51 protein-coding genes, 2 pseudogenes and 1 riboswitch (2 of these 54 cut by a window edge) are annotated in these 57,671 nt (G+C 41.6%); of the genes and pseudogenes, 33 read left to right on the top strand and 20 right to left on the bottom strand.

Annotated elements, in window-relative coordinates:
- A protein-coding gene (locus O0550_RS17345) for a DoxX family membrane protein (RefSeq protein WP_068793500.1) crosses the window boundary here: on the top strand, positions 1-445 show its 3' portion. 89 nt of this gene lie to the left of the window's left edge; 445 of the gene's 534 nt are visible here — the last part of the coding sequence; the start codon falls outside the window, past its left edge; it ends in the stop codon at positions 443-445.
- 152 nt (positions 446-597) lie between these two features.
- A complete protein-coding gene (locus O0550_RS17340; protein ID WP_258426927.1) occupies positions 598-4,521 on the top strand; it encodes an Ig-like domain-containing protein in 3,924 nt (1,307 codons plus the stop codon).
- A gap of 94 nt (positions 4,522-4,615) precedes the next feature.
- Here the strand turns inward: O0550_RS17340 and O0550_RS17335 are convergent, their stop codons facing one another.
- Both O0550_RS17335 and O0550_RS17330 read right to left on the bottom strand, forming a co-directional pair.
- Entirely contained in the window at positions 4,616-4,813 is a 198-nt protein-coding gene (locus O0550_RS17335) for a hypothetical protein (RefSeq protein WP_258426926.1), read from the bottom strand.
- A 114-nt stretch (positions 4,814-4,927) separates the two neighbouring features.
- Entirely contained in the window at positions 4,928-5,788 is an 861-nt protein-coding gene (locus tag O0550_RS17330; RefSeq protein ID WP_258426925.1) for a LysR family transcriptional regulator, read from the bottom strand.
- 99 nt (positions 5,789-5,887) lie between these two features.
- Here O0550_RS17330 and O0550_RS17325 point away from each other — a divergent pair, with 99 nt between their 5' ends.
- From O0550_RS17325 to rpmG, 4 genes are all read left to right on the top strand, one after another.
- A complete protein-coding gene (locus O0550_RS17325; RefSeq protein ID WP_258426924.1) occupies positions 5,888-7,018 on the top strand; it encodes an MFS transporter in 1,131 nt (376 codons plus the stop codon).
- A gap of 144 nt (positions 7,019-7,162) precedes the next feature.
- Positions 7,163-7,636, top strand: a complete 474-nt coding sequence (gene ybaK / locus O0550_RS17320) for a Cys-tRNA(Pro) deacylase (RefSeq protein WP_258426923.1) — start codon at positions 7,163-7,165, stop codon at positions 7,634-7,636.
- Between the two features lie 300 nt (positions 7,637-7,936).
- The gene (locus O0550_RS17315) at positions 7,937-9,157 is read left to right on the top strand and encodes a GTP-binding protein (protein ID WP_258426922.1); all 1,221 of its coding nucleotides are present in this window, start codon (positions 7,937-7,939) and stop codon (positions 9,155-9,157) included.
- A 27-nt stretch (positions 9,158-9,184) separates the two neighbouring features.
- The gene (rpmG, locus tag O0550_RS17310; RefSeq protein ID WP_258426921.1) at positions 9,185-9,334 is read left to right on the top strand and encodes a 50S ribosomal protein L33; all 150 of its coding nucleotides are present in this window, start codon (positions 9,185-9,187) and stop codon (positions 9,332-9,334) included.
- A 164-nt stretch (positions 9,335-9,498) separates the two neighbouring features.
- On the opposite strand, the gene O0550_RS17305 is transcribed toward rpmG, so the two are convergent.
- Positions 9,499-10,701, bottom strand: coding sequence for a serine hydrolase domain-containing protein (locus O0550_RS17305; protein WP_258426920.1), 1,203 nt, complete (start codon positions 10,699-10,701; stop codon positions 9,499-9,501).
- 299 nt (positions 10,702-11,000) lie between these two features.
- A riboswitch (cobalamin riboswitch) is annotated at positions 11,001-11,197 on the top strand.
- Positions 11,198-11,365: 168 nt separating this feature from the next.
- On the opposite strand from O0550_RS17305, the gene O0550_RS17300 reads away from it, so the two are divergent.
- The 8 genes from O0550_RS17300 (at position 11,366) to O0550_RS17265 (ending at position 20,936) form a co-directional block, all read left to right on the top strand.
- On the top strand, positions 11,366-11,590 hold the full coding sequence (locus O0550_RS17300; protein ID WP_035318787.1) for a hypothetical protein: 225 nt from the start codon (positions 11,366-11,368) through the stop codon (positions 11,588-11,590).
- A complete protein-coding gene (gene mmgD, locus O0550_RS17295; RefSeq protein WP_258426919.1) occupies positions 11,587-12,699 on the top strand; it encodes a citrate synthase in 1,113 nt (370 codons plus the stop codon). Before O0550_RS17300 ends, mmgD begins: the two co-directional genes overlap by 4 nt.
- A gap of 115 nt (positions 12,700-12,814) precedes the next feature.
- The gene (gene prpD / locus O0550_RS17290; RefSeq protein ID WP_396125771.1) at positions 12,815-14,239 is read left to right on the top strand and encodes a 2-methylcitrate dehydratase; all 1,425 of its coding nucleotides are present in this window, start codon (positions 12,815-12,817) and stop codon (positions 14,237-14,239) included.
- Positions 14,240-14,254: 15 nt separating this feature from the next.
- Positions 14,255-15,163 carry a methylisocitrate lyase gene (gene prpB, locus O0550_RS17285; protein ID WP_258426917.1) on the top strand — a complete coding sequence of 303 codons (909 nt, stop codon included), beginning with the start codon at positions 14,255-14,257 and terminating at the stop codon, positions 15,161-15,163.
- Between the two features lie 166 nt (positions 15,164-15,329).
- Positions 15,330-16,724 carry a sigma 54-interacting transcriptional regulator gene (locus O0550_RS17280; RefSeq protein WP_258426916.1) on the top strand — a complete coding sequence of 465 codons (1,395 nt, stop codon included), beginning with the start codon at positions 15,330-15,332 and terminating at the stop codon, positions 16,722-16,724.
- Positions 16,725-16,866: 142 nt separating this feature from the next.
- Positions 16,867-18,573, top strand: coding sequence for an acyl-CoA dehydrogenase family protein (locus O0550_RS17275; protein ID WP_258426915.1), 1,707 nt, complete (start codon positions 16,867-16,869; stop codon positions 18,571-18,573).
- Positions 18,574-18,578: 5 nt separating this feature from the next.
- Entirely contained in the window at positions 18,579-19,466 is an 888-nt protein-coding gene (locus O0550_RS17270; protein ID WP_003343210.1) for an NAD(P)-dependent oxidoreductase, read from the top strand.
- A 15-nt stretch (positions 19,467-19,481) separates the two neighbouring features.
- The gene (locus O0550_RS17265; RefSeq protein ID WP_258426914.1) at positions 19,482-20,936 is read left to right on the top strand and encodes a CoA-acylating methylmalonate-semialdehyde dehydrogenase; all 1,455 of its coding nucleotides are present in this window, start codon (positions 19,482-19,484) and stop codon (positions 20,934-20,936) included.
- Between the two features lie 42 nt (positions 20,937-20,978).
- Here O0550_RS17265 and O0550_RS17260 read toward each other — a convergent pair whose 3' ends face one another.
- The 3 genes and pseudogenes from O0550_RS17260 to O0550_RS17250 all read right to left on the bottom strand — a co-directional run.
- Complete coding sequence (locus tag O0550_RS17260) at positions 20,979-22,019, bottom strand: enoyl-CoA hydratase/isomerase family protein (protein WP_258426913.1); 1,041 nt, start codon at positions 22,017-22,019, stop codon at positions 20,979-20,981.
- 114 nt (positions 22,020-22,133) lie between these two features.
- A complete protein-coding gene (locus O0550_RS17255) occupies positions 22,134-22,286 on the bottom strand; it encodes a hypothetical protein (RefSeq protein ID WP_258426912.1) in 153 nt (50 codons plus the stop codon).
- Between the two features lie 198 nt (positions 22,287-22,484).
- Positions 22,485-22,721: pseudogene (locus O0550_RS17250) on the bottom strand (helix-turn-helix transcriptional regulator); the annotation flags it as partial.
- Here O0550_RS17250 and O0550_RS17245 point away from each other — a divergent pair.
- Positions 22,705-22,854 (top strand): hypothetical protein, encoded by a 150-nt coding sequence (locus O0550_RS17245; RefSeq protein ID WP_162988307.1) that lies wholly within the window; start codon positions 22,705-22,707, stop codon positions 22,852-22,854. The pseudogene O0550_RS17250 and the gene O0550_RS17245 sit on opposite strands and share 17 nt — an antisense overlap.
- A 6-nt stretch (positions 22,855-22,860) precedes the next feature.
- Here the strand turns inward: O0550_RS17245 and O0550_RS17240 are convergent, their stop codons facing one another.
- Both O0550_RS17240 and O0550_RS17235 read right to left on the bottom strand, forming a co-directional pair.
- A complete protein-coding gene (locus tag O0550_RS17240; RefSeq protein ID WP_258426911.1) occupies positions 22,861-23,949 on the bottom strand; it encodes a DUF418 domain-containing protein in 1,089 nt (362 codons plus the stop codon).
- A 370-nt stretch (positions 23,950-24,319) separates the two neighbouring features.
- A complete protein-coding gene (locus O0550_RS17235; RefSeq protein ID WP_258426910.1) occupies positions 24,320-24,901 on the bottom strand; it encodes a TetR/AcrR family transcriptional regulator in 582 nt (193 codons plus the stop codon).
- 191 nt (positions 24,902-25,092) lie between these two features.
- Between O0550_RS17235 and O0550_RS17230 the strand changes: the two genes are divergently transcribed.
- The 6 genes and pseudogenes from O0550_RS17230 (at position 25,093) to O0550_RS17205 (ending at position 30,535) form a co-directional block, all read left to right on the top strand.
- Entirely contained in the window at positions 25,093-25,236 is a 144-nt protein-coding gene (locus tag O0550_RS17230) for a hypothetical protein (protein WP_022585363.1), read from the top strand.
- A 58-nt stretch (positions 25,237-25,294) separates the two neighbouring features.
- A pseudogene (locus tag O0550_RS17225) lies at positions 25,295-25,399 on the top strand (DNA-binding response regulator); the annotation flags it as partial.
- A gap of 305 nt (positions 25,400-25,704) precedes the next feature.
- Positions 25,705-26,682, top strand: coding sequence for a hypothetical protein (locus tag O0550_RS17220; RefSeq protein ID WP_258426909.1), 978 nt, complete (start codon positions 25,705-25,707; stop codon positions 26,680-26,682).
- 243 nt (positions 26,683-26,925) lie between these two features.
- Positions 26,926-27,828, top strand: coding sequence for an ArsR/SmtB family transcription factor (locus O0550_RS17215; RefSeq protein ID WP_258426908.1), 903 nt, complete (start codon positions 26,926-26,928; stop codon positions 27,826-27,828).
- On the top strand, positions 27,828-29,036 hold the full coding sequence (locus tag O0550_RS17210) for an MDR family MFS transporter (protein ID WP_258426907.1): 1,209 nt from the start codon (positions 27,828-27,830) through the stop codon (positions 29,034-29,036). Before O0550_RS17215 ends, O0550_RS17210 begins: the two co-directional genes overlap by 1 nt.
- Before the next feature lie 350 nt (positions 29,037-29,386).
- The gene (locus O0550_RS17205) at positions 29,387-30,535 is read left to right on the top strand and encodes a cation:proton antiporter (RefSeq protein WP_258426906.1); all 1,149 of its coding nucleotides are present in this window, start codon (positions 29,387-29,389) and stop codon (positions 30,533-30,535) included.
- Positions 30,536-30,741: 206 nt separating this feature from the next.
- On the opposite strand, the gene O0550_RS17200 is transcribed toward O0550_RS17205, so the two are convergent.
- The 4 genes from O0550_RS17200 to O0550_RS17185 all read right to left on the bottom strand — a co-directional run bounded on the left by O0550_RS17200 (position 30,742) and on the right by O0550_RS17185 (position 36,847).
- On the bottom strand, positions 30,742-31,674 hold the full coding sequence (locus O0550_RS17200; RefSeq protein ID WP_101667234.1) for an acetamidase/formamidase family protein: 933 nt from the start codon (positions 31,672-31,674) through the stop codon (positions 30,742-30,744).
- An 85-nt stretch (positions 31,675-31,759) separates the two neighbouring features.
- Positions 31,760-32,260: an anaerobic ribonucleoside-triphosphate reductase activating protein gene (gene nrdG, locus O0550_RS17195; RefSeq protein ID WP_258426934.1), complete on the bottom strand. Its 501-nt coding sequence runs from the start codon at positions 32,258-32,260 to the stop codon at positions 31,760-31,762.
- 8 nt (positions 32,261-32,268) lie between these two features.
- Entirely contained in the window at positions 32,269-34,527 is a 2,259-nt protein-coding gene (locus O0550_RS17190; RefSeq protein WP_258426905.1) for an anaerobic ribonucleoside triphosphate reductase, read from the bottom strand.
- 235 nt (positions 34,528-34,762) lie between these two features.
- A complete protein-coding gene (locus O0550_RS17185) occupies positions 34,763-36,847 on the bottom strand; it encodes a TerD family protein (protein ID WP_258426933.1) in 2,085 nt (694 codons plus the stop codon).
- Between the two features lie 215 nt (positions 36,848-37,062).
- On the opposite strand from O0550_RS17185, the gene O0550_RS17180 reads away from it, so the two are divergent.
- The gene (locus tag O0550_RS17180; protein WP_258426904.1) at positions 37,063-39,087 is read left to right on the top strand and encodes a molybdopterin-containing oxidoreductase family protein; all 2,025 of its coding nucleotides are present in this window, start codon (positions 37,063-37,065) and stop codon (positions 39,085-39,087) included.
- A 210-nt stretch (positions 39,088-39,297) separates the two neighbouring features.
- Here the strand turns inward: O0550_RS17180 and O0550_RS17175 are convergent, their stop codons facing one another.
- Positions 39,298-40,293 carry a hypothetical protein gene (locus O0550_RS17175; RefSeq protein WP_258426903.1) on the bottom strand — a complete coding sequence of 332 codons (996 nt, stop codon included), beginning with the start codon at positions 40,291-40,293 and terminating at the stop codon, positions 39,298-39,300.
- A gap of 199 nt (positions 40,294-40,492) precedes the next feature.
- Here O0550_RS17175 and O0550_RS17170 point away from each other — a divergent pair, with 199 nt between their 5' ends.
- The 4 genes from O0550_RS17170 (at position 40,493) to O0550_RS17155 (ending at position 45,325) form a co-directional block, all read left to right on the top strand.
- Entirely contained in the window at positions 40,493-42,151 is a 1,659-nt protein-coding gene (locus O0550_RS17170) for an AraC family transcriptional regulator (RefSeq protein WP_258426902.1), read from the top strand.
- Between the two features lie 106 nt (positions 42,152-42,257).
- A complete protein-coding gene (locus O0550_RS17165; RefSeq protein ID WP_096887808.1) occupies positions 42,258-43,250 on the top strand; it encodes an iron-hydroxamate ABC transporter substrate-binding protein in 993 nt (330 codons plus the stop codon).
- A 22-nt stretch (positions 43,251-43,272) separates the two neighbouring features.
- On the top strand, positions 43,273-44,283 hold the full coding sequence (locus O0550_RS17160) for a FecCD family ABC transporter permease (RefSeq protein ID WP_258426901.1): 1,011 nt from the start codon (positions 43,273-43,275) through the stop codon (positions 44,281-44,283).
- Entirely contained in the window at positions 44,273-45,325 is a 1,053-nt protein-coding gene (locus O0550_RS17155; RefSeq protein WP_003343250.1) for a FecCD family ABC transporter permease, read from the top strand. The genes O0550_RS17160 and O0550_RS17155 overlap by 11 nt, the downstream gene beginning before the upstream one ends.
- A gap of 116 nt (positions 45,326-45,441) precedes the next feature.
- Here O0550_RS17155 and O0550_RS17150 read toward each other — a convergent pair whose 3' ends face one another.
- Positions 45,442-45,840: a DoxX family protein gene (locus tag O0550_RS17150; RefSeq protein WP_003333673.1), complete on the bottom strand. Its 399-nt coding sequence runs from the start codon at positions 45,838-45,840 to the stop codon at positions 45,442-45,444.
- Positions 45,841-46,060: 220 nt separating this feature from the next.
- On the opposite strand from O0550_RS17150, the gene O0550_RS17145 reads away from it, so the two are divergent.
- From O0550_RS17145 to O0550_RS17135, 3 genes are all read left to right on the top strand, one after another.
- On the top strand, positions 46,061-46,318 hold the full coding sequence (locus tag O0550_RS17145) for a hypothetical protein (RefSeq protein WP_003343252.1): 258 nt from the start codon (positions 46,061-46,063) through the stop codon (positions 46,316-46,318).
- A gap of 104 nt (positions 46,319-46,422) precedes the next feature.
- A complete protein-coding gene (locus O0550_RS17140) occupies positions 46,423-47,127 on the top strand; it encodes a response regulator transcription factor (RefSeq protein WP_003333670.1) in 705 nt (234 codons plus the stop codon).
- The gene (locus O0550_RS17135) at positions 47,117-48,487 is read left to right on the top strand and encodes a sensor histidine kinase (protein WP_258426900.1); all 1,371 of its coding nucleotides are present in this window, start codon (positions 47,117-47,119) and stop codon (positions 48,485-48,487) included. Before O0550_RS17140 ends, O0550_RS17135 begins: the two co-directional genes overlap by 11 nt.
- 155 nt (positions 48,488-48,642) lie before the next feature.
- On the opposite strand, the gene O0550_RS17130 is transcribed toward O0550_RS17135, so the two are convergent.
- The 6 genes from O0550_RS17130 to O0550_RS17105 all read right to left on the bottom strand — a co-directional run bounded on the left by O0550_RS17130 (position 48,643) and on the right by O0550_RS17105 (position 54,238).
- Entirely contained in the window at positions 48,643-49,155 is a 513-nt protein-coding gene (locus tag O0550_RS17130) for a DUF4190 domain-containing protein (protein WP_035318789.1), read from the bottom strand.
- Between the two features lie 194 nt (positions 49,156-49,349).
- A complete protein-coding gene (locus O0550_RS17125) occupies positions 49,350-50,267 on the bottom strand; it encodes an NAD-dependent epimerase/dehydratase family protein (protein WP_003343258.1) in 918 nt (305 codons plus the stop codon).
- Positions 50,268-50,270: 3 nt separating this feature from the next.
- Positions 50,271-51,500: a class I SAM-dependent methyltransferase gene (locus O0550_RS17120; RefSeq protein ID WP_258426899.1), complete on the bottom strand. Its 1,230-nt coding sequence runs from the start codon at positions 51,498-51,500 to the stop codon at positions 50,271-50,273.
- A 21-nt stretch (positions 51,501-51,521) separates the two neighbouring features.
- Positions 51,522-52,583, bottom strand: coding sequence for a CDP-glucose 4,6-dehydratase (gene rfbG, locus O0550_RS17115; RefSeq protein ID WP_258426898.1), 1,062 nt, complete (start codon positions 52,581-52,583; stop codon positions 51,522-51,524).
- Between the two features lies 1 nt (position 52,584).
- Positions 52,585-53,352, bottom strand: coding sequence for a glucose-1-phosphate cytidylyltransferase (rfbF, locus tag O0550_RS17110; protein WP_003333664.1), 768 nt, complete (start codon positions 53,350-53,352; stop codon positions 52,585-52,587).
- Positions 53,353-53,521: 169 nt separating this feature from the next.
- Positions 53,522-54,238 carry a glycosyltransferase family protein gene (locus O0550_RS17105; RefSeq protein ID WP_003343265.1) on the bottom strand — a complete coding sequence of 239 codons (717 nt, stop codon included), beginning with the start codon at positions 54,236-54,238 and terminating at the stop codon, positions 53,522-53,524.
- 360 nt (positions 54,239-54,598) lie between these two features.
- On the opposite strand from O0550_RS17105, the gene O0550_RS17100 reads away from it, so the two are divergent.
- The 4 genes from O0550_RS17100 to O0550_RS17085 all read left to right on the top strand — a co-directional run.
- The gene (locus tag O0550_RS17100) at positions 54,599-55,204 is read left to right on the top strand and encodes a DedA family protein (protein ID WP_258426897.1); all 606 of its coding nucleotides are present in this window, start codon (positions 54,599-54,601) and stop codon (positions 55,202-55,204) included.
- A gap of 199 nt (positions 55,205-55,403) precedes the next feature.
- Complete coding sequence (locus tag O0550_RS17095) at positions 55,404-55,835, top strand: MarR family winged helix-turn-helix transcriptional regulator (protein ID WP_003343269.1); 432 nt, start codon at positions 55,404-55,406, stop codon at positions 55,833-55,835.
- Between the two features lie 91 nt (positions 55,836-55,926).
- Positions 55,927-57,651 (top strand): ABC transporter ATP-binding protein, encoded by a 1,725-nt coding sequence (locus tag O0550_RS17090; protein ID WP_003333657.1) that lies wholly within the window; start codon positions 55,927-55,929, stop codon positions 57,649-57,651.
- Positions 57,652-57,671 carry the 5' portion of an ABC transporter ATP-binding protein gene (locus tag O0550_RS17085; protein ID WP_258426896.1) on the top strand. The gene runs 1,819 nt beyond the window's last position, so the window shows 20 of its 1,839 coding nt (coding positions 1-20); its start codon is at positions 57,652-57,654; its stop codon lies off the right edge, out of view. It begins immediately after the preceding gene.

The raw sequence follows: 57,671 nt of genomic DNA, 5'->3' as shown, positions 1-57,671 counted from the left end.
TGGGGTGACCAAGATTACTGATAAGGGCTGGTTTCGGGAGCCGAGTGTCTTTTTACAGGACTATTTAGAAACGGCGCTAACGAAACCGAATGTGCCCGAGTTTTACAAGGAGTTTATCAAGCACTTATGTATTCCTTATGTTGATTTTTATAATTATGTGATTCCGGTTGTTCAGATTGTCATTGGCATTCTGTTGATTGTTGGTTTGTGTACGCTGCCAAGCATTCTTATTTGTTTATTTATGCATATCAATTTCATTTTGTCAGGTAACATGAATCTACTTAGTCTCGTTCTTTATACCAGTGCTTTTGGTTTATTGCTCAGCGGTTCGTACACCTATTTGTTTAGTCTAGACCAATTGTTTCAACGCGTGCCTGCTTTTGCGCAGAAGAAGATATCAAAATCTGATCGTATGACTGTAAATAATAGATCATTGGTGAACTGATACATATTGGTAAGGTAAGTGCTATGTAAAGTTTCATTTCTAAAAAGGGATTGACAGATTTTAAAAAATATTGAATAATTTGTTTGAAATTCATTGATAATAATTATCATTATCATGGTTATTTGTTGAGATTAAACAGGGGAGTAAACAAAATGATACAGAAAAAGGCGATTTTTCATGTTCTAGTTTCTACGAGTCTTTTGACGTCTTTAGGGTTACCGTCTTATGTGTCTGCGGCAGTAGAGAAGAATCTGATACAAGACGGACAAGAAGCGAAACAAATGACCGTAGAGGATAAAAAGGATGGTTCTAAATTAGGGACAAAAAGTGAAAGTATAACAAGCGGCTCGGGTACTCAAGGTGAAGAAATTTTAGATACAGTAACCAGCCAGGTACCTAAGACTGAAAAAGAATCAGGTGTGGACAGCTCAACAGTTCAGTCTGAAGAAAGTGAAAGTCAGATCGACCTCGACGGAACTCAGAATGAAGAAGGACTAGGTCCCGTGCCCACTCCAACATCTCAACCAATTCCAGAAGAAACAGATCAAAATCCAAAGGCAACCATGATCGAGATCGAAGCGGTAGAAGACATTCCAGAATCGACTTTCCCGAATCGGACACCTGCATATCATTTTAGTTTACCAAGCAATGTCACGGTTCAATTAAGCAACGGTAAAAAAGTAGAATTATACGTTCGTTGGAATTATGACCAGTACAATCCTGACGAGGTGAATAGTCAAACATTCACGGCTGTGGGAACGTTACGTGAAACTTCTTGGAGCTCAGCACTTCCAGAAGGCATAACGAACACCAAGAATATGAAAGCGACAGCGAAAATTACAGTGTCTGCAGCAAAGCAGATCAAGAGTGTGAATCCGTTAGCTGATATTCTCGAAAAAGAAAATGGCACAAGCTTTTATCAGTTGGGTTTGCCAAATAGCGTAGATGTGGTCTTAGATGATAGCACGACCCAATCGGTTGATGTTTCTTGGGAACATGGAGATTATGACGAAAACAATCCGAGTGCCCATACGGTTCAATTCTTAGGTAATTTGGGGAGTCGATCTGGTTTGCCTGCGGGAATTGCTAATAGCAATGCTGTTAAGGCCAAAATAAATGTTACCTTCAAAGATGCACGTACAATCACTAAGCTTGAGCCTGTAGCAATCAATAATGTTTTGAATGGTACAAAAAAAACAGAAGCAGCACTAGGCTTGCCTGAACAAATAGAAGTCGAATTGAGTGACGGTAGCAAGGCTCAGGTGCCAATCGAATGGAATGTAGATGGCAGTACGTATGACCCTAGCAATACAGCGGAGCAGACTTTTACCGTGGCTGGTACAGTAAAAAATATTCCGGCTGGTTTACAAAATCCAAATGGAGTACAAGCGGAGGCGAGAGTAAAAGTTAATGCTGCCGTTCAGGTTACAAAGATTGATCCTGTACAGGTGGCACAAGTACCTAACGGCATTAGCAAAACAGCACTTGCGTTTTATCTGCCGCAGCAAGTAAATGTGACGTTAAGTAACGGGAAAAAGGAAAAAGTGGATGTCACATGGGAGCTAACGGCTTCAAATTATGACCCAGCCAATGAACAACAACAAGCAGTGGAGGTTAAGGGCACACTAGTTCACTTACCAGCCGGTGTTGCTCAACCTAGTGAAAAGGTAATTGCTAATCTCTCAGTTAACGCAATGCGTTATGTGCAGTCGTTGAATCCGATAGCAGACATTACCGGAATCGTTAGCGGTACGAATGCTTCACTAGAAGCGCTACACCTGCCAAAGCAAGTAACAGTCGTATTATCTGATGGTACTAGCATTAAGGCAGATGTGCAGTGGGATTTACATCACATTAGCTATGAAAAAGGTAATGCTAAGGAACAGGCATTTACGATAACGGGAACGTTGATCAATCTTCCTGATGGAGTAAAAGGTAACGGTGTCAAGGCACAAGTTAACGTTAAGGTTGATGCGAAGATTGAACCGACGGTAAATGTGGGAGTTACGATGAGTGATGTAGCTGTCGAGAGGCAAGGACGAGATACGACCGAGGTGCTTGGTGAATATTTCTTACCTTTGTCTGGAGATGTCACAGGCTCGAATGGACAACCCATCAATGGACCTGGAACGGCTCTTTTGGTGTTACAAATGTACATCAATAATGAGGAAGTAAATACAGTTGACTACTTAGGACGCAAATTAGCATTAAACCACAAGCTATATGTGGGCTGGAAGAATAAAGATGTGCTGGCCGAAATAGAAAATGTGCTGAAAGCAGCTCTATTCCATCATCCTGAGGGCAGAAATTATGAAGTTATCACTTCCGCGTCACCAGCGGGAATTATCATGAAGCAAAAGCCAGGAACAGGCAACAGCGCTAATGTCATTCTTAATGTGGTAGATAATGGAAATGGCTCAGCGGTTGAAGGGCTGACATGGGGCGAGCTGGAGACGAGAACGGAAGGAACCTTTGGATTTGTTGGACAAAAGGCTAAGTTAAGCACTCAAATAAATACAGGTGCAGATACAGCGGGAAATCTTGTTGTCCATATTGCTGATGGCAAAATCAATAAGCAAATTGCTTTTCCGGTAGAGGCAAATGATGATACCGCGGTTGTTGCCCAGAAGGTAGCAAATCACCTAGCAGCAGATTACGGAATAGCATATGCCTATAAGGTAAACGCTCAAGGAAGCAAGATTACATTCGATGCCCTTCAAGAAGGTGCAAAAGAATTAAAGATAGCGGTAAAAACGGTTACTGACAAAGAAAAAGAAAGCAAGCCGGATGTAGATGTAGGTACAGATGGCGAGGCGAAAGATAAAGAGCCGGAGAAAGATAAAGATAAAGAGCCGGAGAAAGATAGAGATAAAGAGCCAGAGAAAGACAGAGATAGGGAACCGGAGAAAGACAGAGATAAAGAGCCAGAGAAAGACAGAGATAGGGAACCGGAGAAAGACAGAGATAAAGAGCCAGAGAAAGACAGAGATAAAGAGCCAGAGAAAGACAGAGATAAAGAGCCAGAGAAAGACAGAGATAAAGAGCCAGAGAAAGACAGAGATAAAGAGCCAGAGAAAGACAGAGATAGGGAACCGGAGAAAGACAGAGATAAAGAGCCGGAGAAAGATAGAGATAAGGAACCGGAGAAAGACAGAGATAAAGAGCCGGAGAAAGATAGAGATAAGGAACCGGAGAAAGACAGAGATAGGGAACCGGAGAAAGATAGAGATAAAGAGCCGGAGAAAGACAGAGATAAGGAACCGGGGAAAGATAGAGATAAGGAACCGGAGAGGGATAAAGAGAAGGAACCAGAGAAAGAGACGGATAAGGTTAAAGATAGAGACAAGGACAGAGATAGAGATAGAGATAGAGACAGGGACAAAGAGAGAGACAAAGATACGGATCAAAACAAAAACACGGCAACACCAGCAACAACAACGCCAACAGCAACCTCAACAACAAACAACCAAGGAACCCAAAATCCTGCTAAAGTCGAAAAAGAAGGCAGTTCGACAACAAGAACGTTTGATGATTTAAAAAACCATAAGTGGGCGCAAAACTCAATCGAGCTGTTGAATTCTAAGGGAATCATTTTAGGAACCTCTAATCACACATTTACTCCAAAAGCGGCCATGAAGGGCGGAGATTTTGCTCTCATCGTGATGAGAATGTTTGATCTGAAGCCAGATGTGGCAGGAAATACCCCTAATGTCCCACAAAATAGCTATTATTCTGGGGCAATAACAAGCTTGAAGGATCAAGGAATCATTCAGGGCTTCGAGGGTGAACAGTTCAATCCAGACACGCCTATTACAAGACAAGATCTAATGGTTATCTTGTATCAGGCCATGATTAAGTCCGGTATGGAGCTGAAAAAGGGTGAAGCGGCTGAGCTAAATCGTTTTGCCGATTCTAATCAAGTAAAAAATAACGCGAAGGAAGCTATCAGTGCATTAGTGGCAGAAGGGATTGTAAAAGGAGACGGTAAAAACCTCAATCCAACTGCTCCTGCTTCAAGAGCGGAAATTGCAGTACTGCTTGAACAAGTAGTACATAAAATGCCTGAGAAGAAATAATCAAATGGTACAGTACTAAAAATAGGGCCACTCTAAGGACGTCCAGCGGATGCCTTACGAGTGGCATTTTTATTTAGGAAACGGCTTAGTTGATCTATGGTAAAATCCATAGGAATTCAGTACCACGTTTGTAATTCATACATGCAGCGGGTTTGAACAGTAATACCTTTCGCAGATGGTGTGGCTGTTTGTCAATCAGAATTAGGAGAAGGGTGTAAGAATTGACTTCTGCAAAGGCCTTCCGAATGGCTTTGATGTCATTAATACCAGCATAACCTTCACCAACAACCATACAAGTTACTTCCTACATGCAAATCCTCTCCACGTTTCGGTTTGCACATATAACGATCAAGCAACCAATTTTGTGACAAACGATAGGAAGAGAGGGGAAATCAGGATAGACATATTACGCATGCTGTAACTGATTACATAGACAAAAGGCATTACCAATAGGTGTTACTTCTTTAAAAGCCAAGTAGATTTGACGATATTTCTTTTGCTTTACCTTCCTTATTTCAATATTCTTATGCGATTTGAAAAATAGCTCAGGCCCCATCGTAATCCCGATACCTTGAGAGACCATGTTGACGATCGTTTCACAATGGAGAACCTCTAAAATGACATGGGGACGTACCTGATGAGCGGTTAAATTTTCTAAAACTAATGTCTGATAAGGGCCTTTTGGCATGATAAAGTCCATACCAGCTATTTCTTTAATATCGACGACTTTGTGCTGACAAAGGGTGTGGTTTTTAGGCAAACCCAAGACTAATTCATCTTTTTTTACGGGTATCACGTTCAAACGGTGATTGATAGGAGCATCAACAATAAAGCCAATATCTACGGTTCCGTTTACAATCCACTCCATGATTTCCCCATATGTGCCCTCAAATAAAATGACTTTTACACCAGGATAGGTCTTTTTTAAATTGGCCAGCATGGCGGGTAAGATCTGTGATGCCGCGCTTGTAAAGGCCCCTATTTTTAGAGTGCCTTCGAGTTGATTATTTTGAATCGATAATTTCTGCTTAATAATAGCCTCGCTCTTGAGAATCTGCTGTATATGCGGCAGGATTCGATCAGCAAATGCAGTCCGGCTAATTTCTGCTTGCTTATTTCGGTGTAGCAAAGGATAGCCAAACTCTTTTTCTAAACTCGCAATAGCATGGCTGACTGCTGATTGAGTCATGTTAAGCTGTTCAGCAGCTCGTGTAAAATTCCCTAGCTCAACAACCTTTTGTAATACCTCATATCTAGCTATCGTCATAAGTTATCCTCATACCTTCTATGCATATTATTAATTTCACTAATATGACTATACCCGATAGGATAAGAATTGGACATCAAAGAAAAAGGGTGATTACCATTGAGAAGGATATATTTATTGCTGTTGGGTATGTTCGCACTAGGTGTGGATGCTTATGTTATGGCTGGAATTTTACCTAGTATCGCTGAAGACTTTCGTGTATCTATTGGGGTCGCAGGACAAACTGTTAGCGTATTTACCTTATGCTATGCGATGGCAGCTCCTGTATTTGCAACCTTCATGAGCAAAACAAATGCGAAATATACATTAGTAACGGCTTTATCAATATTCACACTTGCTAATTTTATTACTGCGGTTACGCATCAGTTTATCCTTTTATTGATTTCAAGAGGACTAGCGGGGATAGGGGCAGGGCTATACTCGCCATTAGCCTCATCAGCATCCGTTTCCTTAGTTGAGGAAAAGCAAAGGGGGAGGGCGTTAAGTACAATCTTGCTAGGCATGAGTGCGGGAACGGTAATAGGCGTCCCTTTGGGGATTTATATTTCCGCTATCTTTGAATGGCGGATGACTATGTGGTTTATTGTATGGATTGGTGTAGTAGGAATCGTAGCTGTATGGTGGAGGTTCCCAGAGGTACAATCAAATAGTTTGCCGACACTCAGAGAACGAGTGCGTATGTTTAAAAATAAAGATATAAAGCTTGTTATGATGATAACGGTGCTCCTTAGCTTTTGCAGTTTAGGCTTATATACGTACCTAGATCTTATTATGAGGGCATATGGATTTGAGCAATCGATTGTGTTTATTTGGATGTGGGGGATCGGTGGCATTGCTGGGAGCTTTATCATTGGTTATCTTATGGATTTTTATAAGAAACCCAGAGTTATATTAATGTACTTATTAATCGTGATGCTAGTATCTTTTATCATAATGGGCAGCATTCATTCCCTGTCAGCCATACTTGCTATCGTCTTGATGCTGTGGGGGGCTAGTGGCTGGGCGGCCTTAGCAACCCAGCAAAAAACACTAGTAGAAATCAGTCCTGAGCATGCTACTATTTCCATTGCCCTGTTAAGCTCTATTAATTATCTTGCTGGTTCCATTGGGACCATGACAAATGGAATATTGCTAGAACAAGGAATGACCCCGGTGATGTTACCTTACCTTACAGGTGGTATTTTAGTGATTGCGATGGGATTACAATGGGTTTTGATAGCAAGAAAATGATAGATAGAAATCGGATAGGGGACAAACAGTAGGGCTATTGACTACTTTTTACAAAGAGACCTATTAACTAAAGAGGCAAATCGAATAAAAGAAATTCTTACATGCGTTATAATAAGGGTAACCCTTATAAGGAAGTGTAATGATATGAGCAATAAAACAAATGCTTGTCGTTTGCTAGATAAACATAAGGTTCCCTATACGGTGCATGAGTACGAATGGGATGAGGAGCATTTAAACGCGAAACACGTAGCTCAGCAGGTTGATTTACAAGTAGAGCAGGTTTTTAAAACTCTGGTACTTCGTGGTGATAAGACCGGGGTTATCATGGCTTGTATTCCTGCCCATAAGGAGCTTCACTTAAAATTACTGGCTGCCGTTAGTAAGAATAAGAAGGCAGAAATGGTGCCAATGAAAGAGATACTAGAGTTAACGGGATACATACGGGGCGGGTGTTCACCTCTAGGCACCAAAAAAAATTACCCACTATTTATTGACGAGTCAGCTCTCAGTCTCCAGCTAATTAGTATTAGTGCTGGTAAAAGGGGTTTGCAGATCTTTCTTAATCCCGTTGATTTGATTAAGGTAAGTAAAGCTACTTCTGCGAGCCTAACTATGTAGAGAGATTCTGTCTTATCTGTTGAATAACGATATCGAAATGTAGCTCTATTCTTTGGAAGCCTGTAACAGCAAAAAACTTGTTGTTACAGGCTTTTTTTCGTTAGTCTGGAAGTCTTTTGCTTTACGCGATTGGCTAGTTTTTATAACAAATCTATCATTTGTAAATCGTAATGATTATTATTTGTATTGACTTGTTGCTGTGAGTGCAGTAGTATATTGGTTAAATCGTAATCGTTACGATTTAATTCTAGCATGCTATCTATTATCTTCTATACCTGTACGAAAGAAGGGTACTTACATATGGGTGAAAAGCGAGTTCCAGTTACTGTATTAAGCGGATATCTTGGAGCGGGTAAGACTTCTATTTTGAATCATGTTTTACACAATCGAGAGGGCCTTCGTGTAGCGGTCATTGTAAACGATCTAAGCGAGGTGAATATCGATTCCAATCTGATAAGGAATGGCGGTGGGATTTCTAGAATAGACGAGAAGGTTGTGGAGCTGTCGAACGGTTGTATTTGCTGTACGCTACGTGAGGATTTATTAGTGGAAGTCGAACGGCTAGTCAATGAGGATCGCTATGATTACATCCTGATTGAATCCACCGGAATAGGAGAGCCGTTGCCAGTAGCGCAAACCTTCACGTATGTAGACGAAGAAATGGGGATAGATCTTTCGCGTATATGCAGGCTGGATACAATGGTGACGGTAGTGGACGCGAACCGTTTTTGGCATGATTTTTCCTCAGGAGAAAGCTTATTGGAGCGCGGCCATGCAGTGGATGAAACAGACACGCGTGAAATCGTCGAATTGCTAATTGACCAAATTGAGTTTTGTGATGTTTTAATCGTAAATAAATGTGACATGGTTAAAGAACAGGATGTACAGCATTTGGAGCAAATTCTTCGTAAGCTTCAGCCAACGGCAAAATTCATTCGAAGCTCCTATGGCAAGGTCGATCCTAAAGAAATTCTTCATACAGGGCTGTTCGATTTTGAAAAAGCAAGCCAATCGGCTGGATGGTTACAAGAATTACAAAAGCCAAACCATACGCCAGAGACGGAAGAATACGGAATCTCCTCTTTTGTCTATCGCCGAAGAATTCCGTTTCACCCTGAGAGATTATATAAAAGGCTTCAGGATTGGCCTGAAGATGTAGTGAGAGCAAAGGGCTTCCTATGGGTTGCTACCCGTAATGACATAGCTTTGACGATTAGTCAGGCAGGTCCATCGATTCAATTGGAGTCAGCGGGCCATTGGGTGTCGGCTTTACCCGAAGAAGAGAAGCAGCAGATACTGGCGGAAGACCCTGAATGGGCTGAAGAATGGGACCCTCAATTCGGAGATCGTATCAATGAGCTTGTATGTATTGGATTTAATCTGGATCAAGGCAATATCATCCGGTCTTTAGATGCTTGCCTTTTAACAAATGAAGAGCTGCATGCAGACTGGAATACGTTGAAAGATCCATTGCCAACAAGTGATGTTATTGTCGAGACGCTTAGTAGCCAGGATGAATAAATAGAAATGATCAGGAGGATTTAACCAATGAGAGTAACAGTTACCCTGCAATGCACAGAATCTGGAGATCGTACCTACATTACAACAAAAAATAAAAGAAATAACCCCGATCGCCTAGAGCTAAAGAAATATTCCCCTCGTCTAAAAAAATATACTCTTCATCGTGAAACGAAATAGCTGTAGATAAGACAAAGACACTCTTTTCGCATATAAGAGAAAAGAGTGTCTTACTCATAGTGGGGGATATATCTTCAACCACATTTGCTAATAACTAGAGATTGGGTAGCAAAGCAACCAGCTAGCTGAGAATCGTGCCGTCAGTATGAGGAAGCAAATGAAGTTTATTTACTAAAATGATTCGCGATCGATTGAAACACAGAAAAATTTTCATCATGATAATCAGCTCTACCGTAATCAGGGTCAGCGCTGGTTTTGACGATTACTACGTTGGCCTTTGGATTAACATAGATGAATTGTCCATAGACTCCAATAGCGCTGTAGGAACCATCTGCGGGATCAGCCTCCCACCATTGGTATTGGTAGCCTAACACTCCCTTAGGGTCGTGATTAGGCTGAGGCTTTTCTATCTGTGTGGACTCTTGCACCCACTTTTTTGAAATGATTTGTTTTCCGTTCCAAACTCCTTCATGAAGATATAAGCTTCCAAACTTAGCATAATCCCTAATGGTTGCGTTTAGACCCATAAAGGATAGCTCTGTGCCAAGGCGATCGGTACTCCAGTAAGCATTAGATTCCATTCCAAGAGGCCCCCAAATTTTCTCCTGTAAATATTGGGACGGAGGATTGCTTGTAACCTTACTGATCAGCATGCCGAGAACCTGTGTATCAATGCTGATATAATGCTGAAAGGTTCCGGATGGCCGCTGAGATTGTAGCCCCAGTGCATAATCATTAATCGATTTATCGAATAGAAATGTCTTATACATCATCATGTTTATATCTGAGAAGGTGGCGTCATAGTCTTCATCAAAGCTAACTCCAGAAGCCATTCGCAGAATATCCTTAATCGGTACACCATCGTAGCCGCTGCCCTTCAATTCTGGGACATAGTTGGTGATCGGATCATTTACATTTTTAATGAATCCTTCATCAAGAGCGATACCAACAAGTGCAGAGATAAATGACTTAGCCACTGACCAAGAAGTAAACCTTGTTTGTTCATTTATACCATTTTGATAGAATTCCTTCACGATCTTATCATCCTTGAGCACTAGTAATCCATTCGTCTTTGTTCGTTGCAAAAAGTCTTCAATAGCTAATGTTTGATCTTTGTATGTATAAGTTTGGGGCAACTCTTTTTGTAATGTATCAAAATGGAAAACAGGCTGCGATGCTTCTATAGCGCGACTTGGAAAAATATTGTCCATGCTCTGAAAATTATAGCTAAGCTTATCCTTATTCAGCACGTGAATAATGTTCCAATTCCGAATTACTGCCCATATGAGGAGAAGTAATATAGCAGCAACAACGATACTTATGCTATACCACCATATTTTCTTTTTCGATAGTTGTTTACTCTTCAAGAAATACCCTCCTTTATTTACCTAATTATGGTATTTCATTTGATTATAAGATAGCGGGATATTCTTGTTCAATATATTGGGTTTTTATCCTGTTTTTAGAATATGAGGACTTATGATTTTACATTCATTCGTTTATTGCTAAACAGAACATGAAGCGGCTATTGGTTATTTTTTGTTTAGAGAGTGTATATACATGTACAAGAAGTTCAACATGATAATATCAAAGCAATAAAGTCACTACAGATATAAAATTAATAATTGTAATTTTTTAGACTATTTGTTATGTTTAAGCTGAAAATCAAATAGGTGTAGAAACAGGTGCAGATAACCTTCGTTATTTGCTTAAAAGGGAAGTTCGGTTAGAATCCGACGCTGTCCCGCAACTGTAAATGAGAGCTATTCGAAAAAATGCCACTGTTTTCATTCAAATGAAAATGGGAAGGTTCGAATCGCGATGATCATGAGCCAGGAGACCTGCCTGTTTTAGCACACACATCAGTTCCTACGAGGATAGGAGGTGTTACGTGCGAGCGATGAAACATGTGGTATTTTAAGATTTTTACATGTTTATTTGAGTTTTTCGCTTTCGCCCATTAACAACAACTTTCTTTTAGGAAGTTGTTTTTTTGCGTGTTGCGCTGCTTTGAAGTCTAGGAGGGATTTTTTGTTTGGGACAGTAGGATATTTCAGAAATTATTTCAACACAGCAATCATGAACAATCTAAGTTTAGAAAGTCCTAATTCGCTAGAAGTCATTTATGGTCTATTAGGGAATGAAATCAAGCGACAAGACGTTACAGAGGAAGTCAAAACAGATTACTATCGCAACCTTGAAAAAGCCTACAAGCTAACCAAAGAACAGTTATTTGGAATGGAGGAAGAAGAATGAACGAGCTTGAAAAATTTTCTCCTGGGCTAGACGGTGTGGTGGCTACAGAAACAAGCATTTCCTACCTTGATACCATACAAGAGGAAATCGTGATTCGGGGTTACGATCTGATTGAGCTTTCTAAATCCGTTAGCTATGTCGATATTATTCATCTTTTACTGGAGGGACGGCTTCCCGATCAGGCAGAGAAAAACTCTTTGGAAACAAGCATGCTAGAGCGAGATGAATTGCCTAGTGCGGTGTTTGAGGTTTTAAAGCTGTTGCCTGAGCAGACACACGCTATGGATGGCCTGCGAACAGGAATTTCCGTTCTGGGAGGGTATGATCATCGAATTGACGATCGCTCCATGCTTGTTAATAAGGAGCGGGCTTATCGGTTATTAGGTCAAGTTCCTAGCATAGTGGCTAATAGTTATCGGATTCTGACCAAAAAGGAGCCATTCCATCCAGACAAAAATGTACCGTATAGTGCTAACTTTTTCTATATGGTCACCGGGAGAAAGCCATCGCCGATTGAGGAAAAAATATTTGATCTGTCTTTGCTTTTGTACAGCGAGCATGAGATGCCGAATTCCACGTTTACAGCAAGGGTCATCGCTTCTACGCAATCGGATTTGTACGGAGCTTTGACGGGGGCGGTTGCTTCCTTGAAGGGTAGTCTTCATGGGGGAGCAAATGAGGCTGTTATGCACTTATTGCTAGAGGCAGGGACAATTTCCAAGTTCGAGGAGATGTTACGTACCAAGCTGTCCAACAAAGAAAAGATAATGGGATTTGGTCACCGGGTCTATATGAAAAAAATGGACCCGAGAGCGACAATGATGAAAGGAGCCTTACAGCAGCTATGTCATATAAAAGGGGACGATCTTTTATACCACATGTGTGAATCCGGTGAGAGGATTATGGAGAGGGAAAAGGGACTTTACCCGAATTTGGACTACTATGCAGCGCCTGTGTATTGGATGCTTGGGATTCCTATTCCATTGTATACACCTATCTTTTTCGCTGCGAGAACAGCAGGAATTTGCGCACATGTTCTTGAACAGCACGCACAAAATCGTCTATTCCGGCCACGTGTAAAATATGTAGGCGAGCGGCATGTTTTTTGAGGTAGGATTGGGAATTTTATGTGAAGCCAGCAACGCCTACATGATGTTCTGACCAACATCACGTACCATGATAAATAATTTTAAATAGAAAGGGAAGGATACTTTGTTAAAAAATATGGAGATTAACAAAACGGATGAGCTGATCGAGCAAATTACAGATTATGTTTTACATAAGAGGATTACGAGCTTGGAAGCATTTGAGACTGCTAGATATGTCCTGCTGGATACACTTGGATGTGGAATTTTGGCATTGAGCTATCCTGATTGCACGAAGCTGCTGGGACCTATTGTTCCGGGGACAGTTGTTCCCAATGGATGTAGGGTGCCAGGTACATCCTTTGTTCTTGACCCAGTGAGAGGCGCTTTTAATATTGGTTGTATCATTCGTTGGCTAGATTACAATGACACGTGGCTGGCGGCAGAATGGGGACATCCATCAGATAATCTGGGAGGGATTTTAGCTGTTGCTGATTATATAAGCCGTGTACGTATCTCGGAGGGGAAACAGCCATTAACGATGCATCAGGTGCTGGAGGCGATGATTAAAGCACATGAAATTCAGGGAGTGCTGGCATTAGAAAACAGCTTGAATCGAGTCGGGCTTGATCATGTTTTGTTTGTTAAAATTGCAACAACAGCAGTGGTAGCACAGATGCTAGGAGGAACCCGGGAAGAAATAAACAACGCATTATCAAATGCTTGGCTTGATAATAGCAGTTTACGGACATATAGGCATGCTCCGAATACAGGATCACGTAAATCCTGGGCTGCTGGCGATGCAACTAGCCGAGGTGTTCAGCTAGCTATGATGGCCTTAAAGGGAGAAATGGGATATCCAACAGCTCTTACTGCACCAGGCTGGGGATTCCAGGATGTTTTGTTCAATAAACAAGAGTTAAAGCTAGCTCGACCCTTGGATGCCTATGTAATGGAGAATGTGCTGTTCAAAGTCTCCTATCCAGCCGAATTTCATGCACAAACAGCCGCGGAATGCGCAATCAAGCTTCATCCGGAGGTAATGGCTCGTTTTGGTGAGATTGACAGCATTACAATCACAACACATGAATCAGCTATTCGAATCATTGATAAGGTAGGTCCATTGAATAATCCAGCAGACCGGGATCATTGCTTGCAATATATTACGGCTATCGGCTTGCTATTTGGTGATATTAAAGCAGACCATTATGAAGACCTAGCAGCATCAGATCCAAGAATCGATATCTTACGTAATAAGATGGTGGTTGTTGAAAATAAACAGTACAGCATTGATTATTTAGAACCGAGTAAGCGCTCGATCGCAAACGCTGTTCAAGTGCATTATAAAGACGGGTCTTCTTCTGAACAAATAGAATGCGAATATCCATTAGGGCACCGCTTCCGCAGGGGAGAAGCCATCCCTAAAGTCATTGAAAAATTTGTTGAAAATGTAAGGACACATTATTCACAAAAGCAGGTTCGTAAAATAAAAGAAGCTTGCATGGATTCAGAAAGGGTAAAGAGCATGGCCGTTACTGAATTTATCGAATTATTTTTACTATAGAGAGGGGCAAACGAAATGGCTTGGATTGTCGATCAGCCGTCATCACAAGCTGAATTAGCGAAGAAATTCAGGAAACTGATGAATGCGCCCGATCTTTTGCAAATTCCCGGCGCACACGATGCGATGGCGGCTCTTATGGCGAGGCGGGCGGGGTTTTCAGCGCTCTATTTATCTGGTGCAGCTTACACGGCCAGTTGTGGTTTGCCAGACCTAGGAATCATCACGTCTACTGAGATAGCTCAACGGGCAAAGGAATTGATACGCGCAACTGATTTACCAGTATTAGTAGATATAGATACAGGATTTGGCGGGATTCTTAATGTTGCCCGGACTGCTAGAGAAATGCTAGAGGCTAATGTTGCCGCGGTGCAACTAGAGGATCAGCAGCTTCCCAAAAAATGTGGACATTTAAATGGCAAGAAGCTTGTGACGACAGAAGAAATGGTCCAGAAGATTATCGCGATTAAAAAGGTAGCGCCAACGTTAGTACTTGTCGCACGTACTGATGCTAGGTCAGTAGAAGGTTTGGACGCAGCGATAGAAAGGGCACGTTCTTATGTGGAGGCTGGGGCAGATGCCATATTTCCCGAAGCACTAGAATCAGCGGAGGAGTTTCGTATGTTTGCCCAGCGTATATCGGCACCTTTACTAGCAAATATGACTGAATTTGGGAAAACTCCTTATTATACAGCAGAGGAATTCGCTAAGCTGGGGTACCGCATGGTTATTTATCCAGTAACGTCGCTTAGAGTGGCGGCTAAGGCATACGAGCGTGCTTTTCAAGTGATGAAAAAACAAGGTACCCAAAAAGGTGAACTAGCTAATATGCAGACTAGAAGCGAATTGTACGAAGCTATTTCATATGAAGAGTTCGAAGCGTTGGATAAGGAAATAGCGAAAACGATTTTAACCAAAGAACAATAGAACACGGGATAAAACGATAAAAAGCGATGAGGGGTTTCTTTGCGGGTCATGTACGTGCAGATACTAACCAGTCGCTTTTTTCTTCACCATGAATGAATAAGGAACGAAATACCCCTGTTCCTTCGAATTGGGCAGGATGAAATTAGGGGGAAGGAGTAAGGTAGCTATGAATAATGTGGACCGCTATTCCGTCCTGAATTGGATGAAAAAAGATAAGTGGATGGTACGTAAAGACAGCTCTATTAGAGAAGTTATGCGAGGAATGGTCCAATTAGAGAGTACGGAGCTTCCCGTTATTGAAAAGGGGAGTTTACTTGGGGTTATCAAATTGCAGGATTGTGTTCAGGGATTGGAGGAAGGAATCGGCTTAGATGGTATCATAGCCCCTTTGCTATCCAAGCGTTCTTATACGGAAACGTCTAGTTTTTCTATGCGGGATATCGAAAGGCTTCCTTTATACATCACAAATGCAAAGAATCAGAAATATGAAGGGGCAATTCGTAACAAGGAACTGCTGAGGTACCAGAAGTCTTTGCATGCCATGTCGATGAGAGCCAAGCCAGCTAATGGACCGGATAAGCCCTCTGCATCGGCTGCCATGGAGGAGATACTAGGGGAAAGTTCGGCTATTATGAAGGCAAAACAAATGGCTAGGAAGGCTGCAATGTCGAGAGCTCCTGTTTTGCTGACGGGAGAGAGTGGGGTTGGAAAGGAACAGTTTGCGCGTGCCATTCACGATCTGGGAATGACCAGAGAAGGTTCCTTTATCCCTGTAAATTGTGCAGCCATTCCAGATAATCTATTAGAATCGGAACTATTTGGCTATATGGGTGGAGCGTTCACAGGGGCAAACAAGGACGGAAAGCCTGGAAAATTTGAGCTTGCCCATAGGGGTACCTTATTTTTAGATGAAATTGGTGATTTACCGCTATCTACTCAAGTGAAGATTTTAAGGGTTTTACAGGAAAAAGAGATTGAACGCATTGGCAGTGTATCTTCCGTATTTGTAGATTTTCGATTGATCACAGCGACGAATAAAAATTTAGGGGAACTGGTGAAAAGGGGTGAATTTAGAGAGGACCTCTATCATCGGCTTCACGTTATTCCTATTCATATCCCCCCTCTTAGACAAAGAAAAGCTGATATCCCGCGTATTATGGAGGAATACTCCAGCAGACTTTGTACCACGTACGGAACCACCAAAAAAACAATGGATGAAGAAGCGTTACAACTCTTTTTTAAATACGATTGGCCGGGAAATGTCCGCGAACTTATCAATGTTATGGAAAGAATGTATGTATTGATAGATCACTCTCATATAGGCACAAAAGACTTGCCAGAGGAATTTATATACCATTATCACGCTCAAACGGAATTGAACTCGACGCTTGTTTCCCTCCAAAATCGACACAAGAGAGCTATGCCGTATCAAGAAGAGGAAGAAAAAAAACGAATTGAAAATGTCCTAAAGGAGGTCAAAGGGAACAAATCAAAAGCGGCCGAGCGTTTGGGTATCTCACGAGCTACCCTATACAATAAACTAGCTAGATTTCATGTCTAATAGGAAAGTGTTTACTCTGTCAATTTGTTCAAACAAAATATACAAACTCTTCCTTGTCTCCCCCTTATATTACGGAGGCTATTCATTGGCACAGCCCTTGCAATATAGGTGAGATGTAAGAATGCCGAAGAGGAGGATAGGGATGGGGATAAGAGAAGACAACAAATGTTTGGTCGTAGGATTATGCTTGTTTGATAATCAATCTTTCTTTTCACCTGAGGATTTTGAAGCTGAGGAAGAGCTGATTGCGAAAACAACAGAGCAGTTTGTTCAGAGTGCCATTATTCCCAAATTAGAGAGAATAGAACAACATGACTACAGTGTGACGAGGAAGCTGTTTACACAGGCAGGGGAGCTTGGCCTGTTGGGAGTGGATGTTCCAGAGGCATACGGAGGAGTTTCCTTGGGGAAAAAAGTGTCGGGCTTGGTTGCAGAAAAGATGGGTTATGCTGGTTCCTTTAGCATATCCTTTAATATTCATGCAGGTGTTGGCACACTCCCATATGTATATTATGGGACCGAAGAACAAAAACAACGTATATTACCCAAGCTAGTGTCAGGGGAATGGATTGCTGGCTATGCCTTAACGGAACCTAACGCTGGTTCTGATGCTCTTCAAGCAAGAACATCTGCATATCTAAACGATGCTGGTACAGCTTGGATTTTAAATGGTGAAAAGCAGTGGATTACCAATGCAAGGCTTGCAGATGTTTTTGTGGTATTTGCAAAAACACAGCTGGGGATGACAGCATTTATTGTTGAAAAAAGCGCAAGTGGGGTTTCCTTAGGGCCTGAAGAGAAGAAAATGGGGATCAACGGCTCTTCTACAGCCACGTTATTACTAGAAGAGGTTTCTATTCCTGTTACCAATGTTCTAGGGGAGGTGGGCAAAGGGCATCGTGTTGCATTAAATATTCTCAACTTAGCTCGGCTTAAGCTGGCGTTTGGTAATATTGGCACAGCAAAGCAGGCTCTTCAGTTATCCATTGCGTATGGCACCACACGCAAGCAATTTGGAAAGAAATTGGTCGAGTTCCCGTTGATCCAAGAAAAGATAGCAAATATGGCAGTGGCCATTTACGCTTCGGAGAGCGCTGCTTATCGAACAGCAGGCGTAATCGATGATTTTTTACACAGCAAGGAAGAGGCGAGTAACGAACTATCTAAATATGCAATGGAGTGTGCCATTAATAAAGTGGCAAGCTCTGAAGCGTTAGCCTGGATTGTGGATGAAGCGGTTCAAATTCATGGTGGATACGGCTATATGCAGGATTATGAAGTGGAACGACTATATCGTGACGCTAGGATTAGTCGCATTTTTGAGGGGACAAATGAAATCAACCGTCTAACGATTGCAAGAGCGCTGTTAAAAAGGACTATTGCAAAAGAAGAGATCGGAATGCATAACGAGCTTAGTAGAAATCAGCAGTTTCTCTACTACGCCAAGCAGTTGTTTTATAATGCGTTAGAAATGCTTGCAAAACGGATCTATCAGCAAGTGGAGCAGGAACAGGAGTACCTGCGATTACTGGCTGATAGTATCCGGGATATCTATATGATGGAGTCCGTACTTATTCGGAATCATAAGGCGCGAGCAAAGCATGGAGCAGATAAAGAGGAAGTAAAACAACTGATGACGGATGTGCTTTGTGAGGAAGGCTATCGCCAAGTAGAAGCGGCTACGATCTCCATTATTTCAAGCCTAGAGTCTATGGAAACAAGCAGGAGGGCGCTCGTGGACAGTATTCGATCCAAAACACTCTCCATGTACTCAAATCTTGTGCTTGCGAAGCGGAAAATTGCGAACAAAATGATAATTTCAGGTAAATACGTAGTTGAAGGGGGCTGAAGGCAATGAAGCAGATAGGGTTTATCGGACTGGGGAATATGGGGCTTCCGATGGCTAAGAACCTAGTGGAATCCAATTTCTCGGTATATGGGATCGACTTAAATAAAGAGGCAGAAGCTTCCTTTAAACGAGCAGGCGGGTTCGTTGATGTTGATCTTCCAAGCATGACGGCCATGTGCGAGGTTATTTTCACCAGCCTTCCCTCCCCTCAAGTAGTAGAGGATCTATATCTAGGAAAAGAGGGGCTTATCGAGCATAGCCATTCTCGCCTTGTTTTCATTGACACAAGTACGGTTTCACCTGATGTAAATGTGAGGATATTGCAAGCGGCCAACGCCAAAGGAGTGCATTTTCTGGCTGCTCCTGTCAGCGGAGGGGTCATTGGCGCGATTAATCGGACGCTTACTTTTATGGTGGGCGGGTCAAAGGAAATCTATGAACGAGTTCTGCCCATTATGAAAGTGCTAGGAACCAATATTTTTCATGTAAGCGACCAGATAGATAGCGGAACCAATACGAAGATCATTAATAATCTACTGATTGGTTTTTATACAGCAGGAGTCAGTGAGGCTCTTACCTTAGCCCAAAAGAACAAGATGAATCTAGACACTCTATTTCAGATAGTAAATGTCAGTTATGGACAAAGCAGAATCTACGAAAGAAATTACAGAAGCTTTATCGCCCCTGATGACTATAACCCTGGCTTTGCATTGAAGCTACTCCTAAAGGATTTAGGCTTAGCCCTCGATTTAGCCGAAAATAGCGAGTTAGATTTGCCTATTAGTAAGGCCTTGTTCAAGCTTTATGAAGAAGCTGAAAAAGAGGGATGGGGAGAACAGGATATGTCTGTTCTTTATAAAAAAATGAATGAACAAGCCAAAAGCATTCTCTAAAAAGGAGTGAATGATATGGTAACGCTACAGGTAAAAACCATTCAGAATCATATTAATGGAGAATGGGTGGATTCCACAGGCTCAGAATATGAAAAAGTCCCCAATCCAGCCACAGGAAAAACAATCGCGATCGTTCCCTTATCCACGAGACTGGATGTAGATCGCGCCGTACAAGCAGCAGCTCAGGCTTACACGAGATGGGCGGAGGTGCCGGTTCCCAATCGGGCAAGATTCCTGTATACATTTCTCCAATTATTGCAACAGCATAAGCAGGAGCTTGCTGAAATTATCACATTAGAGAATGGAAAAACATTGAAGGATGCCAGCGGAGAAGTACAGCGCGGAATTGAAGTAGTGGAGCTTGCTACATCAGCCCCAAGCTTACTGATGGGTGAGACCCTGCCTACTATTGCTGAAGGAATTGACGGGTCTATTTGGCGTTATCCGCTTGGGGTAGTGGCAGGTATTACGCCTTTTAACTTTCCGATGATGGTCCCGCTTTGGATGTTTCCACTTGCGATCGCATGCGGTAATACCTTTGTGTTAAAAGTCTCTGAGCGCACTCCTATTTTAGCAGGAAGATTAGTGGAACTATTTTATGAGGCAGGGTTTCCAAAGGGAGTCTTGAACTTGGTGCATGGCGGTAAGGAGGTAGTAAATGGCATAGTAGAGCATTCTGACATTAAAGCAATCTCCTTCGTAGGCTCGGAGCCTGTTGCCAAATATGTATATCAGGTGGGTACTGCTAATGGAAAGCGTGTTCAGGCTTTAGCTGGTGCAAAAAACCATGCTATTGTTATGCCAGATTGCCATCTGGAAAAGACGGTTGCGGGGGTAGTGGGGGCGGCCTTTGGAAGTAGTGGAGAGCGTTGTATGGCATGCTCAGTAGTTGCTGTGGTAGACGAAATTGCGGATCAGTTCATTGAGGCATTGGTTGAGGAAACACGTACATTAAAAACGGGTGACGGGCGTTATGAGCAGAATTTTGTGGGCCCCTTAATTCGTGAAGCTCATAAGGAGCGTGTATTGGGGTATATCGAGTCTGGGATAAAGGAGGGAGCTACTCTATTAGTTGATGGCCGGAATGTGGAGGAAGAGGGAGGATATTACGTAGGGGCTACTATATTTGATCAGGTACAGCCAGTTATGAAAATTTGGCAGGATGAAATTTTTGCCCCCGTTTTAAGTATTGTCCGAGTAAAAAATCTTGAAGAAGGTATAAAGCTGACGAATCAATCAAAGTTTGCTAATGGCGCTGTCATTTATACATCAAGTGGAAAGCATGTTCAAATGTTCCGAGATCAAATTGATGCGGGGATGATTGGTGTAAATGTAAACGTTCCAGCTCCTATGGCTTTCTTCTCCTTTGCAGGCAACAAAGCTTCCTTCTATGGAGATTTAGGAACGAATGGCAAGGATGGTGTTCAATTTTTCACGCGCAAAAAAGTAGTAACGCAGCGCTGGTTTTAATCACCAAAAAAGCCGATTCCTTTGCGATCGGCTTTTTTTAGCTTATTCATGAAAAAACTTCTGCACCATCTCTTCATGAACATCAGATAATTGTCTATATTGATAGTTCGGGCTATTGTCCTTATCGATTACAACAGAACGAACCCCTTCATAAAAATCGTTGTGTTTCATAAAGTTTTTGGCAAGAATAAGATCGTTTGTAAAGCATTCCTCCAGCGTTGCGCGCTCTCCTCTGATCTGTTGCTGCAAGGTTACTTTTAGGGAAAGAGGAGATTTCGACAACAGAGTTTCCCGTGTTTTGATTGTGAATTCATTGAGAGTCTGTTCAAGAGAGCTGATGATTTCCTCGACCGTAGAAAATGCAAAGTGACGGTCAATTTCTTCCTGCCATAAGGCAAGCTCACTCTGTAAGACGGAGGGCTGTGAATAGGCTTGAATCTGTTTTTCTAAAGTCCGAGCTACGTCCTGCTGCTGCCAATTTGTTTCTTCTACCTGATGTAAAAAGTCATGGAAGATTTCGCTTGGAATGCAGGCATCAGCACCATTTATATAAAGCACATCTTCAGGGCGAATAACCGTTGCGGTCAAGGCCAAATAACGCCCTATTTTTCCCGGGGCCCGATTTAAAAAATAAGCGGCCCCCACATCAGGGAAAAAACCGATATTCATTTCAGGCATCGCCCATCTTGTCTGATTAGTCACAATTCTGTGGCTGCAACCATAGGTAAGACCTACACCGCCCCCCATCACGATACCATCCAGGCAAGCAAGAATGGGCTTGGAATAACGGTACATATATTGGTCGAGCTGATATTCTACTTCAAAAAAACGCTGTGCTTTTTGCAAGGACAGAACGTCGTTTTTTGCTTCATACAGTGCCTTAATATCTCCCCCTGCACAAAATCCCTTTGACCCAGCTCCCTTTAGAATAATCAGGCTAATTGTCTGATCTGTCTCCCATTCCTTTAGCTTTTCTAACATGGGCAACAGCATCTCCAAAGAGAGGGAGTTAAGAGCCTTTGGCCGGTTTAATAAAATGGTGCCTATTCCATTCTGCGCAGTAAATAGAACATCCTCAGTCATGCACATCCTCCTTATGATTGGGTAAAAATAGGCTTGCGCTTCTCGACAAAGCATGAATGCCTTCCCTAGCATCGTTCGTTTTAAATAATTCGGCAAAGCGATTGCGTTCTCTTTTTAGCCCGTGTTGTACATCCTCCTGATATCCTTATGGAAAACGGAGCGCAGTTCTGCAATAGATGCAGAGGATAATGCATTAGCTGGCGGGTTAATTACTTCTACAATGGCAACAAAATTTCTTTTTGAGATAGAAGTGAATGGATTCTCCATAAAGCGTACCTCCTTTGGATGATATAAAGGTTCATCATGCAAAAATTACACCAACCAAGAGATACGCTTCCTGAAAGGGTAAAGCAGGAGAGAACTTGTCAAAGTGTCTATACAAAACAGACAGTTTGACATGACGTTTTTCATGAAAGGAGAAATGATGCTCGCTTTCCTCTTGGATAATTATACCATTTACTATTGTTAGGTATGAACACTGAAACGGGAGAATAAGTGCCAAATAAGCTGTCTCCTGCTGGTTACCCCTGTTTTCGCGAAGATAGATTTAAGATGGTCCTGCACCGTATAGGCGGAAATATGAAGCGAATGGGCGATCTCTTTGGTAGAGAACCCTTTCACAATCTGATCGAGTATTTGCTTTTCACACTCTGATAACCCATAGGCTTCGGATATGAGAGGCAGGATGTCAGAGGGTGTAGCTGATGCGGTCTATTGCTCATCGTTCCCGTCAGGCGTTTATCATATTGAGCAGTTATTTGAGCTGGAAAACCTACAAGGCTGGCTGCAAAGTGAAATCGCTATTGAATGTTGTATAAATGGCAATCAAATATAAGGAGGGCTACCCGCTACATTTTCTCATTAGACTCTCCAGAGGACCTCGACTATATTTGTTTCTCCAAAAGGCTGAGAGTACAGCCGCTATGACGAAGAAAGCTAGGGAGTAGGAGACGGCAAATGCAAGCGTTTGATTTTCCAGCCTACCGATATATTGCAGAATGCTAAAGCCAATAAATACATGACCCACATAATGAGTTAACGCTAGTTGTCCGGTGCTAACCATGGTTTGAGTAAACCAGTTGGTGGAACATCGTTCAGCGAAATACACACTTAGTAGGATGACAAGAATAGATGTACTTGAACCGGATACAAAATAAAAAATAGTTGGAGGAAACGCAGTAGTCGAAAAGAAGTATTCAGCCGTATCTGTTCCGATCACATGACCGATGTGCTGAATGAGTATTGACGAGAGTATCTCCACTGCTATAGCAACTATGGCTGAGCAGATGAGGAGTTTTCTGCGACAGACTTTATTGGCTAAATCTTGCCTTCCTAGCCACATTCCTAATAGGAAGAAGCCTACCCAGGGAAAGACAGGATGATAACCATTAAACAGCAGGTTTCTAAAAAAACCTTCCAGTGTCCAGAAGTCCACATAATGGATGATCGGCTGCAATGGGTCCCAGCCTATTCCATAATGAAAAACGAGCTGGAGAAGCTGGGAGGTAACGAGAATACCTACTACAGATAGAAGTAAGCTTCTGCTGGAAGCGGCAATAAGAAAAGAACCAGCAAACATATAGACACCATAATAATGCAAAATATCACCTGTCCAGCTACAGAGGTATAAAAGGATTCCTGAAAGAAACAAAAACAGAGCGCGTTTCCAAATGATACTTCGGTTCTGTCTAATGAAAGCGGGGTTGTTGGAGTTTCTCGCTTTCTTTGTCATGAGCGAAATACCGATACCAGCTACAATCACAAAGATAGTGGATGCCCTTCCTTGAAGAAGGCTGGCTAACGCTACTAACCAATCGGGGCCATTTGTTCCCGCATTCATTACGGTAGAATAGTTCACAATGATCATACCTAGAATGGCCCAAGCTCTTGCAAAATCAAAGCCTAATATTCTTGTAGATGGTAAAGTCATTACTTACTCCTCTTTTCTCATCTCATTTTTACTGATGAACGTGGAAATCCTGGGTATCTACTAGTGTAGAAGGCATCAAAAAGTAAGAATATTATTTATTTACTTACCGTTAAGTAAACAATATACTACAAGTAGAAATACTTTCAAGATTTTTTTATTCGAGAGCCAAATACATTTTTGTAAATGGGTGGATCAAATATTTTCAGATGGGGCTGGTGTGAGTGGCTCTGATGATCTCCCGCGTATAGGAAAAAGCCTCCCTTTAACAAGTCCCCATCCCCTTATTTGCTGTAAAGCCAACGATATAAAATAGGTGAGTCGCAAATGCCTGATCCTTCAGGCGGTTCTAGCTTTCAAAACGAGTACCCAATCAGTCCTTCCTTTCCAAAACACGTAACACAGCTTGTCTCCAAATGTCTGCGTAATCTAAATCAAAGCCCATAAGCATGTAATTCCCGATATTATCAAACACCATAGTAAGAATATGGGCTTTTGTGGTCAGGTTTTTATTTGAAAGAATCCCAAGTTCTGCGCCTCTCGTCAATAAATCTAAGAATCCAGCAAGAAATCCCTCTAAGACATGATGTAATCTTTGCTGATATTTCTCGTTTCGAGTGGAGAGTAAAAGAAATTCATTGAAAATTAGCGATATATATTTATCTTCTTTTTGAGCCTCTATCATCTGGTAGCCATCGGATAATAATTGAGCTTGGAAATTTTCTTTTGTGTATGCCTCAATTGAAACGGATTTTTTAAAATCAATCGCTTTACAAATTTCTTCAAAGAGAAAGTCGATAAGGGTTTCTTTGGATTCAAAGTAGTAATAGATGGCAGGTTTAGAAATTCCGACTTCTTTTGCAATCATCGCTAAGCTGGTTTTTTCAAACCCATTTTCGGCAAAAAGCTTATAGGCAGTTTCAACAATTGTTGTATAGGTGTCGATTTTGTTCATGATAATTGCTCCTTTATAAACCAATTGTATTTCTAGTAAGAAACGGGGCAGTCCTCGGCTGATTTTATATGCAAATGGTATCACAATCAGATATGAATTTGTCTTCCTACATAATCGTACACGTCACTTTCATTTGATGTACACATGAAAAGACTATACTAGCTGTAAAGGGTAAGCATTAGGATAAAATTATGACACTGCCAGTAACCAAGTCAATACGCGGGCAAAAGGAAAAGGACCTGTTTATCAATGATCAGGGCATTATGATCGGTGATGGGGAAGCTTGGATTAGTAAAATCAATAACAAGCTTGGAATATATGCGATTAATCGGTAAGCATTACCCTTCTTCTTCGGGCTATACTAGAATGATAGTAATTCAAAGGCAACTGAGGTTGGGATATGAGCTGGGAGCAGATGACTATGGAACCAAGCCTTTTAGTCCCAAGGTGCTGGTTACGCGAGCTAAGGCATTGATGAAGAGGGTGGAAGGCAGGATCATGCAAAGGTAACGCTCAACTGTGATCCGAATCTATACGTTTATGTAGATGCCAGAAGAATAGAACAAGTCATTGTGAACCTGCTAAGCAATGCTATTGTGGTGATGGCCAATTTTCTGGATTCTTTTATAACCCCCAAAATGAAGGGGGAAAAAGGAGAGGTCACTTTCTACTTTAAGAATGAAAAGGGAAATCAGCTTGAATGGAAAAAGGAACTAACCTTACAATAGCCAGAAATTCGAAAAACAATTTAGGCTACAAATAACATCTCATACGAAGGAACATCAACTTGGGGGAAGACAAAAATGAAATCCTATAAAACAATCGTCACTGCTTTGACTATCTCTGGGATGCTAGTGGCATCAATGCCTGCTTGGACTGTTGAAGCAGGATTATCGGTGATGGCACAAGAGCAAAGATATAAGAAGACGATCGCTAATTTGGATGCGAAGACAGTTGGATTGGCTAAGAATGCAATGAAAAAACTAGCTGGAAAAGATATTGAATTATACGGTGTAGAGGATGGAGTTGATGGACTGATCTTTATCTATCCCAAGTCTGGCAAAGCAAAAGGTCAGGTTGTTTTTAATCAAAAAACAGGCAAAATCTATAGTGCCATCCTCTATCTAACTGTTAAAGAACTAGATGCAATGAGCCCTTCCTATAAGAATAAGGCTCTTGCTGAATTGAAAAAAGCGGAGCCTAAACGCGCGATTGCGTTTCATAAGGTTAGCCGAGTCATGGGCAATCTGCCTTCTAATGGAGTAATGACGTCGATCGAGGGAAATGATATCAACGTTACTTATGAAAATGACACATTGGCAAGCATTACGATCCAATATGACTTGAAACAGGTGAACCCTAAAATGGTGAAGGCTGCCCAACAGGCAATGAAAAATTATTCAGGTACAAGGAATGCTATGTCCCAGCAGTGGATTCGTGTATATCGGAGTATAAATGGTAAAAATGATACCCTGTCCTTTCAGAAAACAACTTCTATGATAGAGATAGATACTAACACAGGTAAAGTAGTTCATGTTTCCTCCCTGGATCTAATGCCTACGATTACGCCGGAAACCGAGAAAAAGTGTAAAAAAATATCAAATAAGCAAATAAGTATGAATGCGAGTGTAGAAGTAAAGCAGGTATTCGGAATTAATATACAAGGATACTCCATGAAACGTGATCGGGATACGGTCATCTTTCACAAGAAGGGCGCTCCAACAGTGACAGGTAAAATCAATATGAAAGGCCAATTCTGGAGCTTGTCGGTTACTGCGTAATCTCCATGGTCATGAAAAACAGTAAATATGATTCATATAACAGCCCTCTATTAGATTATCTCTATCTAGTAGAGGGTTGCTTTATATTTTTCATGGGAACGAAGCAATTGTGTCTCCTTTGTCAGGTATAGAAGCTCTACACAAATACATCATTTTTTAAAATATTGACAACTTGCAATCAGTTCTATAAAATTATAACTAAATTTGTTCTAAAAAATTAGAACTAAAAAGGATGAGGACAGCATGTACAAATTGGAAGTGGACTATTCACCTGTATATGAGTTTGTTACAAGTCTGTATTATTACGTAAATAAGGATCGGTTAAAGATATATGACTTAGGTTCTGATTGGAAGAAGGAGGTAGACCAAAAGCTACAGTCTACCTTTAAGGAAGCTTTAAAAGATAAGCGAATGGAGATTCTTCATCGGTTTAGCCTGCTGATACATAAATGTCCGGGGGAACGGACGCCAGAGAATTTTATTAAGTGGTTTGAACAGCTATCTACAGTTGAAATGTATGATTGTATGCGACCGTGGGTAGATGTCATTCCTATGGATATGATTGATTTACATCAGCATTTTGTGTATCTCTTTACTGAATGGAATGAGCAATATTTCAAGCATATTGACCCTTCTATAGTAGAAGCGCTTGAAAATGATGCAAATGAAAAAAGGGAGCTCATACAGAGGATGGACCCTGTTGATATTGTGGAATACAGTACGAATGGCATACGAATAGAATCAGAACAGATTCAAAAGCTATTGCTGGTTCCTCAATATCATTACGCACCTTTGAGTGTGGTCGATTATTATAAAGGATTTGTAACCTGCCTCTATCCAATAGAGTTGCAAGGGAACGCGCCCTATATCTCCAGAAGAACAATTACACTGTTTAATAGCTTGTCTGATGAGAACCGGATTCTTATTTTAAAAAGTCTGTATGCGAAGCCTCGAACATTTAAGGAGCTAACTGAAATAACGCAATTAGCAAAAAGTAATCTTCATTATCATCTAAGCTTGCTTCGGTGCGCCGGTCTGATTCGTGCCCACCATTCAAGTGAGAGAGTCATTAACTATAGTCTTCGTATCCAGCAGATTACGACTATGCAGGATAGATTGCTTTCCTATATAAAGGAGAATGAGTAATGCTGCAAGCGTGGAAGGAGTTCCACCCTGTTGTAAAGCTCATTTTAATTGGCTCCGTATTAATGAACGTTGGAAACGGGATGATTATTCCCTATTTTGCCATTTACTTAGGCGAACATACTAATCTTTCTATTACTCAGATCGGTTTTTTGATCGGTTCTAGTTCATTGGCAGCGATGTTTGGTGGATTTTTAGGAGGAAGTTTGTCAGATTTAATTGGAAGGAAAAAGGTCATGATGGCATCCCTTATTCTCTCAGCGATCATGTTAATTGGATTAACACTCCATGAATTTCCTTACATACTGATGCTAGTGACAATAGGTAGAGGTTTTACGCTGTCATTTTTTGAGCCTTGTTCGAAGGCATTAATAGCTGACCTTACCGAGAGTGGGAAAAGGCTTCGCGCCTTTTCAATGAAATACTTTTGTGGGAATCTGGGATTAGCTATTGGGCCCATAGTAGGTACATTCCTCGGCTTACAAGCAACTAGCACGCTTCCCTTCTATGTTTCTTGTGCTGTTTTTCTATTCTATGGGTTGCTATTGCATCTATGGTTTGCAAAATATAAGGTTACTTCTATTTCAGCACAGCAAGAGAAGGTGACCTTTCGAGCATCGATGAAAGCATTGGGTAGAGATAAAATTTTGTTTTTATTCCTTCTGGGAGGATTGTTAGCGACCACCGTTCATGGACAATTTTCCGTGACTCTTTCTCAATATTTTTACGCGGATCTAAAGAGTGCCATTACATTCTTAGGAGTCTTATGGTCCGCCCATGCGATTGTTATCATTATGTTGAGTGTCCCTATTTTGCGTCTTATGGAAAAAAGAACCTCCTTGCAATCGATTGTGATAGGAACTTCCCTATTTTGTGCGGGCATCATTGGTTTTGCTTTCTCGCTAAGCCTTCCATCATTTTTAATTTCAATGATCATCTTTACTATAGGTGAAATATTCTTGATACCTGCTGAATATGCGATCATTGATGAGATTACGCCTGATCATATTCGCGGAACTTATTTTGGAGCAGTTAGCTTTACCACACTAGGCTCCTTTATCGGACCGGGAGTGTCAGGTATGATTCTGTCACATTTTAATGGATTGACGATGTTCCTATTTTTAGCACTTTTATCTCTTATTAGCATTATCTTTTATGTTGGGGGAACCCGCTTAAAAGAACAGAGGACGTCAGTCTCCATTCATGAATAGAATAAAAATCGAACCAAGAACCGGGCAGAACTCAGGCTGAAGCTCCTGTATTTTGTCAGGTTTTTTCTTTTTGTATAGTGTAAAGATGTGCTTTGATTTGAAGATTGATAGCTAAAATAAAACATATTTTACATTTTGGGAATGCAGTTAATTTTGAAACCTTTTTTGAGATAGTCCGTATACCTCAATTGGGAAACAAAAATGTATTACATAAAACAGCATATCTGTTTTTTGGAGGAGCCTGCCACCGCAGCTTTGCTATGTCTTTTTTTAGCTACGGTCGATGGGCTCCTTTTGTATTTTTTTCCCTTCGTGTGCTCAAGATATAAACATAAAAGAGGTGGAGAACTATGCTTGTTTTTCAATTAGCAATCATCTTGCTAGCTTCAAAAATCGCTGGAGATATCAGTGCTAAATTAGGTCAGCCCTCTGTATTAGGAAAGCTCCTTATTGGTATCGTATTAGGGCCGACTGTACTTGGGGTAGTGACGAATACAGACATTCTTCAGGAATTGAGTCAAATAGGTGTTATCTTATTGATGTTTATTGCCGGACTTGAAACCGATACAGAGGAATTCAAACGTACTGGTAAGGCATCAGCATTTGTAGGTGTTGCCGGAATTATTTTTCCTTTCGCATGTGGTTATCTAGTGGGTATTTACTTACAGCTATCTACAATTGAGTCTATTTTCCTCGGTCTGTTACTTTCTGCAACAAGCGTGAGTATTTCCGTTCAGACATTGAAAGAAATGGGGAAATTAAAGTCAAGAGAAGGAACAACGATTCTAGGAGCTGCTGTCATTGATGACGTACTTGTTATTATTGCTCTGGCTTTTGTTATGAGCTTTGCTGGTGGAGACATCAATTTGGGAGAAGTAGTCTTGAAAAAGATAGCATTCTTTGCCATAGCTATCCTTTTCGCATGGAAAGTGGTTCCATGGGTGTTAAACAAATTTGCTCCGCTTCGTGTATCAGAAGCCGTGATTTCAGCAGGTCTCATCATTTGTTTCGTGTATGCTTACGTAGCCGAGTATGCAGGTGTTGCTGGTATTATCGGTGCTTATATTGCAGGTGTTGCTATTAGTTTAACGAAACATAAGCATGAAGTGTTCGAAAAGGTAGAAACGATCAGTTACTCGATTTTCGTTCCTGTATTTTTTACCTCGATTGGGGTAACGGCTCAATTTATGGGAATCACACAGAACATCTGGCTAATCCTAGGTTTGAGTGTGGTAGCGATCCTAACAAAGCTCATCGGCTCTGCGATCGGAGCCAGATTAGCAGGCTTTAAGTGGAGAAGCTCCCTTGGTGTTGGTGCAGCTATGGTATCACGTGGGGAAGTAGCACTTATCATCGCAGCAATGGGGCTTGAATCTCAAATGCTAAGCAGCGATATGTTTGCGGTTATTGTAGTTGTAGTATTGATTACGACAATTGTGACACCTATGATGATGAAGGCGTTTTTGAGTAATTCTAGTGGGAGCAAACAAAATGCGTAAGTAGCAGGTAAAAAATTGTTGTTGTGTGGACAGAGCAGGGTTTCTTATTAGCTATAGTAGAGAGAATAGGAAGCTTTCTTGACTGCGGGAGAAGATTTTTGTTCATCGTATAAAAAGGGAAAAGGGTGCTAACTATTCCAGTTGGCACCCTTTATTTATCGAGAGCAGAAGAGATGATTTCGTCCATGCACCCTTCGATTCTTTATTTATATGATAAGTTTATCCTCGTCTAGCACGGCATGAACACCCACAACATCGTTAACCAACTGGGTTATCCGTAAATCAACAAGCAGGCTGGCTAGATTTAAGGCTTCTTTTCGTTCATAGCCATACAGCTCCTGCATCCAATCAATCATGCCCTCTAATGCGATCATAGAGGCTTCGTGTAAATCCTTATGGACTCCAAATGTGATTTTACTAGTTGGTGTTTGTGCTCGTGGGAAAGACAGCGCTCGATCTTCTACTGTAAAAGTGAGGTCAACCAACTCCATTGGACATTCTATGGCAAGTCCAGATACTTCCCCGTCTCCTTGGACGGCGTGTCCATCTCCTACGGAAAAGAGCCCGCCATCTACAGGGATGGGTAAATAGAGCGTACTCCCGGGGATTAGCTCTTTACAATCTATGTTGCCGCCACAGTAGCGAGGAGGAATAGTAGAATGAATACCTGGTTCGTCTGGCGGCATGCCCATTACTCCCATAAATGGATGAAGGCGAATTTTATGCCCTTTATCGCTGGTTCCGATCATGTTCGTCGCATCTAACTCCCAGATTAAAGGATATCCTTCCTTTTCCTGCATTCCCAGACGTTTATTTACGGCGCTGGCAAATCCGCCACCCTGACTCCAGCCCCATGTACCTACACGTAATTCATTAATATGTATTGCTAAGCTTTGTCCAGCCTTGGCATCGGCAATGTACAAGGGACCAATCAGGGCATGACCGCTATCCTGAGGGTGCTTTCGCGTACAAAATTCTACTCTTCTGCCGTTTGCTTGTTCCGGGCCTACGTTCCAATCCGCATCAAGCGTCTCGAAACGAACAGTGTCACCAGATTGTATTGTCAGGATAGGGGAAGCTTCTCTGCTAAAGGAGCCATGCAGAGTCGAGCGCTTTGGCTGGATGGTATATATAGCCATACATAGTTACCTCCTTGGTAGATTATTACAATAGCTTTCTATCAGAATAATACTGAGGAGGTAAAAGGTACAGATTTAAATATTGCTATTCCGTCCATTCGATAACGGAGCCTATTGCAAGACTTTTCCTCACATCAATGATGCGCTGATTACGACTTCCGCGAAACCGCAGGGAGGTGTCTTTTTGTTCCGCTTTAAATTTACCGTCAATAATGACATCACATAGCTCCAATAGCTGCCGTTGTTCATCTAGCAGGAGTAATGCTTCAAAAGTAAATCCAGTATATGCCCAGACTGTTTTATCCAGACAAGCTTGGCGAAAGCTAGTGATAAAGGCGGCGCAGGCAGTGGCGGAGAAAAATGGGTCTCCTCCACATAAGGTCAGACCATGTAATAATGGATTATCGGAAATTTCCTGAATCACCTCTTGCTGGTACGCTTGTGTAAAAGGTTGTCCATAGCTGAAATCCCACGATTCTGGATTAAAACAACCCTGGCATGCGTGACGGCAGCCGCTTATAAACACGACCGCACGTAACCCAATGCCTTCGTTAATACTTTCCCTTCGATATTCGCAGATATGCATGGATTGACTCACTGGTGCTTCACCCGATCCAGAACCTCCGCTTGTTTTGCAGAATTAAAACGCTGTGTATAATCGCCTGTAATATAACCAGTTACACGGCGCAAACGTTGGAAATGAACGGAGTCTTCCGTATTTCCACAGTTTGGGCATTGCGTGCCGATAATCCCTTCATAACCGCAGCTTGGGCAACGATCCAATGGATGATTAATAGAGAAATAACCTACGTTGCTTCTTAATGCGTACTGAACAATCTGTTGGAAAGCTACTGTGTTTTGTCGGGCATTTCCATCTAGCTCAATATAAGTAATCGCCCCGGCGTTGCATAGCTCGTGAAAAGGTGCTTCAAGCTTAATTTTTTGGGAAGCGGATAGCGAATAGTAAACAGGAATGTGAAAGGAATTCGTATAATATTCACGGTCAGTAATTCCTGCAAGCTTTCCATAGGTTTTTTGATCAGCTTTTGTAAATTTGCCCGATAAACCTTCAGCAGGAGTAGCAAATAAGGTAATGTTGAGATTATATTTTTCGCTCATGTCATCGCAGTATTGGCGCATGAAGGAAATAACAGAGAGCGCACGCTGGTATACCTCTGTATCTTCTCCGTGGTGCTTGCCATAAAGAGCATACATGCATTCCGCTAGTCCGATAAAGCCGACAGCCAGGCTGCCATGCTTAATTAAATCAGCTACCTCATCATCAGGACGCAATTCTTTACCGCCCTCCCAGACACCCTCACGCATCATGAAATCCGAAGCTTTGGCCGGCTGTTTAGCTTGGATGCCAAAACGATGAATCAAACCGCTGATAGCTACATCCATATAGCTTTGTAGGGCGTTATAGAAGCCGGTGATGTCTGCCTGATCGCGTTGGTTTTGACAAATCCCATATTCGATTCCCAATTTTACAAGATTGATCGTATTAAACGAGAGATTTCCCTTACCGCTACTATAATTCCGTCCAAAACGATCTGATATGGATCTTGTCCGGCAGCCCATTGTAGCGATAATGGTGTTCGGATCATCCTCACGGTAGTAGATGAGATTAAACGTAGCGTCTACATTGACGAAATTCGGATAAAGGCGCTTACTGGAGCATTCGATTGCTTCTTGGAACAAATCATAGTTGGGATCGCCCTCAGATTGATTAATCCCTGTTTTACATTGAAAAATATGCTGCGGGAAAATAGGGGTTTCTCCATTTCCTAACCCATTACTTGTTGCCTGTAATAGCGCATGTGAGACCAGACGTCCTTCCGTAGAAGTACACATACCATAATTAAGCGAGGTAAAAGGAATTTGTCCCCCAGCTCGGCTACTCATCGTATTTAGATTATGGATGAGAGATTCCGCGGCCTGATAGGTCTCTGCGACAGTCTCTTCAAAGGCATAAGTAAAGCTTTTGGGAAAATCCTGCTTTAGTTTTTCGTTATCCATATAAAGTAGATCATCAGATAAAGCTAGCTCGGGACCCTCGTTAAAATAATGAAGTCCTTTTTTCAGATGCTTGACGAAGGATTTCCGGACGTAAGGGGCTAGATCCCAGTCAATCTTGTTAGCAGAAACACCGCCGAATTGGCTGTTTTGCTGCGATTGAAAGATAATCGCGACTAGAGCCATTGCCGTCATAATGCTTTGTGGGGTGCGAACTGATCCGTTTCCAGTATTAAAGCCTTCAGCTAGTAGGCGGTCAAAAGGAATGAAAATGCAGTTAGTTGTACCGATTGCATACTGATCCAAATCATGCACGTAGACATAATTATGATCGATTGCTTCACGGAGCTTGCTTGGTAAAACATATTGTTTCACATGCCATTTCGCATATTCAGAGCCCATTTTACTCATTTTCCCGCTGAACGATTCTCCGTTAACATTTGCATTTTCTCGAAGTAAATCCATATCCTGTAGGCCGATGACAGCCTCACTAATGCTGTATAACTCGCTTTGCTTCAGACGAAGGCGATCACGTTGTTGACGGTAGGCAGAAAAGGAATCAGCAACATCGTTGTGATCTTTTTCACATAGCTGTGCAATAATTAACTCGTGTATCGTCTGTGTAGATATTGGATTTATGTAGGGAAGCTCCCGCTCTGCGGTTAGCGGTTGCATGCGTGGTTGCTGTGTAAGATGTTCCTCAATACAATGGGCAATCTCCTCACTAAGGGCCACGTTTACTGTACCTGACGTGGGCAAGCATGCCTGAGTAATTGTTGTGATTATCTTTTCTGGTTGAAAGATTTCTTGACGACCATCGCGTTTCATTATTAGCATGAAAAAAGCCTCCTGTAATGTGAAAAACCTGATGTGAAAGGTAAAAATAAGCTTGGTAATGGTAGAAGGTAGTGCAAATGAATTCAAAATGTAAGAAGCATCCCCTCATCAATTAAGAGAAAATGCTTCTGTAATGTGGTTAAATACACTATATATAGTCTACGAATTACAAAATACATCAATATGTCGTATGTGTCAAATGACGGTCCTGTGACTAGACATCAGAATGCATGTGCTATAAATAATCAGACATGATTTTTTCGGTGTCATAGGGTGTTATCCCGCTATTTACAGAAAAGACGGATTGGGCACGATCAGGATTATCAACAAGCGTTCCTCTGGCTAAGGCGTGCAATACAAACAGGTCGTATAAATTTGGTTTAATCAGATTTGTCATGGCTTTTCCCATGAGCTGCATGCTGTTTCGATTATGTTCAACGTTATTGGCATAGGTAGGTTCAAAAGTAAGAGCTAAATCGGTCCAGATGACCTGACGAGCCTCTATATCAATCATAACGGGAATACAAATCGTTGTATCAGCAGTGATGTCGATTTTATTTTGTACGGTAGCCGGTTCGAAGATTTCACCAGAATTAGGGTGCTGTCGCATCATCCAGCCAGCAAAGCATTCAGGGAGATCACAATAAGGATGACTGGTAAAGGAATGCAAAGACATGGAAAGATAACGAGCCCCTGCTTTTGCCGCAGCAGTTAAATCGATATCAATGAACTCGCAGGCACCTTGTGGAGCAGTAGTAATATCACCACTATGGTAGGCCTTAAAGGAAGATGAGACTAAATTCGTATAGGAAATGTGTTCTAAATCATTCCAGTTGTGGTCATACATCACAGCAGATAAATCAACATCCACTCGATCTGTCGGAACTTGATTCACAATACCTTCTCGCCACCAAGTAAAAAATCGGATGGTATTTCCAGCCGGTAAATCAAGCTTAGAACCTCGCGTAATCGTACGGAGCGCCTTCTGAGCTGAGCGTTGGGAGAAGGGGACATTGTAATTGCGCAATTGTTCATCGACATATACATAGCCCAGCGGCGGCAATTGGGAAAAACGCTGCATGAGTTCCTTTTGACAGATGGATATGATTGAATCACCGATTTCCTTAGGAAGAGGAGCCAGTGTGTCAGCACTCACTTGAACTTTGGCTACATTTCCTTTCGGGAAAAATGTACGGACGGCTTGCGGAATGTGACGGTTCGCAAAATGTGTCATCACCTGTAGCAATACAGGTGAAGAAACCTGATCAACTATCTTTTCAAAAGCATGGGTGATTGGCTGCCAATCCACACTGAGACGTATGATGTGATCAAGACGACGTGCCAGCTCGCCCGGTCTAGTGGAAAGTAGCTCGATTGCTTCTGATAGCCGTCGATGTAATAGAGCTTCCTCTACTTTACTGTTAAATGTTTCGATTTTTTGATTGTTACGAATCAGATAAAAAGCATCGGCGCACCGTGGGAAACGTAGCTTGTATTCCGTAGGGTGTAAAATTTCCCCTAATCGAATCCAACGGTTTTTATAGCGCAGCATATCTTCTTCGGGGGCATGACAATTCTCTAATAGCCCCAAGATAAAACGTCTTTGGGCACGTGTAAATTTACGAAAGGGCGTAGCGCTGGATAGACTGATATCACCGCCAGATAAGGCTGTAGCTACCCGTAAAACATCTGTTGCTGTCTTGATATGTTTGGAAAAAAAGGCAGGTGATAGTTTACTGGATGAGAATAGTAAGCCTGTGAGCAGCGCAAAATTTTCTTTTAATGGAATATCTAACTGCACAAGTTTATCTAAAACCTGATATTCTTGTATAAAGAAGCTGAGGTCATCCTTGTCGGTTTCGGAAAGGGAGGTTTTGGACTGGACGAGATTCCAGAAGATTTGCTCTAATTCCTCTTCATTTCCAAGTTCAATGACAGTTACCTCATGTTGATCAAGCAGTGGAAGTCGTTTCTTTACTTCATCAATCGGAAGAGAAAGGGTGAGATAGTGAATAATGGCGTTCACATATAAGCTTGCTTGGCTTGCTTCCATTAGTTGCTGGGGGAAATTTTGATACATCGGACGATATTGTACATGAGCTCCGACCAGTTGCTTTACGTCCTTTTCTAGCTGCTGAAAGAATGTAGTAAATTCTTCGACAGATAGGGTTTGCAACCGTTCCATCAATCGGTGGGAAAAGGTGAAGCCAAGATGCTCCAGGTTCTTTAAGGCAGTAGCTAGGTAAGGAAGAGGTAAATGACTGATTCCTGTCTGTACAAGTAGCTTACCTTTGCGTCTTAGATAGATAGAATTTTTCATTGGCATAGTAAAAAAAATCAGGAGAGCAGTGCCCCTAATATCCATTTGTCGTAGAAGGAAGGAGCACTATAGCCTGATTTTTATATCCTTTTTATTATTTGTAAAGGTTAATTTTTGAATGGGAAAGATTATTCAATCATTATAGTATAGATACAAAAGTCTGTAAATAAGATGAAAAATAGTCGAAAAGAGAAAGAGTAAGGAGGAGAGAAGCCATGACAAAAGAGCATACCAATATCTGCCCCCACGATTGCTGGGACACCTGTAGTATGACAGTGACTGTCGATGAATCAGGAAAAGCAGTGAAAATTCGCGGTAACAAAGAACACCCGGTAACCAAAGGCTTTCTGTGCATCAAGGTAAATAATTATTTAGAGCGGGTGTATCATCCAGATCGGATTTTATATCCCATGAAAAGAACAGGTAAAAAAGGGGAAGGGGTATTTGAACGAATTTCGTGGGAGGAAGCCATCCAGCTCATTACGGATAAATGGAAGGAAACCATTCGTCAATATGGAGCCGAGGCTGTCTTACCTTATAGCTATGCTGGTACTATGGGGTTGATTAACTACGGCAGTATGGATCGACGTTTTTTTGGTAAAATGGGTGCTTCTCGTCTGGCTCGTACTTTATGCGCTTCTGCTGCCTCAGCGGCTCTACACTCTGTATATGGAACCCGACTTGGTGTCGATCCAGAGGATATGGTACATTCTCGTTTGATTATCGCATGGGGCACCAATACGCTTCATACAAACGTCCATCAGTTCCCGATTATGGAGGAAGCACGGAGGAATGGCGCTGTTTTGGTGGTCATTGATCCTTATAGGCATGAGACGGCAGAAAAGGCAGATATCCATTTGCAAATTAAACCAGGAACCGATAGCGCACTCGCACTGGGGATGATGCATGTACTAATTCAAAACGATCAGCTCGATCACGCATACATTGCCAGCCATCTACAAGGCTTTGATGAGTTAAAGGAGCGCGTAAAACCATATACACCAGCTCATGTAGCTAGCATTACGGGGCTTTCCGAGCAGGAGATCATTGAATTTACTCAATTATATGCAAGCACCAAGGCTTCCCTTATCCGTTGCGGATTTGGTCCACAGCGTCATACGACTGGGGGAGAAATCATTCGTACATTGGCGGTACTTCCAGCATTAACAGGAGCCTGGCAGGAGCTAGGCGGAGGCTTTTTACTAGCCAATATGGATGTCGGAATCAATTACGAGAATCTATATCGAGCAGATGTGTATGAAGGAAATCCGCGGGAAATAAACTGTGCGCAATTAGGCTCTGCTCTCTTACAGCAAGACAATCCCGTAAAGGCTCTTTATGTCTATAACAGTAATCCAGCTTTAGTGACTCCTGATGCTAATAAGGTTACGGAGGGGCTACTCCGGGATGATTTATTTACGGTAGTCCATGAGCAGCATATGACAAAAACCTGCCGATATGCAGATATTATCTTGCCTGCGACTACAACTCTGGAGCATTTGGATATTCATACATCCTACTGGCATTTATATGTACAGTTAAACGAGCCTGCTATTGCCCCCTTAGGAGAAGCCAAATCTAATACGGAGACCTTCCGTTTGCTAGCCAAGGCGATGGGGTATACAGAAGAGTGCTTTGCAGATAGCGATGAGGATTTAATTAGGCAGGCATTGGATTCTACCCACTCGTTTCTTAACGGAATCACGTATGAGACGCTTAAAGAAAAGAAATATCAGAAAGTATCATTTGAAGGAGATCATTTCTTTCCGTTTCAGCACGGCTTTTTAACGCCGAGTAAAAAGATCGAGGCACTAGCGCCACAGATGAAAGAGCTAGGCTTGGAGCCGTTGGTTAACTACACACCGCTTGAGCAAAAGGCAGAGGGCGCTGAGCAATATCCTTTGCACTTTTTGACGGTGAAAGCAAAGCATTTCTTAAATTCCAGCTTTGGAAATGTAGAGACACTGAAAAAACGGGAAAAGGAGCCAGTCCTCTATATGAATCCTCAGGATGCGCTTTCCCGAGGGATTGCAGAAGGCGATCAGGTGAAAGTATACAACGATCGTGGGGAAATTGTTCTCCCAGCTAAAATTAGCGAAAAAGTAGGAGCTGGTGTGCTGGTTACCCCGATTAATTTATGGCAAAAGAATGTGAATGTAACAACCTCAGAAGCACTAACCGATCTAGGCGGTGGAGCAACCTATTACACCAATTTTGTAGAGGCAGTGAAAGTGGGGTAGGGGGCGTAGGGATGGATTAAACGGTAACTTCGTACGCATACAACAATTGAGCTAACCAAAGGCTTCTGCATCATCTAAAGGAGTTGCCAGAGCAGGTCTGGAAACAAGAGGTGCAGAGTATATTTCCCACTCACACAGCATAACCAATCAATCATTTTTCTATCATGAAACAAGGCTGAAGGACGTGATAAGGCTCCTTCAGCCTGTTTGTTATGCGCCGAATGTTTGATCAACCGTTTGAGGTAATGATCCCCAAAATTTGGAGATGTCTGGCTTAGCGTCACCGATGATACTCTCTCCTGCTTTTCCATGCTCATAAATGACGTCTTTGTTTTGATTGATAATCTGTAGGTACTCTGCAATGATGCTTGTTGTCTTCGTATCACTGTGAGTTTTTATGAATTGTTCGTACGCTTTCTTTACCTCTGGCAACAGCTTCATGGTTTTTTCATCAATGGCATAGTAGCGATAGTTACTGAGATATTCTTGCAAATAGGTTTGATATAGATTCCTAACATCTGTTTTTTTGATTCCGTTCTTATAGGAGGTTAGATACTTTTCTACTTTTACGATGCGTTCTCCCAGCTCTTGACGTGAGATAATTAAACTACCATCTCTGGAAATAGGTTTATTATATTCGTCCCATTGTAGCTCCAGGTATGACTTCATGTCGTCAGTGAGGTAGCGGGAGTATTGCTGTAAGGCATCATAATCTACCATCCAAAACAAATCCCCTTCGTTATCTGTTAAGGCTAGCTTGCCAGCCAATTTATCCTGCACGTATTTTTTTAAAGGCTCTTCTTGAATCTTCGTGACATCAACAGGGAAGCCAATTTCATATAGCTTTTGGGCATTGTTATTCTCAGCTAATAACTTAGAAAAGCTTTCATTCAATCCAATCAAGTGAGTGGCATAATAATCATCTAAAATAACGAATAGCCGATCGGCAGTTTCACTTTTTACGCTTTTGATCGTCTTATCCAAGTAGGTGATTAATTCAACAGGCTCTTTTGCTTGTGACGCAATATCCTGCATTTGTTTGATAACGTCTTGTTCGACAGTTGGTTGATTCTTCTGGGGTGTATTTGTCTGAGGTGTGGTTTCTCCTTGTACCGGCTGGGAGCTTGTTGAACCACTGTTTCCACAGCCTGTTAATAATCCTATGGCTAACACTGAGCTAAGCACCAGATATCCTGAATTTTTCATAAGAACCACTCCATATCTAAAAGTTATTATTTGGTTAATTAGTAATTTATGTAAAAGATATGTATATGATACAAGACGATATAGTATGTTAATTGGTTTCAAATATATAACTAGCTTTGCTATACTACAAATAACTCAGATTTGTTGAGAATAGTTATCAATGAACCGATATGACAAAACATAGAAAGTGGCGACATATATGTCAGATCAACAACAGCAACATTCGTTTTCTGCTGAATCGACTGTAGAAATAGATCAATACCAATTTAAGCTAAAAGAGATAGAACTGCTTAAGGGGAGCCAGTATAAACCAGTTCCATTGATTCATCAGATGACCTCCTCGTATGTTTTGCTTATCGCTCTTCAAGGTCAGGGTCATGTCCTAATTGATGAACAAGCTCACCCACTACAAAAGGATGGCGTCTATGTATGTGCACCAGGCCAAACCCTTGGACTTGAATTAACTCCAGAGGTAGAAACCTATTGCTATGTGATTTACTTTCATGTCTATCAGGAATCAGGAAAGCGGAGGGGACAGTTGAAGCCTGTGCGTGATAAAGGACCTTTCGGGAAAGGAGGACAAGTATCGCATACGATCTCCCAACCGACGATGCTGTGCCAAACGATCGAAAAGCAATGGAAAAGCAAGAAGCCCATGGACCGTTTTTTGGGGCAAATCACTTTTCTACAGTTTATTCATACACTTATGAACAATAAGGACATCCGCTTTGAGGATTCTAAAACTGCTATTGCTAAAGCCAAAACCTACATCGATACTCATTTTAATAAAAACCTTTGTGTAGATGATTTAGCCAAAATAGCGGGAGTAAGTTCAAAGTATTTTGGCGAGCTGTTTAAAAAGACGTATGGAATCGGGGCAATTGAATATGTAACAAAAGTGAGGATGAATCAAGCAAAGCAATTTATGAGTAGACCGCAGGTTCGCTTAAAGGACGTTGCTCATCAAATTGGCTATAACGATGAATTTTACTTTAGCAGGAAGTTTAAGCAGGAGGTTGGTGTATCTCCCACCACATACATGAAGCAACGTCAGAAAAAGGTAGCTATCTATAGTCACCGGCTTCTTGGCTATGTACTAGCCTTGCAGGTGATCCCTTATGCCGCTCCCCTGCATCCAAAATGGTCGTCCATCTACTATGAAAAATACCGCACGGAAATACCTATTCACTTAAGTGCGTACCGTGTCGATTACAAATGGGAAAGTAATATTGAGGTCTTAGAGCAAATCCATCCCGATCTTATTATCAGCATCGATCAACTAGAAAGAAAAGAGAAGGCAAAGCTGGAACAGGCAGGATCAGTGAGCTATGTTTCATGGAGTGATACAGATTGGAGAGCACAATTTCTGCAAACAGCCGAGCTTTTACAAGTACCTCAGGATGCAGATAAATGGCTTACATCTTATGATCACAAGGTGAAGATGATCAGAGAGGAAATCAGCGGAGTAGTAAAAAACGATACCTTTCTGATTGTCCGTCTACTAAAACAAAATATATATGTATACAGCAATCCTAGTATGACTCAGGTATTTTATGGTGATTTGCAAATGATTCCCGCCTATCCGCTGCATGATGTGGGAATTGATGAAAAGATAACGCTACAAAAGCTGGCAGAGTATGATCCTGATCATATATTGGTACTTGCCTGCCCTGAGTCAGAGACGCTACATTACTGGAAGCACCTCCAAATGAGACCAGAATGGCAACAGATTAGAGCGGTGCGCCTAAACAATGTTCATGAAATTTTTTCAAATCCTTGGCGTGATTACTCTCCGCTGGCCCATGAGCGTTTAATCGAGGATGTTTATCGTCTCTTTTCTGGAAATCGTCCATATTGATTCCGGAAATCGTTCATGGTCGAGCAGAGTCTACTCCTCTATAATCGTAAATGAGAATTATTATCAAACATTTCAGATTGTCTTATCGAGAGGGGACATTATAAACATGAATAAACGTAAGTTTCTAGGAGTAGGTCTAGTAGCCATACTGGCTCTTATGGTAACGGCTTGCGGCGGGAAAACAGAGACAACAGCACCTGCCAATCCGACAGCTACCAGCAGTGATAGCCAAAAAGCATCAGAATCAGCAACAGGTGAAACAAGAACGATTAAGTATCTTGATCAAGAATATAAAGTTCCAGCTAAGACAGATCGCATTGTCATTACAGGTAGTATGGAGTCTATGGAAGACGCTGTAGTTTTAGGTGTAGAGCCAGTAGGTGCGATTAGTGTAGGTGGTAAATTCCCGGATATTTATAAAAGTATTACAGGCTCATCGGAATCCATTGGTGAAAAAATGCAACCAAATCTGGAGACCATGCTTAAATTAAAACCAGACGTGATCCTCGGTTCGTCTAAATTTAAGCCAGAAGTATATAGTAAATTCGAGAAAATCGCACCAACCTTCCCTGTTTCTCATATCTCAAGCAACTGGGAAGCTAATTTACACTTACTAGCTGAATTAACAGGAAAGCAAGCAGAAGCTGAGAATGTACTGAAAAAATATAAAGAAGATCTAGAAAAGGCAAAAGCTTCTTTGGGCGATAAGCTGAAGGATAAAAAAGTAGTAGCGATACGCCTGCGTCAAGGTACCATCAATATCTATCCAGAAAAAGTCTTCTTTAACCCATCCTTATATGCGGAATTAGGTTTTACAGCACCAGAGGAAGTTAAGGCGGCTAAAGCGCAAGAGGCTATGTCATTGGAAAAATTTAGTGCCATGAATCCAGACTATATCTTTGTTCAATTTTCACCTGATGAAAACAAAGACCAACCTAAATCTTTAGAGGATCTAGAGAAAAATCCAATCTGGCAAAGCATTAACGCCGTGAAAAATGGCCATGTTTACGTGAATGTAGTAGATCCACTAGGACAAGGTGGTACAGCATGGAGCAAAATTAACTTCTTGAAAGCTGCGGTGGAAAAGCTGTCCAAGTAGATAAAAGGGCGAGAAGAGCGCAATGAGAGTGAAGAAATCAGTACCAGTTGCCATTTTGTTGACATCACCAATTTTTATTGTGATCTTGATGGCACTGTCCATTGTCTTTGGAGCTAAAAACATAGAGCTTAGTACAATTCAGGATGCTATCTTTCATTTTGATGCTGGTAATGCTGATCATCAGATTATCATGCATTCCAGAATACCAAGAGCTGTAGGAGCACTATTAATTGGTGCCTTCTTAGCAATGTCGGGAGCTTTAATGCAGGGGATGACCAGAAACTTTCTGGCATCTCCTTCCATTATGGGGGTATCAGACGGATCAGCATTTGTTATTACGGTGTGTATGATCTTTATGCCAGCTACGTCCTCCCTACAAATGATCATGTATTCTTTACTTGGTTCTGCGTTAGGCGTAGGAATTGTATTGGGGTTTGCATCCCTGTTGCCTAATGGTATGACCCCAGTCCGATTGGCTATAATCGGGACAGTTATCGGAACAGTCCTAAGTAGTATATCGCAAGCCTTATCCACTTATTTTCAAATATCGCAGAATCTCAGCTTTTGGTATAACGCTCGATTACACCAAATTGATCCGGGCTTGATTAAATTAGCTCTTCCCTTTGCAATCGTAGGTATTTTACTGGCGTTATTTTTGTCTAAATCCATTACGATTCTGTCATTGGGTGAGGAGATAGCGGTCAATTTGGGCCAGCGTACAGCTCTGATTAAAGGGCTGACGATGCTGACTGTTGTCATTTTGACCGGGATATCTGTTGCTTTGGTAGGCAAGATAGGATTTGTTGGATTAATTGTTCCACATATTGCTCGCTTTCTGGTGGGGATAGATTATCGGTGGATCGTACCGTGTTCAGCGGTGGTTGGTGGAATTTTTTTACTATTTTCCGATATCCTAAGTCGGTTTATGAATTACCCTTTTGAAACGCCAATCGGAGTAGTTACTTCGTTGTTTGGTATTCCATTCTTCCTCTATTTGATTGTTAAAAAAGGGGGAGAAAAACATGGTAACTAACAAAAAGCAATCGCGTGTATTTGCTAAGACATCGACTGCTCGATTTTGGACAGTTACAATAGCAAGTATTTGTCTTGCATTGCTAGCTATTTATATTAGTGTTACAAACGGCGAGTTTGATATGACGCTACAAGACGTTATCAACACATTGCTACGTCATGATCCTAAACCTGAGCATGATCTGGTTATCTTTGAATTTCGCCTACCGCGTATTGTGATTGCGGCCCTTGTTGGTATGGGGCTAGGGCTTGCCGGTACCGTTGTTCAAGCGATTACCCGAAATGGACTTGCTGATCCTGGAATATTGGGCATCAATTCGGGGGCAGGTGCAGCAATTGTACTGTTTATCTTTATGTTTGAGGGGAAAATGGGTAGCGAAGGGTTATTAACAACATTAGCCATGCCTTTGTTTGGTTTAGTGGGTGGTCTGCTCTCTGCTTTCCTTATCTTTCTATTTGCTTGGCAAAAGGGGAAACTAGACCCACAACGGCTTATTCTGGTTGGAATTGCAGTTGGAACAGGTCTGGGGGCATTTACGCTCTACCTTTCTTTACGGATGAACGCAAAGGATTTTGAGATGGCAACCGTGTGGATGACAGGTAGTATCTGGAGTGCTAACTGGATTTATATTGTGGCTATGCTCCCTTGGTTTATCTTGTTTATCCCGATATTATTTCGAAAAGCCAACGTGTTAAATCTATTGCAGCTAGATGAAAACAGCGTTAGAGGGCTTGGAGTATCCACCGAGAAAGAAAAAATGGTGCTCTTGCTAGCTAGTGTTGGGATCATTAGTGCATGTGTATCAGTGTCAGGTAGTATTGGGTTCGTTGGATTAATGGCGCCGCATATTGCTAAAGCATTGGTCGGGAATCATCACAGACGGATATTGCCTGTATCAGCTTTGATGGGGATGCTCTTGGTTTTGGTATCAGATTTTATTGCCAAGACCGTGTTCTCGCCGGCTGAGCTTCCTGTAGGAATCGTCATTGCGATTATAGGGGGGCCATACTTCCTTTATCTGCTGTATAAAGCACGAGCCTAAAGTAGAGATATAAACTAGTATTCATTACAAAAAGCCTGGAGCATATAACTCCAGGCTTTTGCGTGTAGAAAGAAATGGTTTCTTATGCATGGAAAAGCATTAATTCGTACTGTACGTTACGCTGTTTCTTTTTTTCCATAAGGAAGCAGGTTATCTACTGCTGCCATGCTGCTACCATTCAATGCAAGGTATAGCGCCATTGTGAAGAGAGCAAGGTCAAATTCATAGCCACCGATGAAACCAGCCGCCAATTTAACTTTTAGGGTAGCTCCTACCATAATGACCATGAGTAAAAATGAAATGGCACGAGTTCCTAGCCCTAAAATCAATAGGATACCTCCTACTAATTCGATAGTTCCAACTACATAAGCTAGGAAGCCAGGTAGGCCGATGCTTTCGAAAAATCCTACAATGTTTTCGATGCCCCCCTGGAATTTATCAAGACCGTGCAGCAAGAAGGTTAGACCTAGTACAACACGAAGAATGAGTGCGCCAAGCTGTTGTTTGTTTGCCACTTTTGTGTTGCTCCTTTCAGATAATGTTTAGTAACTTACTAATTATAAGTATAATAATGTTATTGCTTACTTTTGTCAAGCGTCTAACTTTAATGTTGTTTTTTTCCTGTCAGGTATATATTTATATGCGTGTATTATGTCCTTCATAACTTCTTTATATTTACTACATCAGTTCCTCATTTCTTTTTTGTAAGCTAAGAAAAAAAAAGGAGGAGCAGATATGAAAAAAATAATTTTTTCTCTAGCATCGTTGGTTGTCGTCTTGGGGATCGCAACAGGCGTGTATGCAGGCACGTCACAAGTAACACCTGATCAAAAGCAGAAGGAATTTGAACAGATGCGCCCTTTGATGAAACAAATGCACCCGCAACTGACAGACGCACAGATTCAATCTATGTATGAAAGCTGTCATGGCCCAAACGGCATGCATGAGAGAATGATGAACAATTATACAGACCAGACTCCAAATCGTAAATAATCGCTTATAATAAAAAAAGAAACAGGATCAGGCAGACTTTCCAGAAAGGAGGGGCTGCCTACTTGTGCATTTTTGCACATAGTAAGCGAGGCGGGTGAGAGTAGATGGGTCAACACAAGATATTAGTCGTTGATGATGAAGAAAATATTTTGCAGGTAATTCGAGCTTATTTAGAGAGAAGCGGTTACATTGTTTACGTAGCAGAGACGGGGGAGGCGGCACTTCAGCTCCATCAGCTTTTACAGCCAGACCTCATCATATTAGACTTGATGCTGCCTGATATGTCGGGAGAGGATATATGTCGAAAATTACGCAAGACCTCCGATATTCCTATTCTTATGCTGACAGCTAAAAGTGCTGAGGATGATAAAATTAATGGGCTGTTAATGGGGGCCGACGATTATGTTAGTAAGCCATTTAGTCCACGTGAATTAGTGGCTCGGGTTATTACGCTGTTACGGCGGACAGGTACTACGAAAAAACAAGAGCAAGCACTTACCTTTCTCCAAAAACGTCTATGTGTGGAACCAGAACTACATCAGGTCACACTAGATCAGGCTAGCATCACATTAACACCTATTGAGTTTAAGCTATTGTATACGCTAGCTAGCCAACCAAAAAAAGTGTTTAGCCGTCTGGAATTAATTAATCACATTCAGGGTTATGGATTTGATGGATATGAACGTACCATTGACGTACACATCAAAAACGTAAGGCAAAAATTAAACGATGATCCCAAGCACCCCTCCTTTATTTCAACAGTGTTTGGTGTAGGCTATAAATTTTTGGTGAACCGTGATGAAGCATAAAGGAATGAAACGACAGCTTTTTCTTTCCCATCTGGGTGTTGCGCTCGTTTCTTTGTTAGTCATCATCATTATTGTAAATATCTCGGTTTCCATTACATTTGGTAAATATGTTGAAAATCAACTGCAAGCGGAGGCAGATGCGATCCTACAAGACCTGACCGAATCATATGTAAAAGCCAATGAATGGTCAAGACAGACACTTATGGGTGTAGGACATCGAGCTATGCAGCGTGACATGACTGTCATTTTGCTTGATGTAGAAGGGAACGTCATTTGGGATTCGAATAAGATGGGAATGCATATGGAAAGGCAAGGCACAAAGCATAGCTGTGCTGTAGATGATAAGCTTCCTCATTCTACCTACTCAACACCTATCATCATTGGAGATCAGCAGGTGGGTATGTTACATGTGGGGCTTCCAGATGGTCAATTTCAGGAGCAGGAGAGAGAATTCATTACCAGATTTAATGGAATGGTCGGAGGGGCGCTTCTGATTGTCATTGTCGGCGTTTATTATTATAGCGTTCGCATTTCGCGCGGTATTAGCCATCCCTTGCTTCACATGAAGGAGAAAGCGAATCGAATGCGGACAGGAGACCTCACAGCACGAGTGGAGACGGACACATTGCATGGGGAAATACAGGAGTTGGGTCAAGCGGTGAATCATTTGGCAGAGAGCCTACAAAAGCAAGAACGTCTACGTAAAAATTTAACAGCCGATATTGCCCATGAATTACGAACGCCACTTGCTACAATTCAAAGCTACATGGAAGCATTTGAAGATGGGATATGGGAGCCGACATCAGAAAAATTGCAGATTTGTCAGGAACAGACCTCGCAGCTTGTTCTATTGATAAAGGATTTGGAGAAGTTAACGGAAGCCGAAAATCCAATGCTTCGTTTACAAAAGCAGCAAGTAAACCTACCTGCTATCATAGCGGAGGCACAAAAAAGCATTGCAGAGTTATGGGACAAGAAAAATATTCGTTATGTTCCGCCTTTCACGGACAATATCTTTGTGCATGCTGATTATCGCAGATTGTTGCAGGTATTTACGAATTTACTCAGCAATGCTTATAAATATACTCCTGAAGATGGTGAAGTATCGGTTGCCATCGAAGAGCAGCAGTCCAATATCGTAATAAATGTAGCGGATACAGGAGTGGGTATCAGAGAAGAAGAGCTCCCCTACGTATTTGAACGATTTTATCGTGGTGAAAAGTCGCGTAGTCGTAAATCAGGGGGAGCTGGAATTGGATTAGCTATCGTAAAAGCCATTATAGAAGCGCATGGTGGAGAGGTGCGGGTTGAGAGCAAGGCGGGGAAGGGCACTACATTTTTAGTCCGTTTGCCAATGTAAAAAGGGGAATCACCTGAGGAATTCTCAGGCTCCCCGTTAGCCTATAAGCGTACTAGCCTACTACGATCAGGAAACAAGTCCTTATATCCATCATTTCAAATAAGCAAGGCCCTCTTTGCACCAGAGAGCCTCGCTTCATTTGGAGAGATAAGACATTACATCCACATGCTAAATGTTCCAATGATCGTTGCTACAAAAAAAAGTGTCATAACGACAAATGGGAATGAAGTCAGTGTAATACCTGCAATTGCCATACCCCTACCGTTAGAAGAATTCCTTGCACGAATTCCCAAGATAAACCCCGAAGCGTTAATAATAAAGGCCAAGAAAATGGTTAGCATCGTACCAGGGGATGGTGTGTAATATCTTGAACTGTAATTTAACATGAAGCAGGACATTACAAATAAAATAATACCAAATATACCAAAAATCATTGAAACTATCGCTTGTCCTAATCTATCCTTGGGTTGATTCTTAACGGGACGCTTCTGTTGAGGGGAAGCTTGTTGAGGGGAGGGCTGGCGAGTAGTTGATGTTCTCATTTGACCATTTGTTCCCCTGTTGCCTTGTGTGTTCGTTACCCGAGTCTGACTGCTCGCCATTCTATTTGTCTGGCTGAGAGTTGATCTATTGGGCTGAGTATTGTTCGTTCTAGTAGTTCGTTGCAATTTACTAGCTCCTTTCTGACTGAGTATATAAGTAGGTAAAAAGTAACGATATTAAATTAGTCATAATTTACCAATAACCTCTTTTTTATTTATTTTTTTAATCTATGTAGTTTTATAGACATGTTTTTATGGGTTGAAAGACACGAAAAGCTGATACCATATGCTCATGGAATCAGCTTTTTTTAGGTATTTATTCATCTGTAAGAATATCCATCTAAATGTTTCCTCCACCAGATTATCGTTTCTTCTAAGCCAGCATCTAACGAGTATTTGGGATTCCAGTTTATTCCTCCCTGTAATCGAGCAATATTAGCTCCGACAAATAAAGGCTCATCCTGGGGGGATGGAATGGCTCCCCATTTGATTAAGTCCTCATTTCCGATTTTTTGACCGATAAGAGAAGCAATCTGCTTCAATTGGCTCGATTGCCCAGAAGCAATATTAACAGCTCCTCGCATATCGCTCCTTAATAAGGCTACCAGAGCATCGGCTACATCAGCGATATAGAGAAAATCACGATATTGATTTCCATGCGTGCACAAGGCCTCTTCGCCTTTTAATAGCGAGGTGATAAGGGTAGAAATAAGTCGATTCCCCGGATCATGAGGACCATATAAATGAAAGATTCTCCCCCAGCAGGCACTCAGACCAACCTGCTCAGAGTATGATTGGAGCCATAAACGCAAAATATTTTTACAAGCAGAGTAAGGTGTTTTATAAGAATAAAGAGAGCCAGCCTCAGATAAATAACCTTCCAGCCATTCATATTCTGCACATGTTCCAGCTACGATGATCCTTTTACCACCACATTTAGCAAAATGACGAAATAATGTCATGCTCGATTGCACCCAATCGTAGTTAGCAAGCGAATGATAACAGTGGGGAGGGACTGCTTCCCAAGCTAAATGTACCAGATGAGAAGGCTTCACCTGATCAATCAGAGCCGTCACTTCTGTATGGGATAAAAGGTTAGCTTGGTGCCAAGCACAGGTAATATCCAAAAGTGGCGCCTTTCGGTACGTCGCATGAACCTCCCAGCCCATTTTATGTAGCATACTAACTACATATCTGCCGATCCAGCCATTTCCGCCTGTTACGAGAACCTTTTCCATGCGCTACAGCACTTCCACTTCTGGAACAAACACTACAAATTTTCCGCCCCACTTTCGAATATAGGAGCATTCGTCCATGATTTCTGCTTTTACATTCCACGGCAAAATGAGGACGAAATCTGGTTGTGTTCGTTTTATTTCATCTGGGTTTTTAATCGGAATACGAGAGCCGGGCAATATAAGCCCTTGTTTATGTGGATTCTGATCGACGGTATAGGGGAGAAGCTCTTTTCCGATACCACAAAAGTGCAGGAGAGTATTTCCTTTAGCAGGGGCCCCGTAACCGACGATTTTCTTTTTCATGTTATGAGCCTTAATGAAAAAGGATAATATATCGATCTTCATTTGTTCGACTTTCTTTGAAAACTCCAGATACGTTGCTAATTGGTGAAGCCCGTGCTCTTGTTCCTTTTCAAGGATCTTTGCCACGCTTGGTTGGATGGGCTCCTTATCTTTACTATGCTTTACGAACAACCGTAAAGAACCGCCATGGGTAGGGATTTCCTCGACATCGACAACCTTTAACTGGTGGCTAGATAGGATGCTTTGAACGGAGAGTAGCGAAAAATAAGAGAAGTGTTCATGATAAATCGTATCAAATTGCTTACCAAGTATGAGCTGCAAGACATGGGGAAATTCGATTGTGATCATACCATTTGGTTGTAGTAGTATTTTTAGTCCTGCTATAAAGTCATGTAATTCAGGTACGTGTGCTAATACATTATTTGCGACAATTAAATCCCCTTTATAGCCTTCCTGTACCAATTGCTTTGCTAATCTCTCTCCAAAAAAATCTGCCCTCGTAGGAATTCCCTTATCGTTACAAATTTTCGCTAAATTTTTTGCCGGTTCAATCCCTAGTGTTCGAATATTACGCTTGTGAAAGTATTGTAATAAATAGCCGTCATTGCTTGCGATCTCAATAACCTGCGAATCGTGATGCAAATGGAACCTTGCTATAGCCATCTCGGTATATTTTTGAGCATGGGATAACCAACTAGAGGAATAGGAGCTAAAATATAGATAGTGATTAAAAATCTGATCTGGCGATTCAAACTGACCTACTTGTACCAGAAAACATTTATCACAAACATAGGCATGCAACGGATAAAATGGTTCCATGTCATCTACACGGTCCGGTGATATAAATGAGTTAGCGAGAGGTGTAACTCCTAAATCCAGGAATGAATGAGTAAGCAACGAATTGCAAAAACGACATTTTTTATCGGACATTTTCAGTAGACTCCTAACTCCTTATAAATTTATAAACCTGTTGATTTGTTGGCGAGTGAAAGAGCTTATGTCCTTACCTGATTGATATTGCTGGTACCACTGAACAGTCCATGCAACAGCCTCTGTAGTATTTAGCTTTGGATGCCACCCGAGGGAACGGATAGCTTTAGTGCTATCAAGGGTTAGTATAGGAGATTCGTAGGGGGGAGTAGCTGACGGAGCGGTTATCTGTATCTTTTCGTTCCAAATGCTCGCTGCTTTATCTACTATTTCTCTAACGGTTAGGTAAGAATGATCGATCGGTCCGAAATTCCAGGATTGGGCGTATACGGGGTTATTCCACAGCTTTTCGGCGAGAAGCAAATATCCATGTAAGGGGTCTAGGACATGCTGCCACGGGCGAATGGCGTTTGGATTTCGTATACTAAGCTTCGTTGAATGAATCAATGCCCTTGCGATATCTGGAAATATTCGATCTGCGGCCCAATCACCACCGCCAATCACATTACCAGCTCTTACGGATGCAAGTTGTGTTGCGGAAGAAGATGTAGGCTGAAAAAATGATTGTTGATAAGACTCAGTGATGACCTCGGCACATGCTTTGCTGGCACTGTATGGATCGTAGCCGCCTAGCGGATCATTTTCCTGAAAGGAATGATTACCTAGCCCATCATTTTTATAACATTTATCGCTTGTAACGTTAATAATTACATGAACACTTTTTGTTTGTCGTGCAGCCTCAAGTACATGAACGGTTCCTAATATATTCGTATGATAAGTGGTAAGTGGATCTGCATACGATTGCTGAACCAAAGGCTGGGCAGCTAGATGAAAAATAATTTCTGGCTGATAATCGGCAAGGGTTTGCAGAAGTAGCGGGTAGTCTGTAATGTCGCCCTTTATAGAACGGCATTCCTTCGAAACCTCTGCTATTTCAAATAAATGAGGGGTAGATGGTGGATTGAGAGAATACCCAATTACATCTGCCCCCAGCGATGTTAACCACAACGTAAGCCATGTACCCTTAAATCCAGTATGACCTGTTAGTAACACTTTTTTTTGATGCCAAAAGGATTTCTTCATGCTACCAAACCTTCCAAGGGGCGTTTTTACTATCCCACAAGTCCATTAATTTTTGCTTATCTCGTAATGTATCCATTGGATGCCAGAACCCATCATGACGATAGGCGGCAAGCTGATTTTGTTTTGCTAATTTGACTAAAGCATTTGTTTCCCAAATGGTTTGGTCATCATTGATAAAGGAAAAAATGGCTGGCTCTAGAACAAAAAATCCCCCATTTATCCAGCCGCCGTCCCCTAAAGGCTTCTCTTTGAAGTCTACAACCATCTGATCCTCAAGCATAAGGGAGCCGAATCTTCCAGGGGGCTGAACCGCAGTAACCGTCGCATATTTACCGTGCTTTTGATGAAATTCAATCAATTTTTTGATAGGAATATTCCCTACACCATCTCCGTACGTCAGACAAAACGTTTCGTCACCAATATATTTTTGTATCCTCTTAATACGGCCGCCCGTCTCCGTTCCTTCCCCTGTATCGATGAGCGTTACCTTCCAAGGCTCTGCATTATTGGAATGGTTCCTAATTTCATTTTTACTCATATCGAGCGTAAAATCTGACATATGCAGGTTATAATTTGAAAAATATTCTTTAATGAGGTGTCCCTTATAGCCTAAACAAATGATAAAATCATTGATTCCGTAGTAGCTAAAGATTTTCATGATGTGCCAAAGAATGGGCTTTGTCCCTATTTCAATCATTGGTTTAGGCTTTAAATGGGTTTCTTCGCCAATTCTCGTTCCATACCCACCAGCAAGAATAACTGCTTTCATTTTTATCCCCCATAGTTGCTAAAAATGTCCCTTTTTATGAAGCTTTTCATGCTTTTACATTATGCAGTAGTCCCGATAATGGTGTTGGCTTCGCACAAATCGATTCATTAAGGATTCAAGAAAAGATATGCTATGATGAAATCGATAAGTCTCTAAGAAGCTGTTTACATTATGGTTTTAAGTGGGGAAACAGCTCTAGGTATTCCGGATTCAAACGAAGATCTTTTGTCCCACTCGCATAAAACAAATAGGTTTCTTGTAGCTTCTCAGGTGTAGTGACATGATAGATACCCAAGCCGTGCTGGATACTGTGCGCTGAGAGCGTGGGGCCTATTTGCAGTTTTCGTTTTCGTGTTAAATCATTCCACGGACTGTAAAAAAACTTTATGACGAAGGCAGGCGCGGTTAGATAAACGATAAATTTATGCGGGGACCAATGTCTGCCGGCTGTATAGGCGCCGTGTTCATGCTTATGAATCAGTCTACCAATATTGGGGTGTGTATTATCTATGGGGAAGTAACCATGGTATCGTTGATTCACCAAAGGAATGTTATAAACAGCTTCTGGATAGCTATGATTGGGATCATCAACTAGCATAATCACTCTGATTGAATACATATGCTCACCTAAAGCGGTAAGGGACGAGAAAAATTCATCTTTATTTTGACAACATAGAAACTCAGTAGTGTTTAGCACCATTTTCCATCCTGTACATTCTTTTTCGATATCCATTACTTCACGGTCAACCTCTATCGCATCAAATTCCGGTACCCTTGAATTTCTCACCTCCCAATGGGGGGCAAAATGTTTACATATCTCAAGTGAACGATCCGTTGAACCCCGATTAATGAGAATACCATGATCAAATATCTGGGTATGATGCATCAGCCACCATGGAAGCAAATATTCTTCATTATAAAAATGCGAAATGACAGTAGTAATAGTGCTTCCTCCTTTTGGGAGCTAAATAGAAAAGAATGCTCACGTGATACTATATGAAATGGATGAAAAGGTTGTCACAAACAAAGAAAACAAGGAAATAGGCAAGTAACGGACGAATTAGATAAAACCGCAGAAAACTGTATGTTTTTTGCGACAAGCAGAAAATTTAAGAAATTCTTTAGAACTCTGTTATAAAAAAGCTAAGAACTGTTCGATATGATAAAGCTATGAAAGAAAAAATGACAGAAGTGACATTTCTGACATGGTTCCTTCCGTGCTGTCATACAATCAGGGGGTTATTACTTGCAGTTGGATACGATACTTGAGTTAATTAATCAATACGGCTATTTTGCCCTGTTTTTCGCTCTATGGCTTGGCATTGTTGGTATGCCGATTCCAGATGAAGTGATTGTCATGACGGGAGGAATGGTTGGCTCATTTGGCATTCTTCAATCAATTCCTGCCTTTTTTGTCACCTATTTAGGGGTTATTTCGGGGTTGTCACTTGGATATATTTTAGGATATAAGATTGGAGCTCCCGTGTTAGATCGCATTCGGCGTAAAAGACACATGGATATCTATATTGTACGAGCTGAATATCTATTGCAAAAGTATGGGAGCCAAGCACTTGTAATTAGTTACTTTTTGCCGATTGTGCGCCACGTGGTGCCTTATCTGGTCGGGATTAGCAAAATGTCTTTTCGGAGGTATGCTCTGTTCTCCTTTACGACTGGCTTTGTTTGGACACTATTATTTTTTATTCTCGGGCATCTGTTAGGAAGCAATGCCGCTTCTGTTGGGTACCTGATTAATGAATATAGTAAATATCTCTTAATCATTCTTCCGGTAATAGCGGCAGGGACTTTTATTGTGGTTACCAGAATGAAAAGAAAAAGGGTAAATGTCTGATGAAAGCCCTAAAATAAAATCATCAGGATACACAGATAGAGGAACCGATTGGCCTAGTAGCGGTAGTCGGTTCCTTTATTTGCTAGATAGCATTTACCTTTATTTACCTTTCGTAAGTCCCCTTGCACCTTGTGAAATAAGGGAGTATAATCCTGTTTATCTTAATATATAGCTGGCTAACTAAATGAGGTGAGTAAAAGTGGAGGAGACTCCTTATCTGGATTCTTTAGAATTGCTACTATCTCGTGTGGTGCGATCGTATAATTATAAAATGTGGCAAATGTCGCATGAAGTAGGAATCTACCCGGGGCAATTGCCTGTTTTGTTTTTGCTAAAAAACAAAAATGGAAGAGTACAAAAGGAACTGGTTACGAAAATGAAGGTAAAGGCAGCTACGGTCACCGTCATGCTGAATCGTATGGAGAAATCTGGATTGATCGAACGTCAGCCTGATCCCGATGATTTAAGAGCGTCTCGGGTGTATTTAACTGAATTAGGAAAAGAAAAATTAGAACAGATTGAAAAAGTGATTAAAGAGATTGAGAAAAAATGCTTTGAAGGCTTTCGGGAGGAAGAAAAAATCTTACTTCGACGCTTTTTAACACATATGCATCGGAATTTATCGGAGTAATGTGAGGTTAGGTAAGCTTGCATGTCAATTGGCTGCTTCCTCTAGAATTATGTAGCTGTCAAAGTAAATGCGAAGGGAGATGCCAAGCAGAATGGGTAAACTTTTTAAATATATTGTGCCTTATAGAAAATATGCAGTAGCCGCTGTGTTACTCATGTTTCTGGAGGTGGTAATGGATTTGCTTCAGCCGACACTGATGGCTCATATTGTAGACCAGGGTGTTGCTAATGGAGATGTCACCTATATCATTCAAACCGGATTGATTATGGTAGGGGTTGCGCTTTTGGGGATTGTTGGCGGTGTAGGCTGTATTTACTTTGCCAGCATCGTTTCCCAGAATTTTGGTGCAGACGTGAGACTAGATCTGTTTAGCCATATACAGACCTTTTCTTTTGACAAGCTGGATCAGTTCAAAACCTCTTCCTTAATTACACGCCTAACTAATGATGTTACACAGGTACAAAACGTAGTTCTAATGATGCTGCGCATGCTAACACGCTTTCCGCTTCTCTTTATAGGCGGGATGGTGATGGCATTTTCATTGAATGCGAAGATGGCGCTTGTGTTGGTTGTGACCGTACCTCTCCTAATCCTATCTCTTCTGGTAATTATTAAGAAGGGTTTTCCTTTATTTAAAAAAGTCCAGGCTAGCTTGGATAAAGTAAATGGAGTTACACGTGAAAATTTGGCAGGGGTAAGGGTAGTAAAGGCCTTCGTTCGTTCAGATTATGAAAAGGAACGTTTCCAAACAGAGAACGACCAATTAGCTGATATAACGGTAAAGGCAGCACGAACCATGGCGTTGATGATGCCGATTATGATGCTGTTGATGAATCTAAGCATCGTTGCGATTATTTGGTTTGGTGGTTTTCAAGTCAATACAGGTAGCATGCAGCTCGGAGAAGTCATTGCTTTTACCAATTATATGACCCAGATTTTGTTCGCCCTTATGATGGCTGGCATGATGCTCATGATGGTGTCGCGGGCAAAAGTGTCTGCGGATCGGATTGTGGAGGTAATGGATACGAAAACCACTATTGCTGATGTTGGGCATAAAGACGTTTATATGCATACAGGAAAAATTGAATTTGACCATGTTTCCTTTCAATATGCTGGTACTAGTGGGCAACCTGTATTAAAGGATGTAACGTTTTCGGTGACGCCGGGTGAGCGAATTGCAATTCTTGGCTCTACGGGTTCGGGCAAATCAACGTTGGTTCATTTGCTCCCACGTTTTTATGATGTGACAGAGGGACGTATTTTATTGGATGGAACGGATATTCGAGAGCTGAGCTTACAGGAGCTTCGCAAAAACATCGGGATGGTTTTACAGGAGGCAGTACTGTTCTCGGGAACCATTCGTGATAATATTCGCTGGGGTGATCCCGAGGCCTCAGATGATCAAGTGATAGCCGCAGCAAAGGCAGCCCAAGCTGATGAATTTATAGCGAAACTACCTGCTGGCTATGATACAGTGGTAGGTCAACGGGGAGTTAATCTATCAGGCGGACAAAAACAGCGCTTGTCCATTGCTCGCGCTCTACTGGCAAAGCCAAACATTCTCATTTTGGACGATAGCACTAGTGCGGTGGATTTGACGACCGAGGCTCTCATTCAAAAAGCGTTAAAAGAGCAATTAGGACATACGACTTGTTTTATTGTTGCACAACGCATTAGCTCTGTGATGGAAGCAGATAAAATCATTGTATTAGATAATGGTCAGATTTCAGATATTGGAACTCACCAAGAACTGATGCAACACTCGGATGTGTATCAGGATATCTATCGTTCCCAAGTAAGAGAGGAGGCGATTTAGATGAATCGAGGAGGATCAGA

The sequence above is a fragment of the Brevibacillus halotolerans genome, from assembly GCF_026891775.1.
In the GTDB taxonomy this organism is placed as follows: Bacteria; Bacillota; Bacilli; order Brevibacillales; family Brevibacillaceae; genus Brevibacillus_B; species Brevibacillus_B halotolerans.
Note: the sequence above shows the minus strand (reverse complement) of the source record. Positions and strands in the feature narration are given on the sequence as shown.

What these genes read in the sequence shown, in the direction of transcription:
- O0550_RS17215 (WP_258426908.1), top strand. Translation starts at nt 26,926, where the DNA reads ATGTACAAATTGGAAGTGGACTATTCACCTGTATATGAGTTTGTTACA.
- O0550_RS17200 (WP_101667234.1), bottom strand. Translation starts at nt 31,674, where the DNA reads ATGGCTATATATACCATCCAGCCAAAGCGCTCGACTCTGCATGGCTCC.
- O0550_RS17155 (WP_003343250.1), top strand. Translation starts at nt 44,273, where the DNA reads ATGGTAACTAACAAAAAGCAATCGCGTGTATTTGCTAAGACATCGACT.
- O0550_RS17120 (WP_258426899.1), bottom strand. Translation starts at nt 51,500, where the DNA reads ATGTCCGATAAAAAATGTCGTTTTTGCAATTCGTTGCTTACTCATTCA.
- O0550_RS17140 (WP_003333670.1), top strand. Translation starts at nt 46,423, where the DNA reads ATGGGTCAACACAAGATATTAGTCGTTGATGATGAAGAAAATATTTTG.
- O0550_RS17245 (WP_162988307.1), top strand. Translation starts at nt 22,705, where the DNA reads ATGTCAGAGGGTGTAGCTGATGCGGTCTATTGCTCATCGTTCCCGTCA.
- O0550_RS17160 (WP_258426901.1), top strand. Translation starts at nt 43,273, where the DNA reads ATGAGAGTGAAGAAATCAGTACCAGTTGCCATTTTGTTGACATCACCA.
- O0550_RS17170 (WP_258426902.1), top strand. Translation starts at nt 40,493, where the DNA reads ATGTCAGATCAACAACAGCAACATTCGTTTTCTGCTGAATCGACTGTA.
- O0550_RS17125 (WP_003343258.1), bottom strand. Translation starts at nt 50,267, where the DNA reads ATGGAAAAGGTTCTCGTAACAGGCGGAAATGGCTGGATCGGCAGATAT.
- O0550_RS17190 (WP_258426905.1), bottom strand. Translation starts at nt 34,527, where the DNA reads ATGCTAATAATGAAACGCGATGGTCGTCAAGAAATCTTTCAACCAGAA.
- ybaK (WP_258426923.1), top strand. Translation starts at nt 7,163, where the DNA reads ATGAGCAATAAAACAAATGCTTGTCGTTTGCTAGATAAACATAAGGTT.
- O0550_RS17265 (WP_258426914.1), top strand. Translation starts at nt 19,482, where the DNA reads ATGGTAACGCTACAGGTAAAAACCATTCAGAATCATATTAATGGAGAA.
- O0550_RS17330 (WP_258426925.1), bottom strand. Translation starts at nt 5,788, where the DNA reads ATGACGATAGCTAGATATGAGGTATTACAAAAGGTTGTTGAGCTAGGG.
- O0550_RS17255 (WP_258426912.1), bottom strand. Translation starts at nt 22,286, where the DNA reads ATGGAGAATCCATTCACTTCTATCTCAAAAAGAAATTTTGTTGCCATT.
- O0550_RS17145 (WP_003343252.1), top strand. Translation starts at nt 46,061, where the DNA reads ATGAAAAAAATAATTTTTTCTCTAGCATCGTTGGTTGTCGTCTTGGGG.
- O0550_RS17220 (WP_258426909.1), top strand. Translation starts at nt 25,705, where the DNA reads ATGAAATCCTATAAAACAATCGTCACTGCTTTGACTATCTCTGGGATG.
- O0550_RS17260 (WP_258426913.1), bottom strand. Translation starts at nt 22,019, where the DNA reads ATGACTGAGGATGTTCTATTTACTGCGCAGAATGGAATAGGCACCATT.
- prpD (WP_396125771.1), top strand. Translation starts at nt 12,815, where the DNA reads ATGGAGATTAACAAAACGGATGAGCTGATCGAGCAAATTACAGATTAT.
- rfbF (WP_003333664.1), bottom strand. Translation starts at nt 53,352, where the DNA reads ATGAAAGCAGTTATTCTTGCTGGTGGGTATGGAACGAGAATTGGCGAA.
- rfbG (WP_258426898.1), bottom strand. Translation starts at nt 52,583, where the DNA reads ATGAAGAAATCCTTTTGGCATCAAAAAAAAGTGTTACTAACAGGTCAT.
- O0550_RS17275 (WP_258426915.1), top strand. Translation starts at nt 16,867, where the DNA reads ATGGGGATAAGAGAAGACAACAAATGTTTGGTCGTAGGATTATGCTTG.
- O0550_RS17340 (WP_258426927.1), top strand. Translation starts at nt 598, where the DNA reads ATGATACAGAAAAAGGCGATTTTTCATGTTCTAGTTTCTACGAGTCTT.
- O0550_RS17270 (WP_003343210.1), top strand. Translation starts at nt 18,579, where the DNA reads ATGAAGCAGATAGGGTTTATCGGACTGGGGAATATGGGGCTTCCGATG.
- O0550_RS17335 (WP_258426926.1), bottom strand. Translation starts at nt 4,813, where the DNA reads ATGGTTGTTGGTGAAGGTTATGCTGGTATTAATGACATCAAAGCCATT.
- O0550_RS17180 (WP_258426904.1), top strand. Translation starts at nt 37,063, where the DNA reads ATGACAAAAGAGCATACCAATATCTGCCCCCACGATTGCTGGGACACC.
- O0550_RS17240 (WP_258426911.1), bottom strand. Translation starts at nt 23,949, where the DNA reads ATGACTTTACCATCTACAAGAATATTAGGCTTTGATTTTGCAAGAGCT.
- O0550_RS17315 (WP_258426922.1), top strand. Translation starts at nt 7,937, where the DNA reads ATGGGTGAAAAGCGAGTTCCAGTTACTGTATTAAGCGGATATCTTGGA.
- O0550_RS17280 (WP_258426916.1), top strand. Translation starts at nt 15,330, where the DNA reads ATGAATAATGTGGACCGCTATTCCGTCCTGAATTGGATGAAAAAAGAT.
- O0550_RS17230 (WP_022585363.1), top strand. Translation starts at nt 25,093, where the DNA reads ATGACACTGCCAGTAACCAAGTCAATACGCGGGCAAAAGGAAAAGGAC.
- O0550_RS17210 (WP_258426907.1), top strand. Translation starts at nt 27,828, where the DNA reads ATGCTGCAAGCGTGGAAGGAGTTCCACCCTGTTGTAAAGCTCATTTTA.
- O0550_RS17105 (WP_003343265.1), bottom strand. Translation starts at nt 54,238, where the DNA reads ATGCATCATACCCAGATATTTGATCATGGTATTCTCATTAATCGGGGT.
- mmgD (WP_258426919.1), top strand. Translation starts at nt 11,587, where the DNA reads ATGAACGAGCTTGAAAAATTTTCTCCTGGGCTAGACGGTGTGGTGGCT.
- rpmG (WP_258426921.1), top strand. Translation starts at nt 9,185, where the DNA reads ATGAGAGTAACAGTTACCCTGCAATGCACAGAATCTGGAGATCGTACC.
- O0550_RS17090 (WP_003333657.1), top strand. Translation starts at nt 55,927, where the DNA reads ATGGGTAAACTTTTTAAATATATTGTGCCTTATAGAAAATATGCAGTA.
- O0550_RS17135 (WP_258426900.1), top strand. Translation starts at nt 47,117, where the DNA reads ATGAAGCATAAAGGAATGAAACGACAGCTTTTTCTTTCCCATCTGGGT.
- O0550_RS17165 (WP_096887808.1), top strand. Translation starts at nt 42,258, where the DNA reads ATGAATAAACGTAAGTTTCTAGGAGTAGGTCTAGTAGCCATACTGGCT.
- prpB (WP_258426917.1), top strand. Translation starts at nt 14,255, where the DNA reads ATGGCTTGGATTGTCGATCAGCCGTCATCACAAGCTGAATTAGCGAAG.
- nrdG (WP_258426934.1), bottom strand. Translation starts at nt 32,260, where the DNA reads ATGCATATCTGCGAATATCGAAGGGAAAGTATTAACGAAGGCATTGGG.
- O0550_RS17205 (WP_258426906.1), top strand. Translation starts at nt 29,387, where the DNA reads ATGCTTGTTTTTCAATTAGCAATCATCTTGCTAGCTTCAAAAATCGCT.
- O0550_RS17235 (WP_258426910.1), bottom strand. Translation starts at nt 24,901, where the DNA reads ATGAACAAAATCGACACCTATACAACAATTGTTGAAACTGCCTATAAG.
- O0550_RS17175 (WP_258426903.1), bottom strand. Translation starts at nt 40,293, where the DNA reads ATGAAAAATTCAGGATATCTGGTGCTTAGCTCAGTGTTAGCCATAGGA.
- O0550_RS17185 (WP_258426933.1), bottom strand. Translation starts at nt 36,847, where the DNA reads ATGAAAAATTCTATCTATCTAAGACGCAAAGGTAAGCTACTTGTACAG.